The sequence below is a fragment of the Bacillus sp. OTU530 genome, from assembly GCF_038440375.1.
Map to the genome: position 1 here is coordinate 115,344 of NZ_JASATP010000004.1, position 57,671 is coordinate 173,014.

Sequence of the window (57,671 nt, forward strand, 5' to 3'; positions counted from 1 at the left end):
TAATGAAATCGGTGCAACAATTTTGAGAGTATTTTTAGGCATCACATTCTTTGTACATGGATTAGCAAAATTTCAGGGTGGCATTGCAAATACGGCTGGATTTTTCGAAAGTTTAGGTTTTCCGGGATTCAGCGCTTATGTAGTAGCTTTGATTGAATTAGTTGGCGGTATTGCTTTGGTTTTGGGAATTGGAATAAGACTTGTTTCCATTTTATTCGTACTGATCCTAGCTGTTGCGACAGTAAAAGTAAAACTAGCTGCTGGATTTCTGGGAAATGGTCAAATGGCTGGCTACGAACTTGACTTGGCTTTATTGGTAATCTCACTCTACCTTGCTGCAATAAACAAGTCCTTTTTAGCTTTAGATAATCTACTGTTCCGTTCAAAGGATGCTTAAATCAAAAGGAGCGATTTAAAATGAATTTTCATCATGCACCGAATACGTTTGTAGGGCAGGTAAACCTAAAGGTACAACACTTGGATCGTGCACTAGCATTTTACCAGCAAGTAATCGGTTTTAAGGTATTGGAACAAACGGAACGAACAGCTAAGCTAACTGCCGATGGCAAAACTACTTTGTTATCACTTGAACAGCCAGAAAACGTTGTTCCTAAGCATGGAAGAACTACGGGACTGTATCACTTTGCCCTTTTACTGCCTAATCGTGCTGATTTAGGAAGAATATTAACGCATTTTATCCAAGTCGGCTATCCCTTACAAGGCGCATCAGACCATCTTGTAAGCGAGGCTCTTTATTTAGCTGACCCTGATGGAAATGGAATTGAAATTTATGCAGACCGTAATTCTTCCGGGTGGAATTGGAAAAACGGTGAAGTAGTAATGGCAACCGAACCAGTGGATGCAGAGAGCCTTCTTGCGGAGGGGCAAGGAGAGTCTTGGACTACTCTTCCTGCTGGCACTATCATGGGACATATCCATTTACATGTATCTGAGCTAAAAAAGACTGAAGAATTTTATATTCAGGGACTCGGATTTGAAGTGGTGAACCGCTATGGGAATCAAGCACTTTTCATTTCTACCGGTAAATATCATCACCATATTGGATTAAATACATGGAACGGTGTAGGGGCACCTCCCCCACCAGCTCACAGTGTCGGACTCGAATCATTTACTTTACTGCTGTCGGATGAGGAAACAAGAAATAATGTTATTGCTCGCTTACAGAGCATTGGTGCAACTGTCAAAGAAGAGAATGGTTCCTTTGTTACATTAGATCCGTCTGGGAATCGTATTCTTTTACGAGTGTAATTTTCGGAAAATAAACAGAATCACTTACACAAAGTATTGCTACAAAAGTTATCTGGGATATCATATCGCGTACACCATTCCATTCAAAAATTGAAAAAACTGTTATAATAAAAATGAAAATAATTAGGATAGGGGTATTAAAATGGAAATTAAAAAATTAACAAGCATCGATGAAATGAATCAATTTGTACAACAATCAGGAAAGCATTTGCTTTTTAAACATAGTACAACTTGCCCCATCAGTGCTCAAGCGCATGAAGAATTTCAAGCTTTTGTTAAGGATACGAATACATCTGCCGCAATTGTATTAGTTATTGAAGACCGTCCTGTTTCTAATCAAATTGCTGAACAGTTTGGAATTAAGCATGAATCTCCACAAGTCTTTTTACTTGAGGATGGGCAAGTTCGTTGGAATACCTCTCACTGGAAAATTACAAAAGAAGCGTTAAAGGAGGCTGTCGGCGAATGAGCAAGCAGGTGATTGTCTATTCAACAGCTGGTTGTGTAGAGTGCAATTATGTGAAACAAATGTTAGAAGAAGAAGGCATAGCTTTTGAGGTAAGAGATGTAATGGCAAGCGTAGAATATCAAAAGGAAGTAGAGAAGTTTGGATTTATGGGTGTGCCTGTAACGGTAATTGGAAACCAAGCGGTAAAGGGATTTACGCCAGAGCTTAAAGAACTTATCGCAAACGCTAAAAATTAAAGGCAACTTGCCGATTAGCGAAGATAGAGACGTAGTTGTACCTATATTTTATTCCTAAAACTTGCTGCTACGTCGAATTCATTTCTAGCTGGAATTTTAGTGTAAACAAGATGACTCCGTTGGTCACCTTTGGACCTTTGGAGTCATCCTCTTTAATGATGTTTTTATAGTCTTAACTGGAGGAAAATGCAGCAATGCGACAAGAAGAGCGATTTACAAATTCAGGAATAGAAATTGGTCTTTATACGCTTGGAGATATATGTCCAGACCCTTATACTGGTGCAACAATTAGTGCTCGGCAAAGAATTAAGGAGATAATTGAGGCAGCAAAACTTGCTGACGAGGCCGGACTTGATATTTTTGGGGTTGGTGAGCACCATCGGTTAGACTATGCAGTATCAGCTACTCCGGTTATGTTGGCAGCCATTGCTCAAAAAACCAAACACATCAAGTTGACAAGTGCAACCACAGTGTTAAGTACTGTTGACCCTGTTCGCTTGTTTGAGGACTTCGCTACATTAGATTTACTTTCGGATGGACGTGCGGAAATAATCGCTGGCCGAGGAGCGTTCGTGGAATCGTTCCCTCTTTTCGGATTTGACACAAATGACTATGACGCCTTATTTTCAGAAAACATCGATTTATTTTTAAAGCTTAATGAAAACGAGAGAATTTCATGGGAAGGGCACTTTCGTTCATCATTGAGCAATGCTGAAATTGCACCTCGGCCTTTACAGAAGCAGTTACCAATATGGGTTGGCGTTGGGGGATCACCGGAAAGTGCGACTCGCGCCGGCAGATTAGGTGTTGGGATGGCTATAGCAATTCTTAGCGGTGACCCGGCCAGATTTAAGCCATTAGTTGATTTATACCGCAAAGTTGGTACTGAAACCGGACATATTCTGGAAAGTCTCAAGGTAGGCATAACAGGACATGGGTATATCTCAAAAACAACCCAACAAGCCAAAGACGAATTCTATCCTTATTATTCAAATTACTGGTCATACGTTAACCGCCAGCGAGGGATGGTCGGTACAATATCAAGAGCAGATTTTGACGAAATGACAACTCCTGATACCGCTTTGTTCGTGGGAAGCCCGCAACAGATTATCGAGAAAATTCTTCGCCAATACGAGCTATTTGGGCATCAACGTTTTATGGCGCAGATCGACATAGGCGGTATACCGTTTAAGAAAGTAGCTGAGGGCATTGAGTTATTAGCTACGGAGGTAGCTCCGATTGTTCGGAAGGAAACAAGTAAGTGAACTTGAATTGTTATTCATATGAAAGATTCCTTGTTATTGGTGAAGCTGATTAAAATATCAGAGGATGTCCCAAAGGAGTAGCTCATAGCGCTACTCTTTTGGGACATCCTCAATCTATGTAGTCTTATATGGTTTAATGTTAGAGGTTTAACTTAATGTATTTCGTAATGTCCCCAGCTTGTCTATTGATATGGTGACCTCGTCCTGTGAAGCCAGCCAAGCTTGCTCCCCTTCTGGATACCCGAGGATTACGCCTTCCGGGGTGCCTGTAAAAATTACATCTCCGGGTTTTAATGTCATATACTCTGACAGATAACTAATGATTTTATAACAATTGAAAATCATATCCTTTGTATTTGCTTTTTGACGTACTTGTCCATTTACCCGGCACTCAATATCGAGGTTATGCGGATTACCGATAAACTTACTTGGCACAGTATATGGACCGACTGGGGCAAATCCATCTAATGTTTTCCCTATTAACCACTGACCTGTTTTAAACTGTAAGTCCCTTGCCGATAAATCGTTTCCTATCGTATAGCCAAAAATATAATTTGGCGCTTCCTCTTCTGTAATATTTCGTGCTTCCTTCCCAATAATGACAACTAATTCTGCTTCATAATCATATTTTTCTGCATTACTTGGTAATTCTACGATTTGTTGATGCGCTGAAAGAGCGTTGCTAAACTTACTAAATACGATGGGTTCTGTCGGCACTTTCATGTTTGATTCCTCAGCATGGCTTATATAGTTTAAACCAATACAAATAATTTTCTCCGGGTTATCAACACTTGGACCAAAGGTAATGCTTTCCTCTTGTCTAAAAAGCTCCTTTCTTTGGCTCATGGCTTTGTTTGTAATGTCTTCAATTTTAGCTAAACCTTCTTCACCCTGTATAATGACTTGTTTTAAGGTTTGTGGAAGGGAGAAATTAAATGCCTCACCAGCCTCAGCCAAATCAAGAACGCCCTGCTCAGTGAAAATAGCTAATCTTAATTCTTCATTTTTCACAATATGTAGGAACCTCATAATAAACTCCTCCTTAATATCTTCCTTTACCTATTGTAAGCTATCACTTTTTCAAGTTCATTAATCATTATACAGGATAATATCTAAACAACTCCTTTATAAGATTCCATCGTGTATTAAGGTTTCTAATGAACAGCTAAAACAACCTTTTGGAGACTGCCTGTTATATTTTATAGAAGTACCTTAGTTGCCTTTTCATAGCCCCTAGATAAAACTAGCAGGCTTATTCTAAAGCTTTTTATCCCTCTTACGATTCCTTGTATTGACAGTTTCACAAAGTCATGGTTAGATAAAGAAAATGTTAACCTTAAATAAAAATCAGTTAACAAAAGGGGTTGTGAGATGAAACAATCGCATTTAGTAATGCTTCCCGGCTGGGGAATGGAAAGGGAAGTATTTCAGCCATGTATTGAATCGCTCTCTAACATATTTGATCTTTCATTCGTGGAATGGAGGCATATAAAAGCTCCTATCGACTTTGAGGAGCGGGTGATACAAGAGATTACCTCGATTCATACACCTATTTTTTTACTCGGTTGGTCATTAGGTACACTGACAGCTCTTAAAGTTGCAAGCCTGTATCCGGAACGTATAAAAGGTCTTATCCTCTTTAGCGGAACAAGTCGTTTTACAAGCTGTGAACAATATCCTTCAGGCTGGCAGCCACGCGTTGTGAAGCGGATGAAAAAACAATTACAAGAGGATAAAGACAAAACACTTACTCTTTTTTATGAAGCTATGTTCTCTCAGCCCGAACAAGACAAAGGACAGCATCATCAGTTTGTAGACCTAGTGCAACGAGAATTTCAAGGGGATGACATGTTATCTCTTATGGTAGGTCTAGACTATTTATTAGAAACAGACTATAGATCGCTCCTTAATAAGATTGAAACTCCATGCCTATTGATTCATGGAACAGAAGATACAATCTGTCCGCTTACGGCTTCTTCTTTTATAAACGAACAGCTTGGAGAAAAAGCCCACTTTTCTATGGTGAGCGAAACAGGCCATATCCCCTTTTTCACAAAACCAGATGAATGCATGCGATTAATCAAAAAATTTGTGCAAAGGATGGAAGAGAAATGATTAATAAACAGCTTTTAAAAAAGCGATTTAGCAAGCATGCAAAAACATATGATGACTATGCACATGTTCAAAAAACGATGGCAAAGCAGCTAACAGATTCACTCCCTCAACACTTAGTAGAACAACAGATAAATATTCTTGAGATTGGCTGCGGTTCGGGTTGCTTGACACAGTTATTATGCAAGGCATTTCCGAAGGCTCGAATTCTTGCGATTGATCTGGCACCCGGAATGATTGACGTGGCACAAGAACGGATCCAAGAGGAACGTGTTACCTTTTTATGCGGTGATATTGAGGAAATCGTTCTTACTGGCAGCTATGATCTTATTCTTTCAAACGCAACATTTCAATGGCTGAATCATCCTAGCAGAGTGATCCAGCGATTATTTACATTATTAAAGCCTGATGGAATATTTGCATTTTCCACATTTGGAGCCAAAACCTTTCAAGAGCTGCATGCTGCTTATGAGCAGGCAAAAGAAAAGCTGGGGCTTCAACTAAGCAGTTCACCAGGGCAATCATTTTATTCTCTTGAGGAGCTAGATACGCTTTGTAAGCAGGTGCTCAATTCTGCAAATTCATGTTCATTTGAGATAATCAAAACAGAACAGCTTGAATTAGAGTATTTTCCGTCAACACGCGCTTTTTTCAACTCGATTCAAAAGATTGGAGCAAATAATAGCAATCAGGAGCACTCCTGCCAACGGCCTTCCTTTCTGCGGGAATTAATGAGTCTCTATGAAACTCATTATCGGGACGAAAAGGGTATAAGAGCTACATATCATTGTTTATTTATAACGATTGTGAAGGGGACGTAACTGCTTCTATAAGAGTCGTTTTCCGGTGCGGTTACTCTACATAACAATTATAGAATTCTCTATTAACACCCTGCTAATCTATTATCAGCAATCAATCGCAACAAGCCCTTGTGATTTCACAAGGGCTTGTCGACATGCTTATATCAAGCAGCCATTTTAATTACAGATCAAGAACTAGCACGAACTAGCCTTGTTTAACTATTTCCAATATAGATAACAGCTGCTCAATTTCTGCTAACGGTGTATGCTCGGTATCCGGTTGTCTTTTTCGGTGATTATACCAAATGGACTGCCAACCCGCCTTAGAAGATCCTACAATATCATTTGTCCAAGAGTCTCCAATATAAAGGATATGCTCTGGAGCACAGTCTACCGTTTTCGCAGCTTCATGGAAAATTCGTGGATCTGGCTTTGCATGTCCTACCGCATCAGATACAAATATACGATGCTCTGGAATATATTGAGTAATACCAAGGCATTTCATTTTATTCCTTTGATGTGCAGTAGGTCCATTTGTAATAATGCCAAGCTCAAACCCTTGATTGGAAAGTGTTGTCAATAATTCAGGTACCTCTGGAAATAGCTCAATGGCGTTCAAAGCAGCCTCGTATTGAAGTTGGAATTGCTGAGCAACCTCGTTAGAGATGCTAATTTCATATTCTTTTAACGCTAATACCATTCTTTGCACACGAAGCTCTTCCAAGGTTAACCGATTTTGGCAATAATCTTCCCACAGTAAATCGCTAAAATATCTAAATTTCTTATATGTATCTTCTGGAGCGAGAATTTCCGCATGCTCCGGGAACATTTTATGCAATGAATCAGTAAACGGCTTTTGATGATCATGCAACGTGTCGTCTAAATCGAAAAAAATTGCTTTAATAGCCATATATATATTCCTCCAGTCAATTGATACCTCCTCTTATTATAGCAAATATTCATTGTAATATTGCATAGGTTGCATAAAGAAAACTTGCAGATTGGCGAGCTCTGCTCCCCAGCGAAGACAGCGGCGTAGCCCTACTTATACTGTATTCCTGAAATTTTCGACTACGTCAAATTCACCTCTAGCTGGAAATTTATACTTTCTTACAGTGCAAGGTCCTCTCCGTAAAATCACAGGGAGCTCGCCAATAGTCTAATCCATCTTAGGACTTACCATTTTATTTTAGAAACTTTATTGCCTTGCAGCCCATCACGATCAATTATAAGCATTTCCCAATATTCTAAACTAGGAAGCGTGATGACTACATCTGTATTGTCCCACTTGTATGGAATTTCTCTTAACTCTCCATTGTCATGATCAGGGCTTGCTGTATAAACCTTCAGATTAGGTAATTCCTGTGCATTCTTTCCTACTGGATATCTTACAGTTAATTCTGGATATTTCATTGGCTTAGCTGCTGCATTTCTCCAGTTTGCATCATTATTAAGTAGATTGATGAGATGAATTGCATCGTAACCTGCAAGTCCATTCCTATTTTTGTAGCTTCGCGTGATTGACCAAATTGTGTTGCTTGCTCCATCTTTACTTACTTGCAGTGGTAGTCCATTGTTCGTTACTGTAACAGCTTGATCTACTTTCTTGCTGTCAAACAGGATGTTTTCATAGGCCGCAAAGAACTTATAGTAATCTTTCATTGACTCTTTAAGAGAGCTCGTCATTTTTTTACTGCGATTTGGGTAATATTCATGAGCTAGCATGTTAGGGCCTTCTTCGAACTTTTCTGCTGTACCAATTTCAATATGAGTAGCACCCATGGCTGCTAAGCCTGCATCCATTAAGCGTACAGACGGCTCATCAAACAATCCGACTGTCATCCGGCGCAATTGAATGGTTCCTTTTTGGCCTGCCTCCTGCTTCAATGTTACTTTATGTTTTCCGGCTATTAAATTTGGCAGTACAATGTAGCCATCTTCGCTGTAAGAATCCACATTTCCTGTACTTTTAAATGTAACAACATACGGATTTCCTTTATCATCTAATACAGGTTTTCCATCAATGTAAATAGTACGAGCTGTATCCGTTCCTGCATTAGAGTATGTGAAGATAAAGCTAGTCTCTCCCTTTTCCGCTACATTTACATCAAAGCCTACTTCGTCTCCTATATGACCAAAATTTATTAATGTACCTTTAGAGATGTGCATTGGCGGAAGGACAGTTGCCGATTCAGCATGGTATTTTTTACTTCCTAATTGTAGATAATCAAGCTTCACCCCATCATCATCAACGTTTTCGACTTTAATGGATATTTTGTTTTTCCCTTGTTGTAAAGGAACTCCAGCCATTGTAGTGTCTTTCCACTCGTTGCTATAAGGGAAGCCAATGCTTTCGATTTTCTTCTCATTTACATACACAGCGCGATTGGCGGTTCGATGCGAGCCGGAGTCATTATTGTATCTCCATATCAAGTCATAGTTTCCTGCTTGCGGAGCATCAACTTCAAATGTTAAGAAATCTCCTTCGTCTTTAAAGTCATACACATGACCTACAGTCGTTGTGATTCCATGACCTTCAGGGGCAAATGCAGCTTCTTCGACTTGATATTCTTCATCACCAACAAGCAAGCTATCTAAATTGATATACTCGCCATTCGAAGCTAGTTCAAATACAACTTCATGCTGACCAGCAGGTACGGTTGCTTTGATTGACTTTTCGACCATCGCACCATCCCAACCACCTGGTGTACTTGCAAATATATTTTCAGAAACTGTTTTTCCATCCACATATGCGTTGTTTGCCGGAATTAACTTTCCATCCACATAAATGTTTACTTTTGGATTATTACCGGATCTGTATTTAAATCGAAGTGTATCCGTCTCTTTTTGATTATTAACAGTGAAAATAACGCGTTGCCCTGCATTTCCAAAATTATTTGTATAACCAGGGGCTATTGTAACTTGGCTTGTTTTTGTTACTACTGGACTCCATCCTACCTCTGTTTGCTCGGCTTTTCTCACTGTGCTGTCCACTTCAAATTTATCTAGTTCTATTCCTGTTGCAGCTGTTTCATCTTCCATCTTTACTTGAATCTCATTTTTCCCTTGATACAGATAGATTTGTGCCTTTGCTTTGCCCCAAGCATCCCCAGTTGTCTGAGGGAGAGTAACCGTTCCAGCTTTTTTACCATTCACAAATAGGCTTCGTTTTGTCTCTTGACCAGTATTTTTATAATAAATGGTAATCGGTGTCTCTTGGGACTGAGCTGAATCGATATTGAAGGATACAAAGTCTCCCTGTTGCTTAAAGTTGATAATTCCATCCTTCGACTTTTCTACTATAGGTTGTTTCGTTGGTTCCCAGCCTATATTTGCCTTTTCGGCTTGGTATCGTGTATCTCCGACTGTCATATAATCGACCTTTGCACCTACATCAGTTGCACCTTCTACTTTTAAGACAACTTTATTTTCTCCTGCTTTTAATGGCACTTCCATATCTTGAGAGTTTTGAAACGTTTCCCAACTGCCTGTAGGACCAAATTTAACCGCATTACTTATGAGTTCACCATTCACGTACAAATGACGATTTACAGCCACTTGTTCTACACTGTATCCGAAGCTAATCGGATAAGATCCATCTTTTTCTACCTTGGTGGTAAACTCGATGAAGTCTCCATCCACTTCAAAGTTATACACATGTCCATATTTATCTACCTTACAACTGATAAGTTCAGCATCTTCAGCCTCATATTCTTTTTCAAATGAGTCTTTTTGAAGGACTAAGCTATCTACGTTTAACCATAAATCATTCGTATTTAATTGAAGCTTAATTTCATTTTTCCCTTTTACCAACTCTACTGATACAGTTTTTACTGCAACAGGATTTCCCCATCCTGTCTTTTCATCAAAAGGTATCGTATTCACTGCGACTTGATTATTAACTGTTAATTTTCCTTCAGGGCTACTTTGATTATTGTGTCCATATTTAAGAGAAACATTGTATGTTCCAGCCTCAGGTGCATCAACTGTCCAGATAATTTGATCTTCATCTTGCTTGCCAAAGTCCCCTACCCATCCAGAAACCTTTTGGATGCTTGAGGCAGACTGTTCTAATCTGGGAACGTCTTTCACATCTGCAACCTCGTAGTGGTCTCCAGTAGCCTGCTTGTAATTCATATAACCAGCAATTACAACTGCTTTTCCGCCATTTGTCGCCCGAGTTTCTTCTACGACTTTTAGTAGATCGCGATAATTGTCTTTGTCCTGCCAAATTTCACTATAGTCGAAATCTGTTTTCGTAGATGGAACAGGGACATCCCTATATCCTTCATTTCCTCCAACCATATTAAAGGTCACAAAGCTTTTCTTATCATCATTGTTTACTAAGGAATCTTTTACAGAATTGATTAGAGAATCATAGTCCTTAGAAAAATAACGTTTCTCCCCATTGTAATCGTATAAGTAATCATTATCATGCGCGCCCCATTGATCTAAATGAATTCCGTCAAAGCCAAATTCATTTACACTTCTAACGAACTCTTTATTAATATAAGCTTGCCATTCTAGATTACCTGGATCCTGAAGATACAGCCCTGTATTCACCCAGTCAAAGAAAAATCCTTCCTGGTCGACGGGTTTAGGATTTGGGAATTGGGCATTCTTTCGATACAGTCCCCATTCTTTTTTCACTCCAAAATCCTCATAGTTTTCTCTAGCCGCGTAGTTCATTTGGTAGGCCATTGCTGCTGCATTATATTTCTGAGCGGCCTGAACTTGTTGTTTTACTGCTAATGGGTAGAGTTTTCTCCCCAATAAGTCTGAATACGATGTGGCTGAGGTAATGTTTTCTGTAATGAAATTTCCGTCTTTATCTAGAATCGGTTTTCCCTTGTCATCTGTTTTGGAATAAACAGACACATCATGGCGCCACATCCAGTCGTAAAACTGAAAGCTGTTTAAATAGTATTCTTGCGTAAGTTGCTTCATTTTCTTGTCACTTTCGGCTGCCGACTCTTTCGGGAATTCTGTTGCATATCCATAACGAGGGAAGCGTGTCCAGTTGCTTGAGACATCAATAGCCGCAGTTAAGGTTTGATTGGAACCTTCAATGGATGCCTTTACAAGATACCCGCTAAAGTCTGTGGAAGGAGGAGTCCACTTGATTTCCAGCCCTTTTAGATCCTTCTTGACTTGGATAGTTTTCTTTCCTTCCGCTACCTTCTCGTTTAAATGGTAGACTTCCAAATTCAGGGTCCCTTTCCATTCATGTGATGAGTCAAAAAGCAACGACATGGTCACCTCTTCACCTGGATTATAGCGTGCTTTGTCTACTAAAAGTGCTTGAATTGGTTCAGTAGGCAGCAGTTTTCTAGCTGCTTGGGTTGATTCGGCAGGTGCCTCCTGTGTTTGAGCGTTTGTGACCGGTGCCGATAAAGCAAAGTTCAAAGCCGCTAACCCAATAAGAGATGCCTTTCGCTTATGTTTAAAAAACTTCATGCTTTTCCTCCTTTAAATCGTTTTATTTTTGTTTTTAAATAAATTATATGTTTAATATTTACTAGCCTGTTGTAACGCTATCAAATATTAACAACTTGGTTAGGTGTGTAAAGCTCTGGCAAGCTATCATCAGGGATACTTACAGGCTCAGCCAGGTTGCTAGACTTAATAATGAAACATTTGTTAAGAACTGATTGCATGCACTATCCTTTGCAACATTACAATTTTCTTATCTAATTGCTGGCTCATCTTTATTACATCAGGATTAGAGAACCCTTTTTTCTTTACCAATTCATATAGGTCTAAGCGATGATTATCTATACTTTTACTTAAATCTAGTGCTTTCCTTAAAATCATTATTGTTCTTTCCTTTCTACCATTTTCAAAGATTTTATAGCCTCTCTACGTAAATGCTTTCTAGAATTCCTAAATTAAACTTTAAGAATCTGGTACATGACTATTTTCTTATAAAATCAACCATTTTGTAACCGTTATCATTTTGGTGAAGGTGTCTTATTTTGTGATGTTTTTAAATAGAAAAAATTAAAAGTTGAAAAAGGTTTTTTTTTACAAAGGATAGAGGAATATAAAACACTTTTTAAGAGGATAATTCTCCCTTTTAGAAATGCAGCATAAGTATCACTTATCTAAATTTCTCTTCAATTACTAAGGAAGAAAGCAGCTTTTTATGCTTGTACAGCTTCTATGTATAAAGAAAACTCGCCGATTGGCGAGCCGTTAGGAGAAGACGGAGGCGTAGTTGCACTTACACTGTATACAACATTTCCGACTGCGTCGAATCACTTCTAGCTGGCAATTTATACTTTCCTGCATTGCAAAGAAAAAAGGGAGCCCTTAAGCCCCCTGTGGATGTGTATCTAATTCGTATAGGTAAAAATTGATGATTCTGCAAAGTTCGACTAACTTATCCTGCCTGCTTACACAGACAAATAACCCGTTTTTAAATTCAATCTCACCCGTTCCCAAGTAGAAGATACCATTTTTGTAATACGCATCAATCCCAGCAATTCGTTTTAAATCGTATAGTACGAGTGGAATTTTACTTGTATGAATACCCATAATTGTATCTCCTTTTCTAAATGTTCTACTCCTATGATAACGCTTACAACCAACTTCTGTAAATATCTAAATAGTTGGTTTTTAATCAGATTTCATCCCTACTTTAGCATTCTCTTTTCAAGTTGACCCGCTTCTTAAGAATCCTGAGTTTCATTATCGTTTATTTCAATGAAGAAAACTCGCCGATTGGCGAACCCTGCCTTTGGGCGAAGACAGAGGCGTAGCCCTACTTATCCTGCATTTCTAAAATTTCTCACTACGTCGAATGGTCTCTCAGCTAGAAATTTCTTTCTTAAAGTGTAAGAAAGCGTAAACTATGAATGATATAGTCTACGCTCCTTTGGTATAATTTATTCATCTATTAACGGGCATTAACCCCATTTTGATAGTGAGATTGCTATCATTCCTAAACAGACACACCTTTTTTCTACCCTTTTTTCTACCCTTTTTTCTCCATATTTATCTTCCTTCATCTTCTACAAGTAATTGATCAATTTCTTTCGCTGCCGCTGTTAGACCCTCTGCAACTCCAATATGTCCAGAAAACATCAGTCGAAAATAGTTGGTATACACTTGCTCTATCTCGTCCCATTTTGCCACTGGGGGACGCAAGAAAGCATTATTTACTCCATCGATATACGCCTGATAGTAGGGATAATCTCTAATAAATTTTTTAAAATCTATCTCCTTATTTATTGGAATTAATCCTGCCTTCAACATAAGTTCTTGGGGTTCTTTACTCACCATCCATTTCACAAATTGCCAAGCAGCTGATGGATGTTGTGATCCTTTCATAATCACGAGGTTTTCCCCTCCCAACACTGATCCTTGTCCATTTGTAACCGGGAACGGAGCAGCGACGGTCGTATTAACAATCTTTTTTACTTTCTCAGGTGATTGAATACTATAAAACCAAGGCCCTTCATCAATCATAAAGCTGTCCCCATTTATGATGCCATTCCACCTATCTGTGTTAATAGTTAAACGCCCTTTTGTTGAAGTTGAGTTTTTATACAGTTTGAGTAATTTCTCCACTGCATGAATACTTTCTTGACTATTTAAATAGCCTGTTGCCTTTGTATAGGTACGATCCAGCAATTTTCCACCGAATGCATAAAAATAAGGCAAGCTTTCCCACGCATTAAGTCCTGCCATACTGATTGCAGCGTTATGATTCACGACAATATCCAATACCTGATCCATTGTGTTAGGCGGCTTCGTATAACCGGCTCTCTGAAGTAGTTCCTTATTGTAAATCGCAATCTTTGTATTCGTATCAAGTGGCAATCCATAGTATTTACCGTTAAAATAATTCGACTGTAATGGTCCATTTAATAAAGATGACTTGATTTGATCAAAACCAGCAAAATCACTAATAGGGTAAAGCAGCCCTAACTTATTGAAGTATGGGAGCCATACTATATCCATTCGTACTACGTCAGGCGGTTCTTTGGCAGAGGCTCTTGCTACAAGTGCAGATTTTAGTTGTTTAGTGTAGGATTGACGGACTGGCTTCACATCAATCATTGGATATTCTTTTTCAAACAAAGGAATAATCTCGTTTTCAAATATTCTTGTTTCCTCTTCACTGTATGTGTGCCAAACAACAATCTCTTGCTTTTCTTGTAGAGGAACTTGGATATCATCATGTTTATCTAAAATAGACTGATTATTACAAGCTGCAGTAAAAACAATACCGATTAAGCTAATAATCAGTAGCCATCTGTTCATCATCATCCAAGCCCTCTCTTCCGGTTTCCTTGTCTCCATGTTGAAGTTTGCTAATTCTTAGTGATTAATTTCGCTGTGTAGTACGAAAATCAGCTGGTGATATGCCTGTTAACTTTTTAAATAACTTGCTAAAATATTTTACATCTTTAAACCCTGATTGATCAGCGACTTCATACACCTTTAAAGATGTGTTCCGCAACAATTCTTTTGCCTTTTTAATTCGGAGATCGATAACATAATCAATAAAATTTTGACCAATGTGCCGCTTAAATAACACACTAAAATAATTACGGCTCATATGAATATGGCCAGCCACCGTTTGCAGTGTGAGCTCTTCTGTATAATGCTTATGAATATATTCCAATGCCTTTGTTATAACTTGATTCTCCCCCTGGGAGAACGTTTGGTTTTGTGGAATTAAGTAATCATATTCAGCAATTTGTTGAAAAAGGATTTGTTGTAGCTGTACAAGCGTTTCAGCTTTTTTTAACTGCTCACATTTTTCAAATAATAGCTCCCATTTTAATTGCTTTAGAAATAGATGACTTACTATTTCACAAGCCTCTTTTTTTATTTCAGACGGTTCAAGCCGTCCTAGTTCCCATTCTTTACATCGGTTTTGTAAGAACGCCGTCAGCCTTCGTTCATCATAAGGCAACAAAAACTGATGAAACTCATCTAGTCTTAAAGGGATTGCATTTTCTTTGGGAAATGATTGGTAACGAAAAATATGCTGGCATTCATAAAAAAAGTGTTGATTGCAAGCTACGCGGCTTTTTTCAACGCCTTCTTTCACAACAGATACATCACTAATCACCTCATATCCAAAGGAAAAACTTAAATTTGTTTCTTGTTCAATTTCTGTTTTCAACGTTTCAAGTACTTTATAGGGCTCCGCATTTATCTGCATCAGAAACAGCATTTCAGTTTCGGCTACTGGAAAACAAATACCCTGATTAACATTTTCATAGAAGAGGTCCTGTATATCTTCTAAAATCATGGTTTGAAACAAGAAACCAAACTGCTCTTCTATCTCCTCCGCACGGTTCAAACGCATTGTAATGATGAGTAAGGACCCTTGCAGCCAAGCAAACTGCTCTTGGAAATTAATCGGTTCTAAGTCTTGTAAAATAACGCGCTTCATGATTTGTTCCAAGCTTTTCTGTTCCTTCAAAAAAGCTGCTTGATTGATTAGCTGCAATTTCTCCTCTACGGTTTGCTCTTCTTCGATCAGCTTCACACATTTACGAATAAGTCCGCTAAATTCTTCCGGCTCTAAAGTCGGCTTTAGCACATAATCGACAGCACCAAGCTTCAAGCCCTCTCGTACATATTCAAAATCAGTATAACTGCTTACTAGAACTACCTTTAGAGTTGGAAATCGTTCTAACGCCTTTTTTGTTAGGGCAAGGCCATCCATGACCGGCATTTTGATATCAGTAATCAAAATATCGATCTTGTGCTGCTCCATTACTTTGAGGGCTTCTTCTCCATTCGGAAAATCCCCCAATAAGCAGAGCCCTTCTTGGTCCCAGTTCACAGAAGCCTTTAGCCCAAACCGAATAACTGGCTCATCGTCTACAATTATTACGTTATACACGATTCTCACCTCTATTTTTGTTAATTAAAACAATTGTAACTGTTGTTCCGTTAGAATCACTTTCGATGGTAACACTCGATGCTAATGCAAAATAAAGTCTAACTGAGTCATATACATGTCTTAAACCAATTCCGATAAATGAATTCATCTTATCTGCCTTATGATTCAGTTGGTTTAATATATCCTGTTTAAAGCCGACTCCATTATCCTTAATTTCAATCTTCACACCATCTTCTACACGGCTGCCCTTAATGCAAAGCGTTCCCTCTGTTCCTTTTGGGACTAAGCCATGAAACACTGCATTTTCAACAATTGGCTGCAGCAGCATCCGAGGAATGAGAAGGTCCTCCACTGTAGGTTCAATCTCCAGTTCTAAATGAAACGTTTGGTCATACCGAATTTGCAAAATAGCTAGAAACTTTTCAATAATATCTAATTCTTCCTTGACCGTAATGAACGTTCCTGTTTTCCCCATGCTCGCTTCTAATAACCGAATTAATGCCGATAACGCAGTATTAGCCCGATCGGTTTGTTTGAAATTTACTAACCAGCGAATTGTACTTAATGTATTAAAGAGGAAATGCGGATTAATACGATGTTTAACCGCCCGCAATTCAGCCTCTGTCTTTTGACTTTGTTCTTCTTTTACTTGTTCCATGAGCTGCTCGATTTGATGAATCATTTGATTAAATTGCCTGCTCATTAAACCGATCTCATCATTGGAATGAATATGAGTTTGGACTTGGAAGTTTCCTTGTCCAACAAGCCTCATCTGCTCGGTTAATACCTTTATCGGTTTTGTCACTCTATTTACTGCGAATACTCCTATTACAATCGCTACCATGGTAAATACAATGGATGCAAAAATTGTAATACGTTGAATGTTTGTTAATTTACCAGTAATTTCCTTGATAGGAACGGTTCCAATAAGTGTCCATCCGTTCACAAGAGGCTGCTTCACCCCATAATAGGTAGTATTTTTTTCCTGAAATTCAAACTCATAGGCAGTATCATCGACAATATGCTTATATAAGTCATGGTTTTCAACGGTTTTATTAATATGTTCCATATTGGCATCAATCATGATTTGTCCATGTTTATTTACAACGAAAAAGTGCCCTGTTTTTCCAAGCTTCAATTGGTCAATTTTGTTTAAAATCGCTTTTCCATCTAAGAGCACTTGTATATAAGCGATAGTTTTCATATTACTGAAATCTTTCATCACACGTGTTACCGGAAGAACAAGCTCTGTATTCTCACCGGCTCCACTAAAAAGATCATATTGTAATCCTTGCCAAGCTAACGCACCGTCTGCTTGTACCGCTCTCTGTATCCAATTCTGCTCTTGCAGGTTGTATCTTGCCAATTTCACGGGAGAAAACGTCCCGCTTCCCCAGCTTGTTCCTTCATCTTTTAATACATATATAACCCGAACGAATGAACTCGAATAAATTTGTGAATTTAAAAAGGAAGTCATTTCTTCATTATTTTTATCTTTTACAGTTGAAGAAGTCCCATCCTCATTGTCCATTTTTACGATTTCTTGCAGTTTTTCATTACTGTAAATAAGGTCCGACATATCATTGCCCACAGACAAAATAAATGAAAGGGAATCCGCTGCTTGGCGAGCGATTTGTATCGAAGACTCTCGAACGTTTTCTTTAACGATGTTAGAGGACGAAATAAAAAAGAAAACACTGATAAGGGTTGTGGGAATCAGGATACCGATAAAAATAGCAATGACAACCTTAGTAGAAAATCGATTTTGCAACAATCTTTTAGACATCTTTTGATCCTTTCTTTAGCTACAATCACTGTTTTCCATATTACTCCAGCCCCTCAATTCATTCAAGTGTTCTAAAGCTTTTCATAATTAATGGCGAGACTTCACTTCAACAATTCTTTCAGAAAATCCAGTTTCTGCCTCACATTATCATTGGTGATAAGATCTACACCAGTATCAATATTTTTTCTAACTTCTTCTCCCTTTATTACTTTCAATGCAGTTTCAACACTTATATAACCCATATCATAAGGATTTTGTGCTACTGTACCAGTTAACGTCCCATCCTCAATTAACTCAACCATTTTGATAATCCCATCTGCTCCTATGACAGGCATTTTATTTCCTTGCTTCTTAATTGCATCTAAAGCATTTAGTGCCATAATGTCAGTTGTAGCAAAGACACCTTTCACATCAGGATGCTCCTCTAAAATCGTTGCCATAGCTTTTCTAGCCGGCAAAGCCTCGTTTGGCAAATCTATTTTTCGGGCTACAATTTTGATTCCTGCATCCTTTAAGCTAGATGTAGCTCCTTTTATCCGGTCACCCGAAACTGGACTGATTACCTCCCCAGCAATAAGGGCCACTTCATCTCCAGGCTGCAGTCCTGAAGCTAATAGTTCACCTGCTTTTCTCCCTAATTCAAAGTTATCGGTACCAATATAAGCAGTCTTATGTTCAAGGGGAATATCTGTATCCACCAGTAATACCGGAATCTTATGCTCGATAAATTTTTGTAAGATTGACTTGACCGCAGCTGATTGTAATGGAGAAACAACTAATACATCAGGATGTTCTTTAAGAACATTTTTTAACACATACTCTTGTACATCTTTTTTTGATTTGAAACTGGGTGCAACAACTCTACCATCTATATCAAACTCTCGAAACCCCTTTTCTGCTCCTGCCTTCACAATATTCCAATACTGCGAGTCTAAATCTTGTAAAACAACGGCGACTTTAGGCCTATTGTCTGTTCCATAGAACTTGACTATACATCCTATTACAGTGGCTAGAAACAACGAGATAATCAATAGGATACACAACTTCTTTTTTATCATTTATCTCCCTCCTAGCAGGGGTCTCATCAAGGCTTTGCAATTCTACACCGTTAAGGACTAGCATATTCCCTCATAATAATTACTTATAAGTTCAATTTATTACTTCGACTTGATTCACTAGACAACCAATCACTTCGTACTCAAAAGGTTCTTTATTAGGGACTTGTACATCGGACAAATTCAAATCATATCCCTGTCAAGTAGACAGCACTAAATATGCAATTACCGAGATCCAATATTCTATTGAGGCTCGGCAACTGCGTCTTTTGTGGTGCATGTTCTATTAAGAACGATTTGCATTAAGGTTATGAACTGGTTGTCTTTTTTTGATTTCAACGCCCATACTCTTTTGATAAAAATAGGTCACAATGAGGGCGGCCAATCCTGGGAAAATAAAGATTAGTAAAGGCGAAAATGCCACCCATAAGATATAAGTTGTGATCATAAGCGCCAAAATCACGAGGATGGCATTCAAAGGATGCATTAATAATAGAAATATCGTATTGATCAAGTACGCCTTCAAAGGCAGCTCCTGATCCACAAGAAAACTATAGACAAACAAGAAGAAAAACGGTGTGACGATAAGCAGTGTATAAAAGACTATCATTAATAGTAACGACATCCCCGCATAATACTGTAGTGCAAAGTAAAAAACAACTACTATCATAGCATTGAGACAGCCCAAGATCATACTTTTTCTATACTCTCTTTTATAAGACTTCCAGAATACTTGAAGAAATGGGAAAGCGTCGTCATCCTTCATGAACCTTCTTGCAATTGCCAAGGTAGCTACCGTTGCCGGAATTGCGACAAACGGTAATAGGACCATCCCAATGATGAATATCGTTTGTACGCTGACTACATCTGGCGCTGCCAACAGATTCATGCCTAAGAAAGCATAGGGCACATTAAACAGCCACCAAATCCCTGTCAATTTTAAAATTATATAGAGCCGCTTAGTCAAATGATCACTAAATGTAAACCAGTTCATGTTGTATTTCCCCTTAATAAAATAGTCCTCGTCCCTATTCTTTAACAGATCCGATTACTAACCCGCTTGTAAAATATTTTTGTAAAAACGGATAGATTAATAGCACTGGAATAGTAGAGACTACAATCTTAGCTGCATTCAATGTTTGATTTGAAATGGAAGCCACTGCTTTTAATTGGGACACATCTGTAATTTTAGTAACGTCAATGTTCAATTGTTGAATATACGTTTGCAGCGGATAGTTAGCGGCTTTGTTTATATAAAGCAAACCGCTAAAATAATCATTCCAATGCCCTACAATGGCAAACAGTGAAATGGTTGCCATTGCCGGAAGTGAAATCGGCAGATAAACCTTGAGCAAAACATTTAATTTTGTCGCCCCATCCATAATAGCAGCTTCTTCCAACGAACTTGGAATGCTCTTGAAAAAGTTCATTAACAAAATCACATTAAAGATTGGTACTGCTCCTGGTAAAATAAGCGCCCAGATAGTATCAAGCAAGCCTAAGTTCTTCACAACTAAGAACGTGGGGATCATCCCACCGGAAAAGAGCATTGCAAAAATCAAAAGATTCATATAAATATTGCGTGCGCCAAATTCCCGTTTATGTTTAGACAATGGATAAGCCATCAGAATCGTTAACATCATGTTCAAAGCGGTCCCTAACACAACTCTTTCCACAGAAACCAGAAATGAACGCCAAAACTGTGCATCTCCTAACAACACCGCATAAGCATTTACATTAAAATTAACGGGCAGCAATCCAACCTCATTCGCTTGAGCTGCAACTCTATCACTAAAAGAGATAGACACCATATTAAGTAATGGCAACACACATAGGATTGTCATTAGCAATATTACAGCCCAGATACATACATCAGCAAACCGGCTCCCAAATGATTTTGGTTTCCTCGAACTTCTCTCCCATGCAATAGCAAACGGGCTTCTAACTATTTTTGATTTCATCAACTTTCTCTCCTTTTAAAAAATCCGCATGTTTGCAAGTTTCTTAGATAATTCGTTAGCTGATAAAATGAGTACACAACTTACTACGGATTTCAATAAGCCAATTGCCGTTGCAAAACTATACTGTTGTCCGATCAGACCTACACGATACACATACGTATCAATCACATCCGCAGTCTCATACACAATTGGGTTATATAAAGCAAAGATTTGGTCAAAACCAGCATTCAAAATATTCCCCAAATTGAGTGCTGAAATCAGCATAATGGTTGGCAAAATCCCAGGTAAAGTAACATGCAGCAATTTCTTAAAGCGATTCGCGCCATCGATTGAAGCTGCTTCATATAGCCCAGGATCAATCCCTGTTAATGCGGCTAAGTACACGATAGCACCATATCCAAAACCTTTCCAAACATCTGTTGCTACAATGATTTCTCTAAACCACTCATTGCTCCCTAAGAATAAAATCGGATCATATCCTAGTCCCTGTAAGAAATTATTTACTGGTCCATGATAGTCAAATACGTTAACAAATACCGCTGCCAAGACTGCCCAAGATAAAAAATTAGGCAAGTAGACGATGGTTTGGATGGATTTTTTAGCCCATTTCAGCCGAATCTCATTTAACAATAAGGCAAAGATAATAGGCACGATCGTTCCCGCAATAATCTTACCCACCGCAATAACAACTGTATTCCTTAGTATCTTCATACTATCCGGGATTTCTAGCATGTATTTAAAGTTTTCCAGGCCAACCCATTCAGAGCCTAACATCCCTTTGGCAGGGACATAATCCTGGAACGCCATGACAAGACCAACCATTGGTATAAAACTGAAAATGACTAAAAAAATCATGCCCGGTGCCATCATTAGATGGTACTCCAGCTGCCCTCCACGTTTTTTCATTTCACCCTCTACCTTCTTTCAGAAGTAAATTTTACAAGGGTACAAACTAACATTTGTACCCTTTAGTCATTATTTTTGTTTAATCGCTTCAGCCACTTCTTTAGTAATATCACTACCGCCTGTTTTATTCCATGTATCAACAAACGTGTCGAAGTAATTTAGATCTTTTTGACCAGTCACAATCTTCATGAAGGCTTCATCCTCTAATTTCGTTAAGTTAGCCCATTTCAACTTCATACTTTTTGTTTGACCAAAGAAAACTGGGTTTACTTCATTAATCTTTGTTTCAGCCATCAGCTTGCCAGCTACCATCCTAGACATATAGGCACTCCATTGGTTGGCATCTGCTTTTGCTGGATCTTTTAAATAGCCTTGAATCTTCTCATAGGACGATTGGTCATCAAGCGATAATGCAGCAGGATCTTTTTCGCCATTAACGGCTGCATTAATATTCTTGTACATTTGTGCCGTCGCGTCATTAAAGTTCACCATGAGATTGATTGGTGCGCCACGGTCACCGCCTTCTTTTATGAAATCAACAACCGGCTGGTAATTACGATCTTCGTTCCGTAACTTATCGCTTAATGCGCTTACTACTTTAGGCAGTACTTCCGGATGTTTAAAGTCTTTACGTACAACATAGAATTCAGAGACTGGATTTTGTGTATAAGCCGTGAGTGTACCACTGCCATCTTTAGAGATGATGTATGGCTGCCAATCGATATTTGCATTCTTCTGTTTTGCAGAATTCAATGGATAGTCAGGCGTCCACCAAGGACCAAAGTACGCACCAGCTTGACCGCTTATAATCAAATCTTCAATGCTTTTACGTACAGCGAACTGTGGATCAATCAGACCTTTTTTGTACCAATCTGCTAACTTACCTAACGCTTGCTTTGTTTCATCTGTAGTAGACCCATAAACAACTTTTCCATCTTTTTCAATCCATTGACGTGGGAAAGAATTATAAGTTTGTAGGATATTATCCGCTTGGAACAGTGATCCGTACATCCCGCCAATGCTAGGAGAAAGAGTTAAACCCACCGTATTTCCTTTACCATTACCACCTGGATCTTGTTGGATAAATGCTGTTAAGATCTTTTCCATATCATCAACAGTCTTAGGTGCCTCTAGCCCAAGCTTGTCCATCCAGTCCTTACGCAGCCAAAGCATGGTTGGGATATTGGCATTTTGTGTTGTGGGCAGGGCCATCAGCTTACCATCAAATGTCGCTGCCTCCAATGCGCGTCCGTTGTAAGAATCATACATCGCTTTTATTTGATCAGAAGTGCTTGATTTATAAATATCTGTCAAGTCAGCAATCATGTCATTATCGACCAACTGACGTAATGTTGCTGCATCAACCGCCATAATGTCAGGTAAATCACCTGATGCGACTGCCATAGAAACCTTCTGTTTATAGGCATCCCCATCTTTTGCTTCAAACTTATCTTCACTTTGAATATTTAACGTTTCTTTTAAGTAACGTGTATAAGCATTATCCTCATAGGTTTGGCCTTTAGGTAATTTAGGAATCCCTGGTGTAGCCTTCCCAACGGTATACGTAACGGTTTCTTTATATTTCCCAAAAGGCTTTAATTCTTCTTTTGTTGCTACCGTTTTTGTTTTCGTAGCTGCTGCAGAGTCAGAACCTGATGAACAGCCTGCCAAAACGCCAAATGACATGAGCGAAACAGCGGCTATTGAGAAAATTTTCTTCTTCATGAATGTTTCCTCCTGATTGAATCGGTTGTACTACCCTGTCAAATGATTTTCATTAAAATCATAGTTTCACAGCGAATGCCTCATATGGTTTTAAATCCAATTGATGAAAATCAGCTGCTGATCTTTCATAATTACTAATAATTACATCATCACTTTGTCCTAAATGCGGTAGTTGTAAGGATTCCTTCCCTTCTCCAAAGTTGGCTACAACCGCCCAAGTTTGACCTTCGTAATGACGCAAATACATAAAGACTTGTTCAGGTACATCCGTTACTAGCTCAAAGTCTCCCCAGACCACAATTGGATTTTCTTTTCTTAATTGAATTAATGTTTGATAACAGAAAAAGATCGAATTCGGGTCTTCTAGGTTCGCTTTCACATTAAGCTCATGATAATTTGGATTCACATGCAACCAAGGTGTTCCTGTTGTAAAGCCAGCGTTTTCTGTATCATCCCATTGCATTGGTGTCCGAGCGTTATCGCGCCCTTTAGCGTTGATGGAAGCAATAATTTCTTCTTTTTTATAGCCATTTGCCAAACGCTCGTGGTACATGTTCACACTTTCAATGTCTTCGACCTCACTAATATCGTTGATAGGACAATTGATCATGCCAATTTCTTCCCCTTGATAGATGTAAGGCGTTCCCTTCATCAGGTGCAGTAAAATCGCAAACATTTTTGCACTTTCCGTACGATACGTTGTATCATTCCCCCAACGGGATACAATTCTTGGTAAATCATGATTGTTCCAAAACAGACTATTCCAGCCCTCATCACCTAAAGCTGTTTGCCACTTACTAAGAACTTGTTTTAACTCATTCACATCTAATGGTTTAAGATCCCATTTTTCTTTACCTTGTTGTTGGTCTAGACAAACATGTTCGAATTGAAAGACCATGGATAGCTCATTGCGTTTTGGATCAGAATACAGTTTGGCAATCTTTGGAGTTGCTCCCCACGTTTCTCCTACTGTTAAAACATCATACCTACCAAAGGTTTCCCGGTTCATCTCTTGCAAGTAATTGTGCAATTTCGGCCCATTTCCTGTCACTTCTTCATCTGGAATTTTCCCAATTAAATCAATTACATCCATCCGAAATCCACCAACACCTTTTTCCAACCAAAAATTCATCATATCCCAAACCTCTTGTCTGACTCTTTTATTTTCCCAGTTTAGGTCTGGTTGTTTTTTGCTGAAAAGGTGTAAGTAATATTGACGACTCTCTTCATCATACTCCCAGGCTGAACCACTGAATGTTGATCTCAGAGAATTAGGTACATCGCCGTTTACAGGGTCGCGCCAGATGTAATAATCACGATATGGGTTGTCCTTATTTTTACGGGATTCAATAAACCACTTGTGCTCATCAGATGTGTGATTCACAACTAAATCCATAATGATTTTGATGTTTCGTTGGTCAGCCTGTTTAATCAGCTCATCCATATCATCCATCGTGCCAAATTCCGTCATGATATTTTGATAATCACTAATATCATAGCCATTATCATCATTTGGTGATTGGTACACTGGACTAAGCCAAATCGCTGTAATCCCTAGTTTTTCTAAATAATCTAATCGACGAATAATCCCTTTTAAATCACCGATACCATCGCCGTCGCTGTCTTGAAAGCTGCGTGGATACACCTGATACACCACTGCAGTTTGCCACCATTTCATTTCCATTTTCACTAAATACCCCCTTAATGCCTTTAACAAATCTGAACTTCAGTAAGCGTTTACGTTATTTTCGAAAAAAATGATAAGATTCAGGAATCGATTCACATTTTAACGAAAATATACGCTAGGCAATTTTCAACATCAGGAAACATTTATTCTTATAGAAATGGATTATAGTAATTAACACCTTAGCTAATTCCATTAACCTAATTCCTGTTTCAATGATGTCGTTTACATAACTTATTTTCTTATAAACCAGCTTGGTTTTTAACCGTTTTCATTATGATATAGGTGTCTTATTTTCCTAAGTATTCATAAATTGAGTAAGTAAAAATATAGAAAAAGTGTCTTTTATTCATATAAAAAGAGATATAAAGCACTTTATCCTTAAAATCTCCCAATATACTGCTGAAATTTATAATTTCTTAAAGTACAAAAAAACAGGAGACGTATATCTCCTGTTTTTACATCGGTAAGGTAAAATTGATGCTTCTAGCACCGCAAACTTTAATCTATATACAGTAACAAACGTAGGTACCTTCATCATATACTAGTTATCACTCATACGGCTTATACAGTTAGCAGCAATGACTCATATATAAATTGAAAGCTTTTAAGGAAGTAGAAATAATCAGGAGGAAACATAATGGAGTTATTAATCAGCATACTTGTCCTTTTCTTATTCCCTCTTTTCATGTTTATATGGGTGAAGGCAACTACCAAGGACGATTGTTGTAACAATGGAGTACGGTGCAGGAAACGAAAAGTAAAGAAGTGGGAGATAAAAAAACTAAAGGATTAGTAATATAATTAGCTTATGTTTAGAGTCCGCATGGCTATCTTCTAAATAAGAAAAAAGCAGCCAGTACGGCTCTTCCTGCGAACTGTACTGGTGACAGCTTCGTTTCCTCCCTTCTGCTTATTTTGTACATCATTCCTCATCAAACCTAATGATTCTATATTCATAACTGCCAATTTCTAATTTCCCTGAAAATACTTTGCTTTGTGTCACTAAATCTATTCCGTCCTGAGGGACAGTCACATTTCCTCCGCTTCCGTCCATATTCACAATGACCCAAACTGTATATCCATCTCCTCGTCTGGGTGCAACAATTGTTCCCTTTGTTACGTCGGTGCGGAGCCTAACCCCAGCTTCAACGGTATAGTGATCAAGCAGCTTGATAAGCATCGCATCTCCATCCTCTCCTATAGGCAGAGAGCCAAGCATAACAATTTTCCCTTTGCCATACTGATGCTCCGTTAGAAATGCCTTTCCTGGTGTAAGTCCGCCCTCGATGATTCCAACGGCCTTTGCCTCCTTCGCTTCAAATACCGAGCTCCAGAGCCCTAATGGTGCCGATACATCAAATGCTTTCCCTACTGAGCCCGTACCGTCCATCGGAAACGTGAATAAGGTTTCCACGCCTGCGATATGCTCTAGCTCTCCTAATGCTGCATCAGTGTGAATTGTATGATGCTCTGTTCGCCCCCCGGTTAGAGGACCAATTATCCAGATACCTCCCTTTTCAACAAACGCAGTCGCTCTTGCTATATAGTCGGAAGATACATAATGAAGAAAAGGAGTACATAGCAACTTATAGCCGGCCAAGTCAGCTCCTTCGGGAATTAAATCCCGGTGAATCCCTGTTGCTAGTATTCGCTCATAAAATTCAGTGATCAGCGCTTTATGATCCAGTCCATTATGCGGCTCTGTTTTAAAAAATGCTTTTGCCCGGTCAGAATACGTCATAGCGACTTCAGCCTGACACGGCCTTGAAGCTAAAATAATAGGCTCGATTTCCTTCCTTGCTTGTTCTACTTCCAATACATTGGCATAGCCCACCGCCGGCTTTCCCCACGCACTTATAACAGATCCATGAGGCTGCTCGCAGCCCGTTCGCTGCTGTCTCCATAACCAATAGCAAAAGGCCTCCGCTCCCAGTGCATAGGCAGCTACCGCTTCACTTCTTAAATATCCGTTCGGATGGGGCGTCGCATAGCTTTCTAGCGAGGCGCTAAAGGAATTGCTCGTCTCCATAATCCAAAAGTCTTTTCCCTGTTTGAAATTTCTCCATAAATCGCAATTCAGCAAGTATGAACCAAATTTATCCTGCGGGGCATACGTATCAAATGATGCGAAATCAAGGTTCTGAAAAAGACGTTCATTGTCTACATGAAACATCACACTGCTGTTATGTGTAATTGGTGCATGAGAATATGTCCGGATGATTTCAGCCTGTTCATCTGCAAATTCAGCAATCTTTTCCATCGAGAATAGCTGATACATTGTTTTTAATGAGGAATGATGCAAAAATGGTACTGCTCCCGGCTGCGGTATTTCTGCAAAGCTGCGATAGTGTTCACTCCAAATTTGTGTTCCCCATTCTTCATTTAGCCTCGCAATGGTTCCATAACGCTCCTCTAGCCAAGTATGCCATAAATCTTTACACGTCTCACACATACATTCCGCCACATGGCACTTAAACTCATTATCAAGCTGCCAGCCGATTACTCCCGGTAAGCTTCCGATTGCTTTAGCAAGGTGCTCTGTAATAATTGCGGCTCTTTCCCTAAAGTAGGAGTTGTTTGTGCAAACATGCTGTCTGGAGCCATGTCCCATCACATTTCCAGCTTCATCAACATACATGCGCTCTGGATGTCTATGAGACATCCAAATAGGAGGTGTAGGCGTCGGTGTACACATAACTGTTTCGATACCATTTTCATAGAGTTTAGTAATGATATTTACAAAGAAGCTGCTATCAATCTGTCCCTCCTCCGGCTCTAGCGTTGACCAAGCGAACTCTCCCATTCTTACAACGTTAATGCCGGCCTCTTTCATAAATTGAATATCCTGTTCTATGACTCCTCCATCCCACAGCTCAGGATAAAAAGCAGCTCCATGATATAACCTTTTGTTCATGTATTTGTCCTCCATTTTCTAGTAACCGTTAAGAAACAATATGTGAACCTTTGCTGACTTTTACATGGACAGCTAACGGAAGCTGTAATTCCTGAATCCCTTCTATGACCAGCTTAGCAATCTCCGTTGCTCCCTCCTCACAAAAATGAGTGTTATCCTGAATTCCCTTGGGATAATTGGGATGCTCATCAGGCTCAAACCATACAAATAATCGTTTGGATCCTTCCACACCTAATGACTGATAGAATCCTTCTGTTTTGGACCATAAGTCGAGTAACGGCACATTAGATAAAGCTGCTAATTGTTTCATCGCTTCCGGATAATCTCCTAGCGTATTGACTAGCTTTCCCTCACTATCAAAGCTTCTTCGATGAACAGAGGTAACGAGAACAGGAATTGCTCCTTGCTCTCTCGCCCCTGTAATATACTGCGTCAAACAAGATTGATACGTTGTAAATGGCTCTGTTCCATACGTTTTTTGGTCATTGTGACCGAATTGTATAAATAAATAATCGTTTGGTCTGATTCTTTCTAGAATACTGGTCAATCTGCGTTCTATAATAAAACTGTTTGAGCTTCTCCCGCCCCTTGCTTCATTATGGACAATGACCTGCTCAGTAAAAAAAGAACCCAGCACTTGTCCCCAACCAGCCATTGGTGCCTCGTGCTCCGAGCAATTAGCAACGGTGGAATCCCCTGCCAAAAAGACTTGAATTCGTTCATTTTGATTTCCCATTTGATTCATTCACCCTATTCCAATTTGGATAATTTAAAGCAACAGGACGGTATATAAAGAAAACTCGCCGATTGGCAAGCCCTGCCCTTGGGCGAAGACAGAGGCGTAGCCCTACTTATACTGTATTCCTAAAATTTCCGACTACATCGAATTGGCTTCCAGCTGGAAATTTATACTTTCCTACAGTGTAAAGCAAAACGGATTGCCTATGTATTTCGACAATCCGTTTTCTCCCGTACCCCTTAATCAAATACCCTTTTATTTGCCTTCAACAGGCTTGCCAAAAATGCGAGGGTCAATCCTTGTCCCCAGCCTTGAATTCGTTTGTACGGCACATCCATATATCCCTGCATATCACGCATCACTGCGGTCCCCGCAGATACGTGCGTTACCCTGCCGTCCCCTGTAATATGGTCCAAAACTCCATGAATCGATTTTTGAACCTGTTTATGATACAAAGATCCCCTAGAAAGAAGGGCTGTTGCAATTCCCGCCGAACCCGAGACCTCGGGATACGATTCTGGATTGTCTACCACTGTATGCCATAGACCGGTATCAGCTTGTAATCGAACTAATGCGCTTAATTGATCCCGCAGTGACCCATCGATAATCATGTAGGAGGGATGAGTCACTTCAACAAGTTCCAAGGCCTTTGCCATCGTTAAGGCAGCCCACCCGTTCCCGCGTGCCCAAAAAACACCCGACATATGATTTTGTGCAAGATTATCCCAACCATGATAGTATAGGTCAGTAGCTGCATCCTGGAGGAAGTTTTCATGACCATGGTATTGCTTTAATCCATCTTCAAAGAAATCCTCCCTCCCTAGAAATTTTCCCATTCGAAGTAAAAACAACCCAGCCATCATCATGGTGTCTACCCATGCTTGTTCAGGAAAGATATACGTTTCGGAATTTACCGTGTGCTGGAAAATTCCGTCTGCAAAGCGATCTGCCTCATTCTGCAGAAATTCAGCCATTTTCGTAGCGGCATTCATATATTTCTCATCGTCTGTAGCTTGGTAGAGCGATAAAAGCGCGTGACCGATTGACACTCCGTTCACTGAAAGTTTCGGAAGACCATCCTCTAATTTTTCATCGACCCAATTTCTTAAAGGCTCGATATACTCACTTTTCCCTGTTGCCTCATATGCTTCAGCAACGCCGTAGAACGCAACCCCTCCCGGCCAATCCCAATTAAAATCCATTTGGAAGGTACGGTGAACAATACGATCAATAACTGTTAGAAGTTCGTTCTCATCGTATACAAGTGCCGGCATGATAGTTCTCCTCTCCATTACTTTAATCCGCTCGTGCTAATTCCCTCGACAATATACTTCTGAAATAAGAAGAAGATAAGTACAACCGGAAGTAAGGATACAACGGACATCGCAAACATAGCTCCCCAGTTTGAAGCGGTTTCCGTATCTAAAAACAGCTTTAATGCCAACGATACCGGGTACATTTCCGCTTTGTTCAAATACAGCACTGGATTGATTAAATCTTCCCACTTCCAGTAGAAGGAAAAAATCGCTGATGTAGCTAACGCCGGCACAATGAGCGGTAGAATGATTCTAAAAAAGATACTAAATCTGCCGCAGCCGTCAATTCTAGCGGCTTCATCTAACTCTACAGGAATCGTACGGATAAATTGAACCATTAAGAAGATAAAAAACGCGTGCCCAAAAAATTGTGGTACAACAATCGGTTTAAAGGAATTCAGCCAGCCAATCTTTGAAAATAGAATATATTGCGGAATCATGACTACCTCTTGAGGGAGCATCATTGTCACCATCATACAAGCAAACCAGAATGCCTTCCCTTTAAATTGGATACGTGCAAATCCATAAGCGATACAAGCGGAGGATATGACAGCACCAATCGTAGATAATCCAACTATGATTAAGGAGTTTTTAATAAATACACCAAAGGATTGACCAGCAATTCCTTCCCATCCTTGCACATAGTTGCTCAAAATGAATGGATGTGGAATAAGAGAATGAGCAGTGATAAAGACCTGTGAACTTTCTTTAAAAGAACTCATTAGTAACCAAATAATCGGATAAAGCATCAAAATCGCTAAACCACCCGTAAGAGCGTGGTATACTATTCTCTTTGGCTTAAATCTAGGTGATTTGACTGTCATCGGCTCGCTAATTCCGCTTTTTGTAGTCTCTTGAACTAGTTTCATTGTCATTAATCCTCCTTTGACTCATAATGAACCCAATAAGATGATGTTTTAAATAAAATTAATGTGAGTAAACCGACTATGAGCAACATGACCCACGCCATGGCAGAGGCATATCCCATTTGGAAGAAGTTAAAGGCTTTTTGGAACAAGTACAGGGAATAGAGAAGTGTTCCATCAAGCGGACCTCCCTCACCCTTTGAAATAATGTAGGCAGGAGTAAATGTCATAAAGGCTGAAATAGTTTGCATTACTAGATTAAAGAAAATAATTGGGCTTAATTGAGGTAACGTAATTTTAAAGAATTGCTGTAGTCCATTTGCTCCATCCACACTGGCAGCCTCATAATATGTTGGTGGAATATTTTTTAAGCCTGCTAGGAAAATCAACATAGACGAACCAAACTGCCAAATTGAAAGCAAAATTAATGTCCATAGTGCACTTGTTGGATCTTGATACCAAAGAATCTTTTTATTAATTCCCATGAAGAATAAGAGGGCATTAATTGTTCCATCATTCCCGAAAATATTACGCCACATGATCGCAACAGCGACGCTGCCTCCGATGATAGATGGAAGATAAAAGAGTGTACGGTAAATCCCAACTCCTTTAGAAGCACGATTGAGAAGCATTGCCACACATAATGCGAAAGCCAATCTCAGCGGAACACCTGCTAATACATAAGTGAAGGTAACCTGTAAAGAGTGCCAAAACTTTTCATCCCCTGTAAACATTTCGATATAGTTATCTAAGCCAATCCATTTTGGCGTGGAAAACAAATCATAGTTCGTAAAGGACAAGTATAGGGAAATAGCCATTGGGATGATTGTAAATGCCAGAAAACCGATGATAAATGGGGAAATAAAGGCATATCCCGCTATGTTTTCGCTCATTGATCGAAATTTCATCTCTCTCAGCTCCATTCTAGAAAATAGTCAGCTTCTATTAAAAGCAATTACGGCCTATCAATTCTAATTTTATAAGGAAGAGTACGAAAACCCTTAAGTACTATAGCATTCGTACTCTTTCCCGTTGTCTTTATTGCTTATTTCTCGCTAGAATTTCGTTTGCTTGTGCCCTAAATTTCTTCGCACCCTCTTCAGGTGTGATTTTCTTGAATAAAATTTGATCAGAAACATCCTTAAGCGCTTTCATTACTTCCGCACTTCCAAGCGGATCTGGCGGATCTGCTTCACTTGCGTGCTGCGAAGCTTGTTCTACATATTCAAAAACTTTCTTTGCTTCTTCACTTAGCTCAGGCTTGATAGCGTCCGCTACTTTAGAGGATACCGGTACACCGCGATCTCCCTTGATCAGCTTGTTCGCTTCAACACTGTTTGTAAAGAAGTCAATAAACTTCGCTGCTTCTTCTTTATGCTTAGAGCTCTTTGGAACGGAGAAGAACATGCTCGGTCTTAAAAATAATGCTTTTTCTTTTGCTTGTTCAGGTGGTAAATGCAGGCTAAGCGCTGATTTGGATAATTGTGCAAAACCAACATACTGGTTGGAATAATTCCATGTTACAGCGGCTGTGCCTTTTACAATAAAGTCATCCTCAAGTCCTTTTATCTGCGCTTGCTCATCAGGCGTTGGGAATGTTTTCGCATTCACTAAACGAAGCTGTCTCTCAAAATACTCGACAAATAACTTGTCATCGGAATATGCAAGACCCGTTCCATCCTTCTTATAAAATCTCTCCCCCTGTGTTCTTAAATAATACGGGAAGAACACATCCGGCGGATTCATAGTGTTCGTTCCATATTTCCCGGTCTTGTCTTGAACTTGAATCGCCATCTTTTCAAAATCATCCCAAGTCCAGTTTGAATCATTGATTTCAACGCCTGCTTGCCCTAGCAAATCATCATTTGCGATGACGGATAACACGTTGGAACCTAAGGAGAAACCATATAACTTCTTGCCAATCATGCCGCCTGATAGCTTGTTTGAATCAATTGAGCTTACATCAATTGTTTTGTCCTTTGTATAAGGTGTTAAATCCTCAAGCTGCCCTTTTTCACCGTATTGTGATAAATAAGCTGTATCCATTTGCATCACGTCAGGCAGCTGGTTTGCCGCAGCCATAGGAGCCAGCTTCTTCCAATAATCATCCCAGTTAGCAAACTCCGCTTCAATATGAACATTTGGATGTTCCTTTTCATACATTTCAATAACTTTCATTGTATAATCGTGTCGTGGTTGCCCGCCCCACCAGGCTACACGTAATGTAATCGCTTCTTCTTTGCCGCTTTTGCCTGCTGTTTCTTCATTCTTTGAGCTACAGCCTGCTGCAAATGCTCCTAACAAACCCACACATATGGTGGATAACAATAGCTTTTTCATTACCGTCCCTCTCCCTCGTTTTGTCTTCAGTGAAAGTGCTTACATGTATTATTTTAGGTTATTTCCAGCAAATCTAAAATTGAAAAACTAGACATGATTGTTTAAAAAACAGGGATGTCATCACCTTTTTGGCATCGGAAGCTTTTCATTTAATGAACCTGTTTATTCCATTAGCATTTGTAATATTATCCCCAATCATAGCCAATATTGTATGGATTGGTGGAAATTGTGTATCTTAACATCATTGTTTAATAGAGATGAAGTGGCCCAGGAAACTCGCCGATTGTCGGGCCCTGCCCTTGGGTGACGGCAGAGGTGCAGTTGCCTTTATACTGTATTCCTAAAGTTTCTCGCTATGTCAAATTGGCTTCCTGCTAGAAATTTATACTGTCTTAAAGTAAAAAGAGAAATAGCGTTCTCCGCTATTTCCCCTTCACATTCACTGATTGTAAGACAGAAACCACTGTTATTTTGTGACTTTCAGGCTACTGCTTCCCTTGAATATACTGCCATCCTTAAGGGAACCAGTCATACTAATCTCAAGCTGCCCTGCTTGTCCATCAAAGGCCTTTATAACCTCCTGTCGGTTCTATTTTAAAATCACTTCATACTCACCGTCTCTATCAAGATCAGCTACATTAGCATCGTTGGCTCTGTACGTGTATGTCACACTTCAAAACATGTTAACGTTTTTGATTTTTTCCTCGTCATTTGTCTACTTCCTTGTGAGTAAAGAAATACAAGCACATCCATTTATTTCACCAGATGTGATTCACAAACTATCAAAATCAGAAAAAAGAGCACGAAAACTATTGTATTCTGCAGTCTTCGTGCTCTCTCGTCACTGTCTCTATTGCTTGTTTCTAGCTAGAATTTCGTTTGCTTGCTCTCTAAATTTCTTCGCACCCTCTTCAGGTGTGATTTTCTTGAATAAAATTTGATCCGAAATATCTTTAAGCGCTTTCATTACTTCTGCGCTTCCAAGCGGATCAGGCGGATCTGCTTCACTTGCGTGCTGCGAAGCCTGTTCTACATATTCAAAAACCTTCTTTGCTTCTTCACTTAGCTCAGGCTTGATAGCGTCCGCTACTTTAGAGGATACCGGTACACCGCGATCTCCCTTGATCAGTTTGTTCGCTTCAACACTGTTTGTAAAGAAGTCAATAAACTTCGCTGCTTCTTCTTTATGCTTAGAGCTCTTTGGAACGGAGAAGAACATGCTCGGTCTTAAAAATAATGCTTTTTCTTTTGCTTGTTCAGGTGGTAAATGCAGGCTAAGCGCTGATTTGGATAATTGTGCAAAACCAACATACTGGTTGGAATAATTCCATGTTACTGCGGCTGTGCCTTTTACAATAAAATCATCCTCAAGTCCTTTTATCTGCGCTTGCTCATCAGGCGTTGGGAATGTTTTTGCATTCACTAAACGAAGCTGTCTCTCAAAATACTCGACAAATAACTTGTCATCGGAATATGCAAGACCCGTTCCGTCCTTCTTGTAAAATTTCTCTCCCTGTGTTCTTAAATAATACGGGAAGAACACATCCGGCGGATTCATAGTATTCGTTCCATATTTCCCGGTCTTGTCTTGAACTTGAATCGCCATCTTTTCAAAATCATCCCAAGTCCAGTTTGTATCATTGATTTCAACGCCTGCTTGCTCCAGCAAATCATCATTTGCGATGACGGATAACACGTTGGAACCTAAGGAGAAACCATATAACTTGTTACCAATCATGCCACCTGATAGATTGTTTGGATCAATTGAGCTTACATCAATTGTTTTGTTCTTTGTATAAGGTGCTAAATCCTCAAGCTGCCCCTTTTCGCCATATTGCGATAAGTACGCCAAATCCATTTGGATCACGTCAGGCAGCTGGTTTGCCGCAGCCATAGGCGCGAGCTTCTTCCAATAATCATCCCAGTTGGCAAATTCCGCTTCAATCTTAACGTTCGGATGTTCCTTTTCATACATTTCAATAACTTTCATTGTATAATCATGTCGAGGCTGTCCACCCCACCATGACACACGCAGCGTAATTGGCTCTTTTTCCGCTGCTTCTTTTTCTGTTTTACCTGATGTGCTTTCGCTCTTAGAGCCACAGGCTGTCATGACTACTAGCAGGACCAAACTTAGCATTGATAAGAACAATTTCTTCATTGCGATCCCCCTTCTTCCATCCACCTCTTTGTAAGTGCTTACATTTACTATTCTAGTCATTTTTTGAAAGCTTGGAATGTAAAAAACAGATATGATTGTTTAAAAAACAGGGATATCTCCTCCAGGTCTTTATGAGAAACAACACTATTTTTATATGTAACTGGGATGAATAGAAAAGCAATATCTGTTGCAATAGTATCTTTCCTTTTCTTGACATTACGGAGTAAGGATAAAAAGCACCCCCTATATAAGGTAGGAGGTGCCGCTGCGGAGTTCTAAAGTCCCTTTCGATATTCAGAAGGAGTGCATCCTGTATGCTTTTTAAACACTTGGCTAAAGTATTGAGGGTTATCGCCGAATCCTATCATTTCGGCTAGAGTTACGATTTTTACATCGTCCATCTGTTTGATCTGTTCCATCGCTTTTTCAATTCGTACCTTCATTACATAGTTAGAAAAACGTTCCCCTGTTTCTTGTTTAAACAGCTTTCCTAAATAATCTGCATTCATATAGAGCATTTGATTGGCAACCCACTTTAAAGATAAGTCCGGGTTGCCAAGATGCTCATTGATAATACCAATTACTTTATTAATAATAGATGAATGCTTTGTTTTGTGACAATTGTAATACGTAAGGGTAATTTCTTCTGCAGTCTGCTCAAAAAATGTTTTCATTTGCTGCACGGTATTCATTGCCATAAGAGAAGGGATTTTTTCCATGTATACATTCATGTGCTCTGAATCACATGTCTGGACCATAACAAGGAACAGTTGCATTACATATGATTTTGTTAAATGGATACCTAACCGTTTGTTGATGAGAGTAGTAAAAAAACTTGTAATCTCCTCACGCGCATCTTCCCAATGCCCTGATTTAATTAGTAAACAAAATTGCTGTTCATCAAACTCTATCGAAAAATCACTATCTTGACTTACAGACGTTATATCCTTCTTTGTGATAATACTTCCTTCTCCTAAATAAAAACGGTGATTCAAGCATTCTAACGTTTCTTGATAAAGTCTTCTTGCACTGCGAATATGATCGGCTTCACTTACCGCAACCGTTGTATCCAGGCCGTAAAACTGAAAGAATTTCTCACGGATGAGCTTAATTTGATCCTGCAGCTGTGCTGCTTCCCCTTCCTCCATAATAAATAGAACGTATTCTCCAATAATCGTACTTAGCAAGGGAGAAACAAGGATTTCCTCCGCAATATTTTTAAGTGCATACATGTGCTCAAAAGAAAACTCACCCTCTAATTGAAATAAAAGAAGACGTACTTGTTGATCGCTCAATTCAATGTTAAACAGCCTTTGATAATAGCTTAAGTCCCTGTTTGTATAGATTTTATTTGAAATAAATTCCTTCAATAGCTGCTCCTTTATATAAGGCTGCGCTGTTTCAAAACGGCTTTTGATCCCTTGTACAAACTGTTCTTTATCTTCCTCTTCTTTGAGCTCTCCTATTACTTTTTCTAATGTTTCCATGATGGTATGCTCATTACAAGGCTTTAGTAAGTAATGCTTTACCCCATATTGCATAGCGCTTCTTGCATATTCAAACTCGGAGAATCCCGATAATAAAATAAAACGAATAGAAGGAAATTCCTGGTGCACCTTAGCTGCTAATGCGAGCCCGTCCATGCCCGGCATTTTAATATCACTAATAACAATATGCGGCTGTTCGCGAACAATCTTTTCATAGGCCTCCACGCCATTTCGTGCGGTATCAACTAATATCGTGTCTAACGCAGCCCAATCGATTCCATTTGAAATCCCTTCCAAAATAATTCGTTCATCATCTACCAATAATACCTTATACATATTCTTCACACCCCATTTGATACGGTAATATGATGCTTACTGCAGTCCCTTTATCAGGTAAGCTCTCTATCTGTAAACCGTATTGCTCACCGAAGGAGAGTTTGATTCGTTCATCAATGTTCTGTAAGCCAATACCAGTCCCTCTTGTTTTTACTTGTCCGCTCTTTATCTTATCAAGTAACGAAGTATCCATACCCGGTCCATTGTCCTCTACGGTAAGATACAGGCAGGCTTCCTTTCTAAAGGCCCTAACTGTAATCTTACACGGTTCAATCGATGGCTCCAAAGCATAGTGAATTGCATTTTCAATTAAAGGCTGCACAGTAAGCTTTGGAATATAGCAGCTTTGTAAATCAGGGGGAATATCTAAAGAAAAATCCAGCCGTTCTTCAAATCGGTATTGCTGAATTGTGATATAGGATTGAACAATTTCAATTTCTTTCTCAATCGTAATGACATCTTCCTTCATACTGATAGAGTTCCGAAGTAAATACCCAAGTGACTCGACCATTTTGGAAATCTGCTGCTGCTGATTTGCCTTTGCCAGCCAGTTAATCGATTCTAAAGTATTGTATAGAAAATGAGGATTGATTTGGGCTTGGAGCGCTTTAAACTCCGTTTCCTTAATCAACAGCTGTTTCTCATAATTTTCTTTAATCAACTCATTGATTCGCTGGATCATAATGGTAAAATTACGATGTAAAGTACCAACCTCGTCCTGATGCAATGGAGGGGCAGGCAACGATTCCGCTATCGCAAAGTCCCCCTTTTGAACATGCTTCATAGCTGCAACTAACTTTTCAATCGGGCTTGTGATTCTTCTCGAAAATCTAACTCCTAAGGAAAGAACAAAGAGCGACAATAAAATAAACAAAAAGATTAGAGAATACTTCACTGCTGTTACCTTCGCAAACATAAGATTAAACGGTATGATGTTCCAATACGTCCAGTCCGCATAAGAGGATTGAATATGAGTAATAAAATATCTTTGCCCGCCTACCTTTTGAATTTTATAGCCTTGCTTTGTCTTGTTTGAGAAGTCAAATTGTTTAAAGCTATTGATCGTTTTTTCTGAAAAGAATACATCTTGCCCATTGGAAATCATTATACTTCCAGCTGTTTCTTCCCATTCCTTCGGCAGATCTCTCACGATTTTTTCTAAATCAACATGAATAACTAATGTTCCTAATTTGTCTAAGCTTAAATTTTCATACGCTCGAACTTGTCTTGCGGAAAATAAGAAATCATTGAAGCCATCTGGCGTAATCCAGAGGGTTCCTCCGTTCTGTTTAGCCGCCTGATAGATGATAAGGTCGCGCTGTTCTTTTGATAATGCTGCAGAATTCGTTCCAGCTACATATTCTCTTCCGTTTGCATCAAACAAATGAATCGAGTGGATATATTTTTCTGAGCCAGCATAACTTGTTAGCCTATCCCAGAGCTCATTTTGAATACGATATTGTTCATAACCGCTAATATTCCCTTTTAAATCTCTTAAGTTTCGCTGTATATCATTATCTGTAATAATATCGAAGGAAATTTCCTCCACCTTTTTCAGTTCATCCTCAATACTATTAGATGACATCATTAACACTTGGGAGGACTTGCGGTAAATTTGCTCATCATAAATTTGAAAGGCATATTGCAGCCCAATCAACATAAAAGAAAGAGAAACGACCATAATAAAGGATATAAAGATAACCAACTTATATTTAATCTTTAAGTTTTGATAGGCACTTGTTATAAAGAGCAGCAGCTTATTCATAGAAGTCAAAGCCCCCTCCTGCTTACATTCTTGACTACGTTTGTAAGCTTTTATTGAATCTAGATTGCTTGTCTCTTTGCGTAGCTGTGATCAATACTATGAAAGGCCTTGACAGCAAACCAGGTGACAACCCAACAGAAAACGCTTCCACTGAAGAATACAATGAATGTAACATGCAACAAAATCAGATACGTAACCCCTAAAGCTCCAGCGGCCATCCCAAGTGTGTGTAAAGGCCGAGAAAATCCAATAATGAGTGCGTATTTGAATGTATGGAGTAAAGGAATATTATAGTGAGCATATACAGGAAAAATAAATAGTACAATAACTCCATAAACGAATAGTAAACTCATAAAAATAAACTTCATTATAGACATTTGCTCATGAAATACACCCAGTATCACAAAATCAAAGTAAAAAACAGCTGCAATGACAGACAAAATACCTCCTATTATATTTATTCTCAGGAATTCCTTCTTATATGCCTTCCAAAATGTTTGGAAAATTGGAATGTCTGTATTTCCTGTCACCCATTTGCGAGTCACCGAGAATGTAGCAGCAGTGGCAGGCATAATACCAAGGACAACTAAGCCCGCAATAGAAAAAGAAACCCACAATATATTTAAATAAGCCAAACGCATAACCCATTCACAAAAACGGTATAATCCGTTCGTCACAAATTGTACCATATTTTCCGCCTCCTCTCATGAACCGACAACCTTTTAAATTCTTCCCTATTTGATTTGTATTCAACCATTTCCAAAACGAAAGTTAAACCAGGTGAACAATTCCAGAAATAGCTGCTCTGTTTACCCGAAACTTTTTCTATAATCTAACCCTCTTGGATTAGATGCCGCTTGAAAACACTTTCATATTATAATTGTAGAAAATTGCTTACATATTCTAAAGCAAAAAAACAGACATCACTGTTTAAAAAACAGTGATGTCACAGAAGCTTGGTTATGCAAAATCCCTTGCACTCTTATATTTATCCCTTAGAAACTCTATACTTTCCTCTATAAAGGGCTCTGTAGTTTCCTCCATCAAAATATTTACAAAAGGCTTTTTCGATTTTATAAGCCGGATGACCACATCATAGTCTAACAGGCCTTTCCCAACTGCTGTTGGCTTTAACTGATTATCCTCCACTATAAAATCCTTTGCATGCAGGATTGCTATCCGATCTCCAAATAATTCGATTGCTTCAGTGAAAATTTCTTCCTGCTGCATGTAATTCTCTATTGTTAAGAAATTAACTGGGTCAAAAATAACCTGAAGATTATTAGAATCTATCGTATCTAAAAGCCTTTTCATCACTTTTGGTGAATAAATCGGATGATTCACTCCCCCTTCAATCCCTACAATTACGCCAAATTTTTCCGCTTCTTGTACAAGCTCTCGTACACTGCTCGCGACCTGCTGAAATGGTTCTTCTTTGAAGTTCTCTACCGTATAGACAATGTCTGCATTCACATTTCCAGTTTCAGTTCCAACAATGCTGCAGCCAAAATCCCTTGCATATCTGATATGCTCTTTAAATCGTTCTAGCGCCTTCCTTCTTTCATCTTGGTCTGGATGAATCATATTAATATAACAGCCGAGCACGGCAATTTGAATATTGTGGTTACGAAAGGCAGTCCCAATCTTATATGCCATTCCTGGACTTAGGCTCCCTAAACCTGTATCGAAATCAAAGGATTTACCTAAAGCCAGCTGTACAGAGGTCAGCCCCTTATTTGAGATTTCTTGTACTAACTCCTCTAACGGACGTTTTTTCATATCATGCGCTCTTATACCAATATTCATGCATACCACCTATCCCTTCATTCATTCAATGCTCTATAAAACTCTATGCATTTTAAGCCTATACTCATCGATTAGCAAAGACAGAGACGCAGTTGTACTTATAACTTTATTCCTAGCATTTCTCACTACGTCGAATGGTCTCCCAGCTGGAAATTTATATTTTCTTACAGTGTAAAGTGAAATAAACCGTACCACCTGTTTGCGTGATACGGCTATCGAGTGTTCCCCTTATCCTACGTTATATAGGTATTATCTAGTTAACCAGCCGCCGTCAACTGCTAAAATATGTCCGTTCACATAATCGGAGGCGCTGCTCGCTAAGAAAACAACAGCTCCCATCAAATCTGCCGGAGTGGCCCAGCGATTAGCAGGAATACGTGACAAAATTTCTGCATTGCGCTTTTCATCTGCTCGGATTGGGGCAGTATTTGCGGTTTCTACATATCCCGGTGCAATTGCATTGATTTGTACGTTATATTCTGCAAGTTCATTCGCAAATGCTTTTGTAACACCTGCCACCCCATGCTTGCTGGCTGTATATGCCGGTACAAATTTGCCGCCTTGGAAGGTAAGCATAGAAGCAATATTAATAATCTTTCCGCTTCTTTGCTCTGCCATTACCTTTGCTGCCTCTTGGCTCAGAAAATATACAGAATTTAAATTGAGATCCATTACAGTGTCCCAATCCTCTTCTTTATATTCTAATAGTGGCGTACGACGTATAGTGCCTGCGTTATTTACTAAAATATCGAGCTTCCCATATACTCTCATGCACTCGGCAACGATTTGTTTGACTGCTTGCCTATCCGTTAAATCTGCTTGAAAAAAGTGGACAGTACGACCTTCTTTCTCGATTAATTCCCTTGTTTCTTCCCAATTTGTTCCATGCGTTACAATAAGAAGATCTGCACCAGCCTTCGCAAGCGCTAACGCATATCCTTGTCCTAGCCCTGTGTTACCGCCTGTGACAATTGCAACCTTTCCATTCAATTGAAAGAGATTCATTGAAAATGCATTTAATTCAGTTGTCACGATTACTGCCCCCTTGTTGCTTTTTATCAGCTCACTATCTCAATTCACTCATTTTTACATGATCCATATCATGATAAGTAATGTTTTCTCCGCACATTCCCCAAATAAAGGTATAGTTGCTCGTTGCTGTACCTGTATGAATCGACCAGCTTGGTGAAATGGCTGCTTGTTCATTGCTCATAATTAAATGCCTTGTTTCTTCCGGTTTGCCCATAAAGTGGAATACGCGAGTGTCCTGCTCCATATCAAAATACAAATATACTTCCATACGGCGTTCATGTGTATGACAAGGCATTGTATTCCAAACACTTCCCGGCGAGAGCATCGTTAACCCCATTTGCAGCTGACAGCTCTCACAAACATTCGGATGAACATATTGATAAATTTTCCGTTCATTTAATGTGCCCGGTGCGCCAGCCTGAAGCGGATCAATTTGATTAATATCAATTTTCACCGTTGGATATGTGTGGTGGGCTGGCGTGGAGTTAATATAGAACTTAGCAGGATTGTTAGCATCCTTTGAACGGAATAAAACCTCCTTAACACCTCTCCCAACATATAAGCCGTCACGGCGCTGCATATCATATTCAGTGCCGTCAAGAGTAATTACACCATCTCCACCGATGTTAATCACACCCATTTCACGACGCTCCAAGAAATAATTGACCCCTAGCTCCTTATCTAACTTAATTGTCAATTCCTCTTTCGCCGGCGTGACTCCGCCGAAAATCATCCGATCCACATGTGTATATGTTAGATGTACTTGATCTGCTTCAAATAGTGTTTCTACTAAAAAGTGTTTTCGTAGTTCTTCTGTTGTGTATTTTTTCATATCATCTGGATGATGCGCATAACGAGTTTCCATTTTATTTACCTCTTTTCGTTGGTTTGTGTCTTCTTTATACAAACACTTATCGCATAATTTTAGCTGAGCCGTGATCTACAAACTGAGAAATTTCTTCTACTGAAAAGACATTGCAGTCACCGTGCACTGTATGTTTTAAGGCAGATGCTGCTATCGCAAAGGAAATAATTTGTTCCGGCGGCAATGTTCCTAGCAATATACCGTGCAGCACGCCTGATGCGAACGCATCACCCCCGCCAACACGATCAACAATTTGATCAATGTGGTGCTCCTTGGATTGATAGAGTTCTCCATTTACATACAAATTGCCTTGCAGTTTATGATTCGATGCCGATTGCACTGTCCGGAAGGTGGAACTCATATAGCGAATATTCGGATACATTTCCTTGATTTTTCTGTAATAATACTCTAACTTCTCTGTCTTTGTCAGAGAAGCATCGGCTGTTGGAATATCAAGTAAATACAGGGCATCCAATTCTCCACAAAAACAAATATCAATATAAGGCAATAGCGGTTTGATTGCTTGAGAAGCTTCCTTTTGACTCCAAAGCGTTGCCCGGTAATTAAAGTCAAAGCTCGTCTGAATCCCGCATTCTTTCGCTTTCTGCAAAGCCAGCATCGTTAATTCTCTTAAATAAGGGGACAATGCCAAGGTAATTCCAGAAACATGAAAGAGTGCTGCTCCCTCAAAAATCCCCTCTAAATCCAGCTCCTCAAGATTCAGATTGGAAAAACTGGAATATTTTCGGTCATATATGATCTTAGCACTTCTTTCACCTACACCTGACTCTAGGTAGTAGGTCCCCAGCCGTTCTCCTCCCTTTAACAGATAATCGGTATAAACACCGTGAGATTTTAAGTGACGTTCTACTGCCTCTCCTAAAGGGTTATTTGGCACCTTACTTACAAAATATACATCATAACCAAAACGGGAAAGTGCTACACTTACATTTGCTTCGGCACCGCCATAATGCATAGTAAGCTTATTAGTTTGAGAAAGACGCTCTCCTGTATGTGTCGAAAGACGAAGCATAATTTCCCCTAGCGTGATGATCTTCTTCATACGCTAACCCATCTTGCTTCTTTTACTTTTTCAACATATTGACCTGCTATCTCAGTAATTTGTTCATAATTTCCGGTCTTGGCAGGGGCAACTAAATTACCGCCCACACCAACGGCCACGCAGCCGTTTTGTATCCATTGTCCTATATTCTCTAAACTGACTCCGCCAGTTGGCATAATGTTGACTTGTGGAAGCGGCGCTTTTACAGCCTTTATGAACTCAGGACCAAATGCATTTCCAGGAAACAGCTTGATGATGTCTGCCCCATGTTCCAAAGCTTGCTTCATTTCCGTAATTGTCATACAACCCGGCATATAAGGAACTTGATATAAATTACATAGTTTTGCTGTTTCCGCGTCAAAGCATGGACTTACAATGAATTGCGCGCCAGCCAAAATTGCAATGCGTGCCGTTACAGCATCAAGGACAGTCCCAGCTCCCAGCACTACGTTAGCATTGTTTGCATAAAACGCAGCTAATTCCTTAATTACCGCCTCTGCATTGTCAATCGTAAAAGTAACCTCAATACCTAAAATTCCACCCTTTACACATGCTTCAGAGATACGGACCGCTTCTTCTGTCGTATCCGCCCTTACAACAGCGACTACCCCGCAATCAGATATTTTAGTTAACACTTCTAGTTTCTTCATGTTTGCCTCCTGGAAGGGAAATATTATGATCGAGATACTCTACTAAACAAAGGATGGCCATGGATTGTCCATATGGCATGGGCGCCACCGGAATCTGTTTATAAAAATTAAGTAACTCTCCCAGTGTGGTCGATTCCCAATAATTAAAGCTTTTATTATCTATTTTGTGGCCATCAGCAAGAGGAATTGCCTATTTTTCGTCTGGATCCTTCAAATTCACTCGATTATCAATTAACAGCTCAAGCCGTTGTTCGATTTCTTGTCTCTGCATTTGATAATACTCCTTTTTGATGACTAAATAAGTAGCGTAATCAGAAAATGATAGCGCTTTAAAAATAAATCCGAAAAGGTAAAATTTATAGATCTGTCTTTTATGTGTTTTTCTTATCTATAAAGATTACACTGTTAATTGTAATGATCCTGAAGCTCTTTTTTAATATAAAAAACAGCCATCATTGTTCAAAAAACAGTGATTCTCATATTAGATTTCTCCTCGCGTTTATGTATTAGTTTTGGAGTCTGGTTATGCTCCCTAAAGTGGCGCAGACAGCCGCCCTGCTATTTCAAGGCGGCTGTCTGCACTGTTTGTACTCTTTCATAATCAGGTTGTTTACAGAGCTGTTATTTCTTCTCTTCTTTCTCCCACATCTCTATGAGTAACTGGGCATGATGGGATAGGTTTTGTTTTGCTCGGTCTGAAATTGTGTGCGCCTGATTGTTTTCTCCATTGAGATCAGACAAATATTTCTTCATAAACTTAATAGCATTTTGTACAGATCCTTTCTCAAGCTGATGCTTTGCCTGATTATAGCTATTCGTTAATTGCGGCACGATAGGACCAGTTAATTCATCCGCCTCTTTATACTCATTCATCAAATTCTCCAATACAGACATAACGCCCGGAGTCCAGAAGCTTGGTATTGGAACCTTCGACCAATCCGTATCAGATGCAAAATAGAAGCTTGTGTAGGAAGGCTGGTTATAGGTTGTGTTTTGTCTTGCTACCTCTGCCCGGTACTGCGGATCTTGCATTAATGTATAGAGCTTGCGGTCGGTTACCTCCGTGCTGAGATACATACGGATCGCAGAGCTGTCTGCTGTTCTCACAAGGAGCTCCTCTCTCCAATCTCCAAGTACATCAGCGACTAAGGAAGGGTTACCCTTTGTACCGTTATTTGTTCTTGTATCTGTAGCTGTGAGCAGCTGCCCCTTCTTCCAATCTTCAATGGTTGGTGTAACGTCTTGTGCACCGTTCACGATTTGTGTAGTCATATCTGCTGACCACTTAATATTCATGTTTGTCCCTGGTGTTGCAGAGTTCAATTTTTCGCCAGCGGCTGTCCACGTACCAACTGCCCATGTTTCTAGTCCTTTACGAGAAGGATCAATATCTCCTACCATGCCTCGTCCAGTATCCTTACCTGTGTAGCCGCCCGACAGCACTTTTCCCGTTTTAGAGTCACGCAAAGAGTAACCATATGGAGCGCTTGTTGCATTTTCATGAACCATGAAGGTTTCTAAGCCCGGCCTATCTGGATCGATATCTGTAACATGGAGCGCATCACCATGCCCAAGTCTAGCTGTTGTACCCGGAGACGCACTTTGCGGAGGCAATACATCCATCGAACTGTACAATAAGCTGCCATCATGATCAATTGTAGCTCCTCCGTAGACAATTTCCTGATAACCATCACCATCAACGTCCGCTGCACTGAGGGAATGAGCCCCTTGATTTGTCATGGCTCCGTACTCTGGATCAGTTCCTGATTTACCATGGGGATTGTCATTAAATGGATTGCTCATAGGCGTCCAGCCGCTATCCGCATACCAATGCTCCTTCAGATGGGTGCCGTCCCAGCTGTATGAAACAAGTGTGGAACGCGTGTAGTAGCCGCGAGCAAATACAGCATAAGGCTTTTCTCCGTCAAGATAGGCAACGCCCGCAAGGAAACGGTCAACACGATTTGCAGGCTCAATTCTTGGCAGGGCATAATCCCCCCACATCAGACCATCGTCATGACGCTCTGTTTTATAATGGATCGTTTCCAACTCAGCACCATCTGCCCCGTTAAACACAGTTAAATACTCAGGACCGTCCACAATAAAGCCTTCAAACTTTCTAAGTTCGTTTTTGCTGCTTCTGCTTGGAGCATATACATCAATAAAGTAGTCAGCCAAGCTTTCAGCATCTTTTCTTGATAACGGATAGTTATACTTCTTTTCGATTCCAAAGCACTCCTCAAGAGTTTTTGGCCAATGACCATTTACAACCTCCTCATGCTTGTCCCAGCCCATAAACATGTTCACTACATGCTCATAGTAATCACTTGCACTCATACGATAATCATCCTCGTTACTATAACCGGCTTGAATGTCCTCTTGAGGCATTGTAATATATTTTTCAGATACTATATTTCCTGCTGTATCAAACTTGATGACCTTTGTACCAGGAGCTGTTTTAAACATCATTTCAGCTTTTCCATCTCCGTCAAAGTCGTATACCATAAATTGTGTATAATGAGCACCCGCTCTAATATTAACGCCTAGATCTATTCGATACAGAAGTGTTCCATCAAATTTATAACAGTCAATATACACATTTCCTGTATAGCCTTTAATGGAAACATCTTTAGAATTTGATGGGTCCCATTTCACGAAGTACTCATATTGACCATCGCCATCTACATCGCCAACGCTCATATCATTAGCTGAATACGTATACGTTTCCCCTGCAGGTGTGATGCCATCTGCTGGTTTTTTCAATTTTAAGTCGTAATATTGCTTTCCCCATGGGGTAACAGTTGAGCTTTGGTCGACTTCTTTTCCATTCACTACAGCACTTACGTAATACTTAGAGGCAGCGCTTCCCTCTTTATCCAAATAATTTGTGCTATCTTCCACTGTTGCAATTTTTTTACCATCACGATATACGTTAAAGTTTGCACCCGTTAAGCCTTTGTTAGAATAACCGTTTACTTCATTAGCTAAAAGTCTCCAGCTAAGAAACATACCTTCAGATGTAGGCGCCGCAGCCAAGCCTCTGTCAAGATATTCTAATTGCACACCTGCCCCCTTACCTGCTTCACTTTCCTTCTGTGCATGAGCGGCAGTTGCGTTATCAATACTCGTAAAAAGCATCGGCACTGTTAAAGCTACAGTTAGTGCCTTATTAACGAACGAAGATTTCTTTTGATCCATGTTCTTGTCACCTTCCTTAAACAATCTTTATAGTCCTTTGAACATCATAGTTTCTAACAAAGATAGGCAGTGAAATATGTAATTGCTGTGCTCATTTGGCAACGATACTAAATCACAACGACGATTGTTTGCGCTTACGTTAGGATCTGCTGCAACGCCTCCCTGTCAGTAATAATTGCTCTCTCTTATGAAAACCCTTTCAAAAAACTGGTCTATAAAGAGGAAATCCTTTTACATTATAATTTGATTATTCTGAATTCTACATAGGGAAATCAGTTATTTTTGTTAAAAAAACAGACTTATTCCTAAAGCAATCAAGAAAACTCACCGATTGGCCTCCTAGCCAGAAATTGATACATTTTTAAAATGCAAGAAAGCGAACCATTCGGTTCGCTTTTTTACAGTGCAAAGCAAAAAAAAACGATGCCCACACCTTTCTTTGTCATAAAAAGGCATGGCATCGTTTTTATCACACTGTAGGAAAGTATAAACTTCCAGCTAGAAGTGAATTCGACGTAGTCGGAAATTTTAGGAATACAGTGTAAGGGCAACTACGCCTCTGTCTTCGCCCAAAGACAGGGCTCGCCAGTCGGCGAGTTTTCTTTAAAGGACAAGCGCAAAAATGATCGGCAAGGTAGCCAAGCTTAATGATGTACTAACTAGTGTCGCGCTTGAAACAAACTCAGGCTCAGTGTCAAACTGAATAGCATACATCGTTGTATTAGCAGCTGTGGGCATTGCAGCGATAATGACCATAATCTGCTTTACCATGTCATCCATAGGAAACAGCATTGTTAAGCCGTATGCGATAACAGGCGAGATGGCCAGCTTAATCATAAGGGAAAAAGAAATTTTTTCCTTAGCCAGATTTCTGATTGATATTTTTGCAAGCTGCATGCCCAGCACAATCATAATTGTTGGAATGGCTGCGTTTCCAACTAAATCAATTGCTTCACGAACTGATCCGCTTAGCGGCACGTGCAGCATTTGAAATGCAATTCCAAGCATCGCACCGTATATCATTGGCATACGCCGCACAGCACGCAAAGCAGAGCGAACACCGTCTCCATCCGGACTTCCTTTGGCTGCGTAATACACACCGACCGTACACATCACAAGCGATTGAATAACCATTAAAACAATTCCATAATCGAGTCCCGTTGCCCCAAACAAAAGTAAAAGTACAGGCGTGCCGTAGTTACCATTATTCATAAATACTGATGCTAAAATCATACCGCACGTTTCTGGCCTCGAATAGTTTCGCATAGAGGCAACAATATAGACAATAGAAATCAATATAAAGCAAAGAATAACAAGGTATAATGTCATATACAAATACTCTACAGTAAATGTTGTTTTGTAAAAAGTACGGAATACAAGCACAGGCGACATTAAATACATAGACATCGCAGAAATTGTTTTTGTGTCAAAGCCGATTTTTTTCTCTCCAATATAACCGAGTACAAAAATCCCAAAGATCGGCAAAAGCACTTCAAGAAACTCCATTCTCCTCACCTTCGCTATTAAAATTTGAGTTATTTATCAAGATTCTGCCAGTACTCTATTAGAATCTTCTATTAAACTCTTATCATTTTATCATAACGATGCGAGGAAAGTCCTACTATATGAATGGAAGTTTGTTCTATGATATCTTTTTCCAAAATACAAATTGATTATCAAAGCTACGTAAGAGCGAGTTCCACATGAAACTCATTCTTACTCCTCTCTAGCTTCTGCCCTTAAATGACCAGATCGTTTAATTTTTGTTTGAAGATATTTCTCATTAAATTCAGACACATCTCCCCATAGCGACTCTCGATCTGACACATTTAATCCTGCGTTTTGGAGTGCCTGCAGCTTTTTCGGATTATTTGTAATAAGCGTTACTGGCTTGGATCTTAATGTCTTTAACACTTCGATGGCATCATCATAGTTGCGGGCATCATCGACAAAACCAAGACTCAAGTTGGCTTCGACCGTATCTAAGCCTTTTTCCTGCAACACGTACGCCATCGCTTTACTAAATAAACCAATGCCGCGGCCTTCATGATTTGCCAAGTAAAAAAGGGCGCCTGTTCCGTGCTCTGTGATCATCTTCATCGACTGCTTTAATTGAAAGCCACAGTCACAGCGCTTGCTGCCAAATATATCTCCCGTATGGCAAATGCTATGCATACGGATTAGCGCATCATCAGCATTTGCAAAATCACCATATACAAGCACGCTGGACTGCTGCATTTCTGCTAAATCTACAGATGATAACTTCTCGATAATCCGTTCGATTCGATCTGTTACTTCATTGCAATTCAGCCAGCAATACCACTGAAATGTCTTCGTTTCTCCATATAAGTTAACCGGCAATTTTACAGGACCAACTAAATAAATGGCCCCTTCATTGCGATGAATCATTTGAATTTTGTCTTCTAGCATATGAATGATACTTTCTTTAACTGTCATATATGTCCCCCCTGAAACTGAGTGTATTTCATAACAATAGCGCTTCTGCACTGTTCAAACATTTAGTTATTTTATGTAAGTAACTTTACACTTGTAACGATTATACGTCAAATAACTAGGTTTCTTCTTAAAATTATCTTACTTCTTGCCAATATGAGGTTATGGCTCCTTCTTAATTTGTTTTCTTAGTATCCCTAATATTCCTTGAATGACTCCCCCTAACATCCTTTTAGAAATCTGTTAAAAACAGAGTAACTGAAAAAAATAACCTTTACCATATGGATAAAGGTTTTCTAACGAAATTGAAGACGATATTATTTTGATTCACCAATGCCTTGTAAGATCAAACGAACTAGATTTTCTACCTCTGCTTCATCATCCCACTTGCTATTTGGAAAAAAGGCAAAGCGAGATATACAATACCCAAAGATACACGTTCCCAGCATGCGTAAAAGAGTAGCGTTCGGAAGATCTAGCAGTTCTCCTCGCTGTTTATAAGTATCAAGAACAGCACCAAACACCGGAAGCGCCTTTTGCTCAAACATCTTCATAAGATATTGTCGTAAATCCTCCCGATTTAATAATTCCGCTACTAGAATTTTGAAGATATCTATATGCTCTTCCAAAAAGGCGAAACGATTTTTAATAATTGCTGTTAAAAAACTCTCGAAGCTATCATAAGGTTTACTTACTACACCTTTAATGAACTCATCGGCTACGATAGGCGCAGCTTCCATTAAAAAGGGAACAATGACTGAAAGCAGTAAATTTTCCTTCGTGCCAAAATGGCGAAAAATCGTTCCTTCAGCCACCTCAGCTGCCTTGGCAATTTCATTTGTTGACGTAGCTGTATAGCCTTTTTCAGCAAATATTTTAATCGCCGCTTCTACTATCCTTTGCTGCTTATCAGTTCTTTTTTCCTTCAGGTTCATTTGCATGAGTGCGGACTCGATTAAATTCTTCGATGACAATAGTATCACTTCTTTCTATCTGCATTCTAATCCTTTCTTATTTAGGATAGTATACATCCATATCATTCGCTTTCCTTATAACTTACGGTATTTTTTGAGTGCAATTACATTTAACATAATAAAAACAAGTGCAAAGACTGCCAGTGCAAGCAATTTCCCGCTAATATCCCCTAGAGCCATTCCCTTGTACATAACATCCTTTAGAGCATTTCCCGCATAATAAAGCGGCATAACTTTGGCAATTGCCTGCAGCCATTCCGGCATGCTTTCAAACGGGAAAATACCTGTAAAAAACACCTGCGGCACTACAACAATTGGGATAAATTGCATCATTTGAAATTCCGAAGCTGCAAAGGAAGATAATAAAATGCCTAAGGATAACGCTACCAGAGCCAATAATAGATTAATTAGGATCACATTCCAAATGGATCCTACCAGGATAATATCTAACACATTTACAGCATAGAAAACAACAATTACTGTTTGTATCACCGCAAATAAGCCGTAGCCAACCAAATAGCCCGCTACAATTTCTCCTCTTCGAATGGGTGTTGACATCAGCCGCTCTAGCGTACCTGTTGTTCGTTCACGTAATAATCCAATCCCTGAGATGAGAAAAACAAAAAAGAATACAAAAAATCCAACCAATATAGGACTTAAAACATCAAAAAAGGATGTATCCTTACTTCCATACACATATTGTGTCTTCATTTCTGTCATTTTAGAGGGTCCCGCTTGTGCCCCGGCCTGTGCAGCTAGATTTTGTTGCACCTGAGCCGCTAAAGCCTGATTAATTTTCATCTGTAATGCTTTACTTTTTGAAGGGTCTGTATTTTGAAGCGTGAGGATTGCATTTCCATTTTCTATCTTCAACAAGCCTTCCAAATGATCAGCAATAATCGTTTGTTGTGCATCCGTTACATCATTGTACTTTATTACTTCCATATCCATATCGTTAAGCTTTTGTACAAGCTTAGTATCTACGTTCACTACACCTATTTTAGGGTTGATTGTATTGCCATTAAAAAGAAAGTACATTAATGATAACACTAATAGCGGAGCAAGAAATAACAACGCCAATGTTCGCTTATCCCGAAGCATTTGTTGACAGATCCGTTTAATTAGAGCCAGCATTCTCATTCTTGCTTCCCCCCGCTTTTAAAAATACATCCTCTAAGCTAGTAGCATGATAAAATTCCTTCAATTCCTTAGGTGAGCCGCTTGTTAACAATTTCCCCTCCCGTACCATTGCAAGACGATCACATTTTTCCGCCTCATCCATTACATGTGTTGTTACGAGGATCGTTTTCCCTTCCTCATTTTTTAGCCGCATCAGCTCGTTCCAAATGGATAATCTCAACTCAGGATCAATCCCTACTGTCGGTTCATCTAATATAAGAACTTGCGGGTTTTGAATTAAAGCAATAGCTAATGACAATCTGCGCTTCATGCCTCCTGAATAAGCTGCTACCTTTTTCGATAAATGCGAAGTAAGATCAACTAAATTTGCTGTATATGCAATCCGTTGCTTTTGTTCTTCTTTTTTCAATTTAAAAAGGGAAGCAAAAAAAGTTAGATTCTCCTTCCCTGTTAACTCTGGGTACAAAGCATCAGATTGTGCCATATATCCAATATTCTGTAATAACGATAGATGCGGAACCTTAGTCTGCAATACTTCTACTTCTCCTTGCGTCGGTACATCCATGCCAACAATCATCTTAACCAACGTTGTTTTACCGGAACCAGAAGGACCAATTAAACCGTATATTTGTCCTGCCTCCACCGTTAAATCAATCATGCTTAATACTTCCTTTTTCCCAAAGCTTTTACTAACTCCTTTGACTCTAACAGCTTCCTTCATATCACAAGCCTCCTTTTAAGCAAAAGTGAGTGATTACTCACTATGATTATACAGCAGCTTTTGAAAAACTAAAACAAAAAAGTGAGTAATTACTCACTTTCTACAGACTGTTGAAAAACAAACTCGTTAACTAGGCAGACTTTAACTGCTACATTTAATGTCCTTTATAACGAATCCATATCTAAATAGGACTACATTTATGCGTAAGATCTAAAGAAAAGTATAGATTTTTAGCTAAAAGCGAATCCCTTGGAGAAGGAAAAATTTTTAAAATTCAACAAAACCCACTTGACTGATAGGAATAATTTGTTTTAGTATTATGTTACATAATAATCGCTAGGGAGGTTCACTAACTTCACCTAACGAGTCGTGAGAATAAAAATATATCTACAACTTATTCTAATACAGTATAGAAAATAAACAGCTATGAGGAGGGGATGGAATGACAACACAATATCCAATTTTAGATGGAGCAGAAGCATTCTTTTTCAAAGGAAATGATATTGGTGTTTTAATTTCGCACGGATTTGTAGGAACGCCCCAGAGCGTCCGTTTTTTGGGAGAGTACATAGCACAGCAAGGCTTTACCGTATGTGCCGTAAGATTAAAAGGGCACGGTACCCATTATGAAGATATGGAAAGCTGCCTCTATAGCGATTGGATTCAAAGCCTGGAAGAAGGTTATCGCCTCTTACAACAGCACTGCCGTGAAATTTTCATCATTGGCCAATCGATGGGAGGCGCCTTAACTGCCCAGCTTGCAAGCAAGCATCAGGATCTTGCCGGCATCATCTTAATTAATGCAGCCATGACAAGCATCCCTGTACTTGAAGAATTTCGCGGCAAACAAGAGCCGCGCTTTGTGGATGAAGGAGCACCAGATATTAAAGATAAGAACGTCTATGAAATCACGTACTCGAAAGTGCCGATTTCAGCAATTCAACAGCTGCTGCTGTTAATGGATGACACAAAGGAAAGGCTCCCGCATATTACATGCCCGGTATTAGCCTTTAAATCTGTAGAAGATCATGTCGTTCCGCCTGAGAACACAGACTATATCGTTCAGCACGTAAGCTCTCCTATAAGAAAGACGGTTACTTTACAGAATTCTTATCATGTTGCATCGATGGACTATGATAAGGAACTTATTGCTGAAACAAGCTGTGCATTTATTCAAGCGCATAGCAAGATACAACAAGCATCGATAACTTCTTAGAAAAAGTGAGCTAAAGAAAACTCGCCGATTGGCGAGCCCTGCCTTTGGGCGCAGCTAGAGGTGTAGCCCTACTTATACTGTATTCCTAAAATTTCCGGCTACGTCGAATTAAATTCCAGCTGGAAATTTATCATTCCTTACAGTGTAAAAAGGAGAGGGAAAACAGCTTTTACTGCTTTCCCTCTCCTTTCTTGCACCTATTGTCATTGTAAAAAGCCGATGAAGCTTCCTACAAACTCACTATATACCAGGTAACTCCTACAATTGAAAAAATAAACAAGAAGATATAAATTGCTGATAGCCTTATCGTATTTTGCTTCGTGGACTTACCGTAGTCTTTCTCTACTTTACCTGCAGCTGCAATTGTACCCACTAAAGCTGCAATGCTAATGATAGCAACTAATATAAGTCCTAGCTTCATTATCCTTCCCCCTAAATATAACAATTAAAATATACGTTACATACCTAACATTCCTTATTCCTTTAGCTGCTAGGTTCGGTCATTTTTCGTTAATAATGTTTTTTCTTCTAAATAATACAAGGGAGATGATCAAAAAGAACCAGCCAATTCTGCTTTATTTTCACCAGCCAATTTTTTACATTATCCAGCCTTGCGAAACCCTGCCTTTACAGCGTCCTCTTCCGTACAAAACATCTCTTCCGCCTTTGTCACCTTATATTGCGGACTAGCTGGTGTATGATAAATTTTTTCGCCGCCGCGCGTGATATTCCCTTTAATGACAGGCCGGGCACACTTGGAAGAGTCAGACTTCTGCGAAGGAGCTTCCGCATTACTATCAAATCCTCGATCTGTCACATAGTTAGGAATTGACCAAATCCCAATCTTTTTATTCTTCGCTGTTTCTTCCACCTTTTTAAGCCGCATTTCATACTTTGTATTCGGCTTATAAATATAGGCCACCCTAGCAAAGCCTTTCTCCACTAAAACCTCATTTATCATTTTGCCATCGAGCCATATATAGGCCAACAAACGGTCATACTTATCGCGCTTATTTACATCATACTCCAATTCTATCTTCGTTCCATTTGGCAGCATTTCCTTTAAGTAGTTGCTTGCTTCCTTCCCAAACGGCTGCACCGGCTTAGTTGGATGAACAGACTCCGGTGTATCAATTAATAACAGACGAATGGTTTCTGTCTGGTTTCCTATTGTCACCTTAACTGTATCACCATCAATTACATGATCTACGGTCGCTGTGGTTGTATTCTTGGCTGTTTGGCATCCGGTTAGCCCCACAAGAATAAAACAAAAAAGCAGAATATAAGCCAAATATTTTTTGAACAAAATGTAATCAATCAATTTTTCCATAGTATATGTACGTTATCTCCTCTATTATTCTAGTATCGAGCCCATCAACTACATAGAGTATATCACAAACTTTGTTTAGGGCTAAAACCAAAAAGGAGACTGGCTGAAGCGACAAAATAGACCATCATAGAAGCCCTTGATTGTACCAAGTTCTTCGCGATGGTCCATTTTTAATTAGCTCTTATTATTTTTCTTACGAGCCTAGATCAAGAGCTACTTGGAAACTTCTGGCGAGTATTGGTTCGCAATCATCTCCCCAACAAGTTGATTCTTTTGCTCGAAGCCCCTGTTTTTCAACGGCAACAGCGGGAAGACAAGCTCTGCAAATTGATATGCTTCCTCTAAATGGGGATAGCCGGATAACACAAACGTATCAATACCTAAATCTGCATATTCTTTCATTCTAGCAGCAACCTGACCCGGATTGCCGACAAGCGCTGTACCGGCTCCTCCTCGAACAAGCCCGACTCCTGCCCATAGATTTGGACTAATCTCAAGGACTTCTCTTCCGCCTTTATGCAGCTGCATCATTCTTTTCTGTCCAACCGAATCTTGTCGAGCCAATGTACGCTGCGCCGCTGCAATCGTATCGTCATCTACATATTGGATTAAGCGGTCAGCAGCTTGCCATGCTTCCTCTTCCGTTTCTCTCACAATCACGTGCAGGCGCATGCCAAAGCGCACGGTTCTTCCTTCTTGCTCGGCCCGGCGGCGCACTTCTTTTATCTTTTGTTCCACCTGAGCAGGCGGTTCTCCCCATGTTAGATACACATCTGTATGTTTTGCTGCAACGGCTTGCCCTGCCGGCGATGAACCGCCAAAATAAATAGGAGGGTGTGGCTGCTGGACAGGCGGGAAGAGCAATTGGCCACCGTCTATATTGAGATGCTTGCCTTTAAAGTCAACTTCCTTTCCCTCTAGCAAATTCCGCCAAACTGTTAAAAACTCATCTGTTACTTCATAACGCTCATCGTGCGTAAGGAATAATCCATCGCCAGCTAATTCGACCGGATCGCCACCCGCGACCACATTAATGAGAAGCCGTCCGTTTGAGATGCGGTCCACTGTTGCTGCCATTCTTGCTGCAACAGCAGGGGACATAATCCCCGGGCGAACAGCAATGAGGAACTTCAATCGTTCTGTAACAGCGGATAAGGCCGAAGCCAACGTCCATGGATCTTCGCATGATCTCCCTGTCGGAATTAAGACACCTGTATAGCCAAGGCGATCAGCGGCTTGCGCGACTTGACGAAAATATGAAAAATCAGCTACACGTCCTCCCTTTGTTGTTCCTAAATAACGGCTGTCTCCATGAGTTGGAATAAACCATAAAATCTCCATTCCTTCTTCACTCCTTCTTCATTTTAGCGGCTTGCTTGCGCTTCTTTTTGTTGTAATCGTACCTGCAGCTGCGTAATAGCATCCCCAAGCCTTTGTTCCACTTCTATATCGACAAATGTAAGCTCATGCTCTGTATAGGCAACTTGTGAATCTACAATATATACGCCATCGGTAACATCTCGCGTACCTAGTACTGAGAAAAGAGGTTTGAACGCATATTCAAGTGCTAAAAGATGCGCAATGGTACCTGCTGTAGCAATCGGAAGAACAACTTTATTTGCCAAGCCTTTTTCAGGAATTAGATCTAAAAAGGCTTTTAAAACTCCTGGATAACTAGCTTTATATACCGGACTGACAATGATAACTCCATCCGCTTGTTCAACTAGCGCTTTTGCTTGTTGAATGGCCGGGCTATTAAAGTTTGCATATAGAAGGTCCTCAGCAGGAAGATTGCGCACCGCAATCTCCTCTACCTTATTTCCGTTCGTAACAAGCACATCTTTCACGAGTTTAGAAATGGCGGATGATCGTGAAACTACAGCAGGACTCCCAGAAATAATTACAATGTTTGACATCATCATCTCTCCTTTTTTCAGATGGAAAAAGACCATATATTAATCCGTATTTAAACGATGAATTTAGTTGGTTTTATTTGTGTAACAGGTTACTGTTTTGTATATACCTTGCATTCCATCACGTAGCATCCTTTCCTCGATAGCTGTCACGCCATTTTAATAATCTAGACTCCAATACCCGGACAAGTGAATCAGCCAGTTTCCCGCCAAGAGCGAAGATGATAATACCGACAAAAACAACCT

Annotated in this window: 49 protein-coding genes (2 of these 49 cut by a window edge); 8 read left to right on the forward strand and 41 right to left on the reverse strand. The window is 39.6% G+C overall.

Translation table 11 applies throughout. From position 1 onward, the window contains the following. From AAHB12_RS04275 to AAHB12_RS04295, 5 genes are all read left to right on the forward strand, one after another. On the forward strand, window positions 1-397 hold the 3' portion of the coding sequence (locus tag AAHB12_RS04275) for a DoxX family protein (RefSeq protein ID WP_342044418.1). 11 nt of this gene lie to the left of the window's left edge; only the last 397 of its 408 coding nucleotides appear in the window; its start codon lies off the left edge, out of view; it ends in the stop codon at window positions 395-397. Window positions 398-417: 20 nt separating this feature from the next. Next, window positions 418-1,269, forward strand: a complete 852-nt coding sequence (locus tag AAHB12_RS04280) for a VOC family protein (RefSeq protein ID WP_342044419.1) — start codon at window positions 418-420, stop codon at window positions 1,267-1,269. A 142-nt stretch (window positions 1,270-1,411) separates the two neighbouring features. Further along, window positions 1,412-1,738, forward strand: a complete 327-nt coding sequence (ytxJ, locus tag AAHB12_RS04285) for a bacillithiol system redox-active protein YtxJ (protein WP_129728803.1) — start codon at window positions 1,412-1,414, stop codon at window positions 1,736-1,738. Then, on the forward strand, window positions 1,735-1,974 hold the full coding sequence (locus tag AAHB12_RS04290; protein ID WP_129728804.1) for a glutaredoxin family protein: 240 nt from the start codon (window positions 1,735-1,737) through the stop codon (window positions 1,972-1,974). Before ytxJ ends, AAHB12_RS04290 begins: the two co-directional genes overlap by 4 nt. Before the next feature lie 194 nt (window positions 1,975-2,168). Beyond that, window positions 2,169-3,239 carry an LLM class flavin-dependent oxidoreductase gene (locus tag AAHB12_RS04295; protein WP_342044420.1) on the forward strand — a complete coding sequence of 357 codons (1,071 nt, stop codon included), beginning with the start codon at window positions 2,169-2,171 and terminating at the stop codon, window positions 3,237-3,239. Between the two features lie 147 nt (window positions 3,240-3,386). Here the strand turns inward: AAHB12_RS04295 and AAHB12_RS04300 are convergent, their stop codons facing one another. Further along, window positions 3,387-4,268 carry a fumarylacetoacetate hydrolase family protein gene (locus tag AAHB12_RS04300; RefSeq protein ID WP_342044421.1) on the reverse strand — a complete coding sequence of 294 codons (882 nt, stop codon included), beginning with the start codon at window positions 4,266-4,268 and terminating at the stop codon, window positions 3,387-3,389. Between the two features lie 342 nt (window positions 4,269-4,610). On the opposite strand from AAHB12_RS04300, the gene AAHB12_RS04305 reads away from it, so the two are divergent. Both AAHB12_RS04305 and bioC read left to right on the forward strand, forming a co-directional pair. Continuing rightward, on the forward strand, window positions 4,611-5,354 hold the full coding sequence (locus AAHB12_RS04305) for an alpha/beta fold hydrolase (RefSeq protein WP_342044422.1): 744 nt from the start codon (window positions 4,611-4,613) through the stop codon (window positions 5,352-5,354). Further along, window positions 5,351-6,172 carry a malonyl-ACP O-methyltransferase BioC gene (gene bioC, locus AAHB12_RS04310; protein ID WP_342044423.1) on the forward strand — a complete coding sequence of 274 codons (822 nt, stop codon included), beginning with the start codon at window positions 5,351-5,353 and terminating at the stop codon, window positions 6,170-6,172. Before AAHB12_RS04305 ends, bioC begins: the two co-directional genes overlap by 4 nt. 184 nt (window positions 6,173-6,356) lie before the next feature. Here bioC and AAHB12_RS04315 read toward each other — a convergent pair whose 3' ends face one another. The 35 genes from AAHB12_RS04315 to AAHB12_RS04480 all read right to left on the reverse strand — a co-directional run bounded on the left by AAHB12_RS04315 (window position 6,357) and on the right by AAHB12_RS04480 (window position 52,966). Further along, window positions 6,357-7,061 (reverse strand): HAD family hydrolase, encoded by a 705-nt coding sequence (locus AAHB12_RS04315; RefSeq protein ID WP_129728809.1) that lies wholly within the window; start codon window positions 7,059-7,061, stop codon window positions 6,357-6,359. Window positions 7,062-7,327: 266 nt separating this feature from the next. Further along, window positions 7,328-11,608 carry a glycoside hydrolase family 66 protein gene (locus tag AAHB12_RS04320; protein WP_342044424.1) on the reverse strand — a complete coding sequence of 1,427 codons (4,281 nt, stop codon included), beginning with the start codon at window positions 11,606-11,608 and terminating at the stop codon, window positions 7,328-7,330. Window positions 11,609-11,791: 183 nt separating this feature from the next. Next, the gene (locus tag AAHB12_RS04325) at window positions 11,792-11,965 is read right to left on the reverse strand and encodes an aspartyl-phosphate phosphatase Spo0E family protein (protein WP_129728811.1); all 174 of its coding nucleotides are present in this window, start codon (window positions 11,963-11,965) and stop codon (window positions 11,792-11,794) included. 498 nt (window positions 11,966-12,463) lie between these two features. Continuing rightward, window positions 12,464-12,688 carry a hypothetical protein gene (locus tag AAHB12_RS04330; protein ID WP_342044425.1) on the reverse strand — a complete coding sequence of 75 codons (225 nt, stop codon included), beginning with the start codon at window positions 12,686-12,688 and terminating at the stop codon, window positions 12,464-12,466. A gap of 459 nt (window positions 12,689-13,147) precedes the next feature. After that, window positions 13,148-14,425 (reverse strand): extracellular solute-binding protein, encoded by a 1,278-nt coding sequence (locus AAHB12_RS04335; RefSeq protein ID WP_342044426.1) that lies wholly within the window; start codon window positions 14,423-14,425, stop codon window positions 13,148-13,150. Window positions 14,426-14,483: 58 nt separating this feature from the next. Beyond that, complete coding sequence (locus tag AAHB12_RS04340) at window positions 14,484-16,019, reverse strand: response regulator transcription factor (RefSeq protein ID WP_342044427.1); 1,536 nt, start codon at window positions 16,017-16,019, stop codon at window positions 14,484-14,486. Next, window positions 16,012-17,805, reverse strand: a complete 1,794-nt coding sequence (locus tag AAHB12_RS04345; protein ID WP_342044428.1) for a cache domain-containing sensor histidine kinase — start codon at window positions 17,803-17,805, stop codon at window positions 16,012-16,014. Before AAHB12_RS04345 ends, AAHB12_RS04340 begins: the two co-directional genes overlap by 8 nt. A gap of 101 nt (window positions 17,806-17,906) precedes the next feature. Next, window positions 17,907-18,863: a sugar ABC transporter substrate-binding protein gene (locus AAHB12_RS04350; protein WP_342044429.1), complete on the reverse strand. Its 957-nt coding sequence runs from the start codon at window positions 18,861-18,863 to the stop codon at window positions 17,907-17,909. 283 nt (window positions 18,864-19,146) lie between these two features. After that, on the reverse strand, window positions 19,147-19,854 hold the full coding sequence (locus AAHB12_RS04355) for a DUF624 domain-containing protein (RefSeq protein ID WP_342044430.1): 708 nt from the start codon (window positions 19,852-19,854) through the stop codon (window positions 19,147-19,149). Window positions 19,855-19,888: 34 nt separating this feature from the next. Beyond that, window positions 19,889-20,821, reverse strand: a complete 933-nt coding sequence (locus tag AAHB12_RS04360) for a carbohydrate ABC transporter permease (protein ID WP_342044431.1) — start codon at window positions 20,819-20,821, stop codon at window positions 19,889-19,891. Window positions 20,822-20,836: 15 nt separating this feature from the next. Then, window positions 20,837-21,727 (reverse strand): ABC transporter permease, encoded by an 891-nt coding sequence (locus AAHB12_RS04365; protein ID WP_342044432.1) that lies wholly within the window; start codon window positions 21,725-21,727, stop codon window positions 20,837-20,839. Between the two features lie 69 nt (window positions 21,728-21,796). Continuing rightward, window positions 21,797-23,452, reverse strand: coding sequence for an extracellular solute-binding protein (locus AAHB12_RS04370; protein ID WP_342044433.1), 1,656 nt, complete (start codon window positions 23,450-23,452; stop codon window positions 21,797-21,799). A 58-nt stretch (window positions 23,453-23,510) separates the two neighbouring features. Continuing rightward, window positions 23,511-25,136 (reverse strand): glycoside hydrolase family 13 protein, encoded by a 1,626-nt coding sequence (locus tag AAHB12_RS04375; RefSeq protein WP_342044484.1) that lies wholly within the window; start codon window positions 25,134-25,136, stop codon window positions 23,511-23,513. A gap of 925 nt (window positions 25,137-26,061) precedes the next feature. Continuing rightward, the gene (locus AAHB12_RS04380) at window positions 26,062-28,053 is read right to left on the reverse strand and encodes a beta-galactosidase (protein ID WP_342044434.1); all 1,992 of its coding nucleotides are present in this window, start codon (window positions 28,051-28,053) and stop codon (window positions 26,062-26,064) included. A 28-nt stretch (window positions 28,054-28,081) separates the two neighbouring features. Next, window positions 28,082-28,789: a rhamnogalacturonan acetylesterase gene (locus AAHB12_RS04385; RefSeq protein ID WP_342044435.1), complete on the reverse strand. Its 708-nt coding sequence runs from the start codon at window positions 28,787-28,789 to the stop codon at window positions 28,082-28,084. A 242-nt stretch (window positions 28,790-29,031) separates the two neighbouring features. After that, on the reverse strand, window positions 29,032-30,066 hold the full coding sequence (locus tag AAHB12_RS04390) for a glycoside hydrolase family 88/105 protein (protein WP_342044436.1): 1,035 nt from the start codon (window positions 30,064-30,066) through the stop codon (window positions 29,032-29,034). 17 nt (window positions 30,067-30,083) lie between these two features. Beyond that, the gene (locus AAHB12_RS04395) at window positions 30,084-30,932 is read right to left on the reverse strand and encodes a carbohydrate ABC transporter permease (RefSeq protein ID WP_342044485.1); all 849 of its coding nucleotides are present in this window, start codon (window positions 30,930-30,932) and stop codon (window positions 30,084-30,086) included. 50 nt (window positions 30,933-30,982) lie between these two features. Continuing rightward, a complete protein-coding gene (locus tag AAHB12_RS04400; protein ID WP_246040374.1) occupies window positions 30,983-31,882 on the reverse strand; it encodes a carbohydrate ABC transporter permease in 900 nt (299 codons plus the stop codon). A 130-nt stretch (window positions 31,883-32,012) separates the two neighbouring features. Next, window positions 32,013-33,314 (reverse strand): ABC transporter substrate-binding protein, encoded by a 1,302-nt coding sequence (locus tag AAHB12_RS04405; RefSeq protein WP_342044437.1) that lies wholly within the window; start codon window positions 33,312-33,314, stop codon window positions 32,013-32,015. Window positions 33,315-33,903: 589 nt separating this feature from the next. Further along, the gene (locus AAHB12_RS31665) at window positions 33,904-33,984 is read right to left on the reverse strand and encodes a rhamnogalacturonan lyase family protein (RefSeq protein WP_446715515.1); all 81 of its coding nucleotides are present in this window, start codon (window positions 33,982-33,984) and stop codon (window positions 33,904-33,906) included. A gap of 180 nt (window positions 33,985-34,164) precedes the next feature. After that, entirely contained in the window at window positions 34,165-35,475 is a 1,311-nt protein-coding gene (locus AAHB12_RS04410; RefSeq protein ID WP_342044438.1) for an ABC transporter substrate-binding protein, read from the reverse strand. Between the two features lie 275 nt (window positions 35,476-35,750). Continuing rightward, a complete protein-coding gene (locus AAHB12_RS04415) occupies window positions 35,751-37,298 on the reverse strand; it encodes a response regulator transcription factor (RefSeq protein ID WP_342044439.1) in 1,548 nt (515 codons plus the stop codon). After that, on the reverse strand, window positions 37,291-39,063 hold the full coding sequence (locus AAHB12_RS04420) for a cache domain-containing sensor histidine kinase (protein WP_342044440.1): 1,773 nt from the start codon (window positions 39,061-39,063) through the stop codon (window positions 37,291-37,293). Before AAHB12_RS04420 ends, AAHB12_RS04415 begins: the two co-directional genes overlap by 8 nt. Before the next feature lie 59 nt (window positions 39,064-39,122). Continuing rightward, complete coding sequence (locus AAHB12_RS04425; protein WP_342044441.1) at window positions 39,123-39,752, reverse strand: YesL family protein; 630 nt, start codon at window positions 39,750-39,752, stop codon at window positions 39,123-39,125. Window positions 39,753-40,023: 271 nt separating this feature from the next. Next, entirely contained in the window at window positions 40,024-40,869 is an 846-nt protein-coding gene (locus tag AAHB12_RS04430) for a sugar phosphate isomerase/epimerase family protein (protein ID WP_129729334.1), read from the reverse strand. A 249-nt stretch (window positions 40,870-41,118) separates the two neighbouring features. Beyond that, entirely contained in the window at window positions 41,119-41,901 is a 783-nt protein-coding gene (gene kduD / locus AAHB12_RS04435) for a 2-dehydro-3-deoxy-D-gluconate 5-dehydrogenase KduD (protein ID WP_129729332.1), read from the reverse strand. A gap of 34 nt (window positions 41,902-41,935) precedes the next feature. Next, window positions 41,936-42,766 carry a 5-dehydro-4-deoxy-D-glucuronate isomerase gene (kduI, locus tag AAHB12_RS04440; RefSeq protein WP_129729330.1) on the reverse strand — a complete coding sequence of 277 codons (831 nt, stop codon included), beginning with the start codon at window positions 42,764-42,766 and terminating at the stop codon, window positions 41,936-41,938. Window positions 42,767-42,812: 46 nt separating this feature from the next. After that, window positions 42,813-43,829, reverse strand: coding sequence for a sugar kinase (locus AAHB12_RS04445; RefSeq protein ID WP_342044442.1), 1,017 nt, complete (start codon window positions 43,827-43,829; stop codon window positions 42,813-42,815). Next, on the reverse strand, window positions 43,826-44,479 hold the full coding sequence (locus tag AAHB12_RS04450; protein ID WP_129729326.1) for a bifunctional 4-hydroxy-2-oxoglutarate aldolase/2-dehydro-3-deoxy-phosphogluconate aldolase: 654 nt from the start codon (window positions 44,477-44,479) through the stop codon (window positions 43,826-43,828). The genes AAHB12_RS04445 and AAHB12_RS04450 overlap by 4 nt, the downstream gene beginning before the upstream one ends. 621 nt (window positions 44,480-45,100) lie before the next feature. Further along, on the reverse strand, window positions 45,101-47,677 hold the full coding sequence (locus AAHB12_RS04455; protein ID WP_342044443.1) for a rhamnogalacturonan lyase: 2,577 nt from the start codon (window positions 47,675-47,677) through the stop codon (window positions 45,101-45,103). A gap of 603 nt (window positions 47,678-48,280) precedes the next feature. Further along, window positions 48,281-49,183 carry an AEC family transporter gene (locus AAHB12_RS04460; RefSeq protein ID WP_342044444.1) on the reverse strand — a complete coding sequence of 301 codons (903 nt, stop codon included), beginning with the start codon at window positions 49,181-49,183 and terminating at the stop codon, window positions 48,281-48,283. Between the two features lie 210 nt (window positions 49,184-49,393). Beyond that, window positions 49,394-50,134: a GTP cyclohydrolase II gene (locus AAHB12_RS04465; RefSeq protein WP_129729321.1), complete on the reverse strand. Its 741-nt coding sequence runs from the start codon at window positions 50,132-50,134 to the stop codon at window positions 49,394-49,396. 314 nt (window positions 50,135-50,448) lie between these two features. Then, window positions 50,449-51,105, reverse strand: a complete 657-nt coding sequence (locus AAHB12_RS04470) for a TetR/AcrR family transcriptional regulator (protein WP_129729319.1) — start codon at window positions 51,103-51,105, stop codon at window positions 50,449-50,451. A gap of 75 nt (window positions 51,106-51,180) precedes the next feature. Then, window positions 51,181-52,245, reverse strand: coding sequence for an ABC transporter permease (locus tag AAHB12_RS04475; RefSeq protein ID WP_342044445.1), 1,065 nt, complete (start codon window positions 52,243-52,245; stop codon window positions 51,181-51,183). Next, window positions 52,223-52,966 (reverse strand): ABC transporter ATP-binding protein, encoded by a 744-nt coding sequence (locus AAHB12_RS04480; RefSeq protein WP_129729315.1) that lies wholly within the window; start codon window positions 52,964-52,966, stop codon window positions 52,223-52,225. Before AAHB12_RS04480 ends, AAHB12_RS04475 begins: the two co-directional genes overlap by 23 nt. Window positions 52,967-53,408: 442 nt before the next feature. Between AAHB12_RS04480 and AAHB12_RS04485 the strand changes: the two genes are divergently transcribed. Beyond that, on the forward strand, window positions 53,409-54,182 hold the full coding sequence (locus tag AAHB12_RS04485) for an alpha/beta hydrolase (protein WP_129729313.1): 774 nt from the start codon (window positions 53,409-53,411) through the stop codon (window positions 54,180-54,182). A gap of 229 nt (window positions 54,183-54,411) precedes the next feature. On the opposite strand, the gene AAHB12_RS04490 is transcribed toward AAHB12_RS04485, so the two are convergent. The 5 genes from AAHB12_RS04490 to AAHB12_RS04510 all read right to left on the reverse strand — a co-directional run. Then, a complete protein-coding gene (locus AAHB12_RS04490; protein ID WP_129729311.1) occupies window positions 54,412-54,603 on the reverse strand; it encodes a hypothetical protein in 192 nt (63 codons plus the stop codon). A 180-nt stretch (window positions 54,604-54,783) separates the two neighbouring features. Next, the gene (locus tag AAHB12_RS04495; RefSeq protein WP_342044446.1) at window positions 54,784-55,512 is read right to left on the reverse strand and encodes a thermonuclease family protein; all 729 of its coding nucleotides are present in this window, start codon (window positions 55,510-55,512) and stop codon (window positions 54,784-54,786) included. A gap of 213 nt (window positions 55,513-55,725) precedes the next feature. After that, a complete protein-coding gene (ssuD, locus tag AAHB12_RS04500; protein WP_129729309.1) occupies window positions 55,726-56,853 on the reverse strand; it encodes an FMNH2-dependent alkanesulfonate monooxygenase in 1,128 nt (375 codons plus the stop codon). 23 nt (window positions 56,854-56,876) lie between these two features. After that, on the reverse strand, window positions 56,877-57,434 hold the full coding sequence (gene ssuE, locus AAHB12_RS04505; protein ID WP_342044447.1) for an NADPH-dependent FMN reductase: 558 nt from the start codon (window positions 57,432-57,434) through the stop codon (window positions 56,877-56,879). Window positions 57,435-57,546: 112 nt separating this feature from the next. Next, a protein-coding gene (locus tag AAHB12_RS04510) for an ABC transporter permease (RefSeq protein WP_410776939.1) crosses the window boundary here: on the reverse strand, window positions 57,547-57,671 show its 3' end. 706 nt of this gene lie beyond the right edge of the window; 125 of the gene's 831 nt are visible here — the last part of the coding sequence; its start codon lies off the right edge, out of view; its stop codon occupies window positions 57,547-57,549.

Excerpts from the sequence above, each read along its gene's own strand:
- AAHB12_RS04325 (WP_129728811.1), bottom strand. The coding sequence starts at position 11,965 with ATGATTTTAAGGAAAGCACTAGATTTAAGTAAAAGTATAGATAATCAT.
- AAHB12_RS04370 (WP_342044433.1), bottom strand. The coding sequence starts at position 23,452 with ATGAAGAAGAAAATTTTCTCAATAGCCGCTGTTTCGCTCATGTCATTT.
- AAHB12_RS04460 (WP_342044444.1), bottom strand. The coding sequence starts at position 49,183 with ATGGAGTTTCTTGAAGTGCTTTTGCCGATCTTTGGGATTTTTGTACTC.
- ssuE (WP_342044447.1), bottom strand. The coding sequence starts at position 57,434 with ATGATGATGTCAAACATTGTAATTATTTCTGGGAGTCCTGCTGTAGTT.
- AAHB12_RS04345 (WP_342044428.1), bottom strand. The coding sequence starts at position 17,805 with ATGTCTAAAAGATTGTTGCAAAATCGATTTTCTACTAAGGTTGTCATT.
- AAHB12_RS04375 (WP_342044484.1), bottom strand. The coding sequence starts at position 25,136 with ATGGAAATGAAATGGTGGCAAACTGCAGTGGTGTATCAGGTGTATCCA.
- AAHB12_RS04315 (WP_129728809.1), bottom strand. The coding sequence starts at position 7,061 with ATGGCTATTAAAGCAATTTTTTTCGATTTAGACGACACGTTGCATGAT.
- bioC (WP_342044423.1), top strand. The coding sequence starts at position 5,351 with ATGATTAATAAACAGCTTTTAAAAAAGCGATTTAGCAAGCATGCAAAA.
- AAHB12_RS04495 (WP_342044446.1), bottom strand. The coding sequence starts at position 55,512 with ATGGAAAAATTGATTGATTACATTTTGTTCAAAAAATATTTGGCTTAT.
- AAHB12_RS04475 (WP_342044445.1), bottom strand. The coding sequence starts at position 52,245 with ATGAGAATGCTGGCTCTAATTAAACGGATCTGTCAACAAATGCTTCGG.
- AAHB12_RS04425 (WP_342044441.1), bottom strand. The coding sequence starts at position 39,752 with ATGGTACAATTTGTGACGAACGGATTATACCGTTTTTGTGAATGGGTT.
- AAHB12_RS04490 (WP_129729311.1), bottom strand. The coding sequence starts at position 54,603 with ATGAAGCTAGGACTTATATTAGTTGCTATCATTAGCATTGCAGCTTTA.
- AAHB12_RS04410 (WP_342044438.1), bottom strand. The coding sequence starts at position 35,475 with ATGAAGAAATTGTTCTTATCAATGCTAAGTTTGGTCCTGCTAGTAGTC.
- AAHB12_RS04335 (WP_342044426.1), bottom strand. The coding sequence starts at position 14,425 with ATGATGATGAACAGATGGCTACTGATTATTAGCTTAATCGGTATTGTT.
- AAHB12_RS04300 (WP_342044421.1), bottom strand. The coding sequence starts at position 4,268 with ATGAGGTTCCTACATATTGTGAAAAATGAAGAATTAAGATTAGCTATT.
- AAHB12_RS04380 (WP_342044434.1), bottom strand. The coding sequence starts at position 28,053 with ATGAACAAAAGGTTATATCATGGAGCTGCTTTTTATCCTGAGCTGTGG.
- AAHB12_RS04295 (WP_342044420.1), top strand. The coding sequence starts at position 2,169 with ATGCGACAAGAAGAGCGATTTACAAATTCAGGAATAGAAATTGGTCTT.
- AAHB12_RS04305 (WP_342044422.1), top strand. The coding sequence starts at position 4,611 with ATGAAACAATCGCATTTAGTAATGCTTCCCGGCTGGGGAATGGAAAGG.
- kduI (WP_129729330.1), bottom strand. The coding sequence starts at position 42,766 with ATGGAAACTCGTTATGCGCATCATCCAGATGATATGAAAAAATACACA.
- AAHB12_RS04365 (WP_342044432.1), bottom strand. The coding sequence starts at position 21,727 with ATGAAAAAACGTGGAGGGCAGCTGGAGTACCATCTAATGATGGCACCG.
- AAHB12_RS04360 (WP_342044431.1), bottom strand. The coding sequence starts at position 20,821 with ATGAAATCAAAAATAGTTAGAAGCCCGTTTGCTATTGCATGGGAGAGA.
- AAHB12_RS04455 (WP_342044443.1), bottom strand. The coding sequence starts at position 47,677 with ATGGATCAAAAGAAATCTTCGTTCGTTAATAAGGCACTAACTGTAGCT.
- AAHB12_RS04420 (WP_342044440.1), bottom strand. The coding sequence starts at position 39,063 with ATGAATAAGCTGCTGCTCTTTATAACAAGTGCCTATCAAAACTTAAAG.
- AAHB12_RS04480 (WP_129729315.1), bottom strand. The coding sequence starts at position 52,966 with ATGAAGGAAGCTGTTAGAGTCAAAGGAGTTAGTAAAAGCTTTGGGAAA.
- AAHB12_RS04445 (WP_342044442.1), bottom strand. The coding sequence starts at position 43,829 with ATGAAGAAGATCATCACGCTAGGGGAAATTATGCTTCGTCTTTCGACA.
- AAHB12_RS04330 (WP_342044425.1), bottom strand. The coding sequence starts at position 12,688 with ATGGGTATTCATACAAGTAAAATTCCACTCGTACTATACGATTTAAAA.
- AAHB12_RS04395 (WP_342044485.1), bottom strand. The coding sequence starts at position 30,932 with ATGACAGTCAAATCACCTAGATTTAAGCCAAAGAGAATAGTATACCAC.
- AAHB12_RS04405 (WP_342044437.1), bottom strand. The coding sequence starts at position 33,314 with ATGAAAAAGCTATTGTTATCCACCATATGTGTGGGTTTGTTAGGAGCA.
- AAHB12_RS04400 (WP_246040374.1), bottom strand. The coding sequence starts at position 31,882 with ATGAAATTTCGATCAATGAGCGAAAACATAGCGGGATATGCCTTTATT.
- ytxJ (WP_129728803.1), top strand. The coding sequence starts at position 1,412 with ATGGAAATTAAAAAATTAACAAGCATCGATGAAATGAATCAATTTGTA.
- AAHB12_RS04390 (WP_342044436.1), bottom strand. The coding sequence starts at position 30,066 with ATGCCGGCACTTGTATACGATGAGAACGAACTTCTAACAGTTATTGAT.
- AAHB12_RS04465 (WP_129729321.1), bottom strand. The coding sequence starts at position 50,134 with ATGACAGTTAAAGAAAGTATCATTCATATGCTAGAAGACAAAATTCAA.
- AAHB12_RS04320 (WP_342044424.1), bottom strand. The coding sequence starts at position 11,608 with ATGAAGTTTTTTAAACATAAGCGAAAGGCATCTCTTATTGGGTTAGCG.
- AAHB12_RS04485 (WP_129729313.1), top strand. The coding sequence starts at position 53,409 with ATGACAACACAATATCCAATTTTAGATGGAGCAGAAGCATTCTTTTTC.
- AAHB12_RS04280 (WP_342044419.1), top strand. The coding sequence starts at position 418 with ATGAATTTTCATCATGCACCGAATACGTTTGTAGGGCAGGTAAACCTA.
- AAHB12_RS04430 (WP_129729334.1), bottom strand. The coding sequence starts at position 40,869 with ATGAATATTGGTATAAGAGCGCATGATATGAAAAAACGTCCGTTAGAG.
- AAHB12_RS04355 (WP_342044430.1), bottom strand. The coding sequence starts at position 19,854 with ATGAACTGGTTTACATTTAGTGATCATTTGACTAAGCGGCTCTATATA.
- AAHB12_RS04350 (WP_342044429.1), bottom strand. The coding sequence starts at position 18,863 with ATGATAAAAAAGAAGTTGTGTATCCTATTGATTATCTCGTTGTTTCTA.
- AAHB12_RS04290 (WP_129728804.1), top strand. The coding sequence starts at position 1,735 with ATGAGCAAGCAGGTGATTGTCTATTCAACAGCTGGTTGTGTAGAGTGC.
- AAHB12_RS04415 (WP_342044439.1), bottom strand. The coding sequence starts at position 37,298 with ATGTATAAGGTATTATTGGTAGATGATGAACGAATTATTTTGGAAGGG.
- AAHB12_RS04385 (WP_342044435.1), bottom strand. The coding sequence starts at position 28,789 with ATGGGAAATCAAAATGAACGAATTCAAGTCTTTTTGGCAGGGGATTCC.
- AAHB12_RS04450 (WP_129729326.1), bottom strand. The coding sequence starts at position 44,479 with ATGAAGAAACTAGAAGTGTTAACTAAAATATCTGATTGCGGGGTAGTC.
- ssuD (WP_129729309.1), bottom strand. The coding sequence starts at position 56,853 with ATGGAGATTTTATGGTTTATTCCAACTCATGGAGACAGCCGTTATTTA.